The 41,255-nt window shown below is 61.1% G+C and carries 41 protein-coding genes (1 of these 41 only partly in view); 31 read left to right on the top strand and 10 right to left on the bottom strand.

Annotation, left to right across the window (positions count from 1 at the left end; genetic code table 11):
* Positions 1-210: 210 nt before the first annotated feature.
* From R2B70_RS20160 to mnmE, 8 genes are all read left to right on the top strand, one after another.
* Positions 211-969 carry an amino acid ABC transporter substrate-binding protein gene (locus R2B70_RS20160; protein WP_318162329.1) on the top strand — a complete coding sequence of 253 codons (759 nt, stop codon included), beginning with the start codon at positions 211-213 and terminating at the stop codon, positions 967-969.
* Positions 970-1,638 carry an amino acid ABC transporter permease gene (locus R2B70_RS20155; protein WP_081843891.1) on the top strand — a complete coding sequence of 223 codons (669 nt, stop codon included), beginning with the start codon at positions 970-972 and terminating at the stop codon, positions 1,636-1,638. It abuts the gene before it with no gap.
* 12 nt (positions 1,639-1,650) lie between these two features.
* A complete protein-coding gene (locus R2B70_RS20150) occupies positions 1,651-2,385 on the top strand; it encodes an amino acid ABC transporter ATP-binding protein (protein ID WP_042079068.1) in 735 nt (244 codons plus the stop codon).
* 271 nt (positions 2,386-2,656) lie between these two features.
* Complete coding sequence (gene rpmH / locus R2B70_RS20145; protein ID WP_005307156.1) at positions 2,657-2,791, top strand: 50S ribosomal protein L34; 135 nt, start codon at positions 2,657-2,659, stop codon at positions 2,789-2,791.
* Complete coding sequence (gene rnpA / locus R2B70_RS20140) at positions 2,791-3,150, top strand: ribonuclease P protein component (RefSeq protein ID WP_010672281.1); 360 nt, start codon at positions 2,791-2,793, stop codon at positions 3,148-3,150. The genes rpmH and rnpA overlap by 1 nt, the downstream gene beginning before the upstream one ends.
* On the top strand, positions 3,117-3,365 hold the full coding sequence (gene yidD / locus R2B70_RS20135) for a membrane protein insertion efficiency factor YidD (protein ID WP_084203073.1): 249 nt from the start codon (positions 3,117-3,119) through the stop codon (positions 3,363-3,365). Before rnpA ends, yidD begins: the two co-directional genes overlap by 34 nt.
* A gap of 5 nt (positions 3,366-3,370) precedes the next feature.
* Entirely contained in the window at positions 3,371-5,017 is a 1,647-nt protein-coding gene (yidC, locus tag R2B70_RS20130) for a membrane protein insertase YidC (RefSeq protein ID WP_318162328.1), read from the top strand.
* 85 nt (positions 5,018-5,102) lie between these two features.
* Positions 5,103-6,464, top strand: a complete 1,362-nt coding sequence (mnmE, locus tag R2B70_RS20125; protein ID WP_318162327.1) for a tRNA uridine-5-carboxymethylaminomethyl(34) synthesis GTPase MnmE — start codon at positions 5,103-5,105, stop codon at positions 6,462-6,464.
* Positions 6,465-6,534: 70 nt separating this feature from the next.
* Here the strand turns inward: mnmE and fhuB are convergent, their stop codons facing one another.
* The 5 genes from fhuB to R2B70_RS20100 form a co-directional block, all read right to left on the bottom strand.
* Positions 6,535-8,514, bottom strand: a complete 1,980-nt coding sequence (gene fhuB, locus R2B70_RS20120; RefSeq protein WP_318162326.1) for a Fe(3+)-hydroxamate ABC transporter permease FhuB — start codon at positions 8,512-8,514, stop codon at positions 6,535-6,537.
* Positions 8,511-9,461 (bottom strand): ABC transporter substrate-binding protein, encoded by a 951-nt coding sequence (locus tag R2B70_RS20115; RefSeq protein ID WP_318162325.1) that lies wholly within the window; start codon positions 9,459-9,461, stop codon positions 8,511-8,513. Before R2B70_RS20115 ends, fhuB begins: the two co-directional genes overlap by 4 nt.
* A gap of 18 nt (positions 9,462-9,479) precedes the next feature.
* Positions 9,480-10,244 carry an ATP-binding cassette domain-containing protein gene (locus R2B70_RS20110; protein ID WP_318162324.1) on the bottom strand — a complete coding sequence of 255 codons (765 nt, stop codon included), beginning with the start codon at positions 10,242-10,244 and terminating at the stop codon, positions 9,480-9,482.
* 22 nt (positions 10,245-10,266) lie between these two features.
* Positions 10,267-11,925, bottom strand: a complete 1,659-nt coding sequence (locus R2B70_RS20105) for a multidrug ABC transporter permease/ATP-binding protein (RefSeq protein ID WP_318162323.1) — start codon at positions 11,923-11,925, stop codon at positions 10,267-10,269.
* 61 nt (positions 11,926-11,986) lie between these two features.
* Positions 11,987-14,095 carry a TonB-dependent siderophore receptor gene (locus R2B70_RS20100; protein WP_318162322.1) on the bottom strand — a complete coding sequence of 703 codons (2,109 nt, stop codon included), beginning with the start codon at positions 14,093-14,095 and terminating at the stop codon, positions 11,987-11,989.
* A 383-nt stretch (positions 14,096-14,478) separates the two neighbouring features.
* Between R2B70_RS20100 and mioC the strand changes: the two genes are divergently transcribed.
* The 15 genes from mioC (at position 14,479) to glmU (ending at position 28,259) form a co-directional block, all read left to right on the top strand.
* A complete protein-coding gene (mioC, locus tag R2B70_RS20095; RefSeq protein ID WP_318162321.1) occupies positions 14,479-14,928 on the top strand; it encodes an FMN-binding protein MioC in 450 nt (149 codons plus the stop codon).
* Between the two features lie 509 nt (positions 14,929-15,437).
* On the top strand, positions 15,438-17,327 hold the full coding sequence (gene mnmG / locus R2B70_RS20090) for a tRNA uridine-5-carboxymethylaminomethyl(34) synthesis enzyme MnmG (RefSeq protein WP_318162320.1): 1,890 nt from the start codon (positions 15,438-15,440) through the stop codon (positions 17,325-17,327).
* A 47-nt stretch (positions 17,328-17,374) separates the two neighbouring features.
* A complete protein-coding gene (gene rsmG, locus R2B70_RS20085; RefSeq protein ID WP_219144430.1) occupies positions 17,375-17,974 on the top strand; it encodes a 16S rRNA (guanine(527)-N(7))-methyltransferase RsmG in 600 nt (199 codons plus the stop codon).
* Positions 17,975-18,001: 27 nt separating this feature from the next.
* Entirely contained in the window at positions 18,002-18,805 is an 804-nt protein-coding gene (locus tag R2B70_RS20080) for a ParA family protein (protein WP_318162319.1), read from the top strand.
* The gene (locus tag R2B70_RS20075) at positions 18,802-19,710 is read left to right on the top strand and encodes a ParB/RepB/Spo0J family partition protein (RefSeq protein ID WP_318162318.1); all 909 of its coding nucleotides are present in this window, start codon (positions 18,802-18,804) and stop codon (positions 19,708-19,710) included. Before R2B70_RS20080 ends, R2B70_RS20075 begins: the two co-directional genes overlap by 4 nt.
* Positions 19,711-19,900: 190 nt before the next feature.
* Entirely contained in the window at positions 19,901-20,311 is a 411-nt protein-coding gene (locus R2B70_RS20070; protein WP_042079080.1) for an ATP synthase subunit I, read from the top strand.
* Positions 20,312-20,319: 8 nt separating this feature from the next.
* A complete protein-coding gene (gene atpB / locus R2B70_RS20065) occupies positions 20,320-21,102 on the top strand; it encodes a F0F1 ATP synthase subunit A (protein ID WP_010672266.1) in 783 nt (260 codons plus the stop codon).
* Between the two features lie 58 nt (positions 21,103-21,160).
* Entirely contained in the window at positions 21,161-21,400 is a 240-nt protein-coding gene (gene atpE, locus R2B70_RS20060) for a F0F1 ATP synthase subunit C (protein ID WP_010672265.1), read from the top strand.
* Positions 21,401-21,451: 51 nt separating this feature from the next.
* Entirely contained in the window at positions 21,452-21,922 is a 471-nt protein-coding gene (gene atpF / locus R2B70_RS20055; protein ID WP_010672264.1) for a F0F1 ATP synthase subunit B, read from the top strand.
* 13 nt (positions 21,923-21,935) lie between these two features.
* The gene (atpH, locus tag R2B70_RS20050) at positions 21,936-22,469 is read left to right on the top strand and encodes a F0F1 ATP synthase subunit delta (protein WP_042079082.1); all 534 of its coding nucleotides are present in this window, start codon (positions 21,936-21,938) and stop codon (positions 22,467-22,469) included.
* Between the two features lie 15 nt (positions 22,470-22,484).
* Positions 22,485-24,026: a F0F1 ATP synthase subunit alpha gene (gene atpA, locus R2B70_RS20045; RefSeq protein WP_042079083.1), complete on the top strand. Its 1,542-nt coding sequence runs from the start codon at positions 22,485-22,487 to the stop codon at positions 24,024-24,026.
* Between the two features lie 42 nt (positions 24,027-24,068).
* Positions 24,069-24,935 carry a F0F1 ATP synthase subunit gamma gene (gene atpG / locus R2B70_RS20040; RefSeq protein ID WP_042079084.1) on the top strand — a complete coding sequence of 289 codons (867 nt, stop codon included), beginning with the start codon at positions 24,069-24,071 and terminating at the stop codon, positions 24,933-24,935.
* 33 nt (positions 24,936-24,968) lie between these two features.
* Positions 24,969-26,357: a F0F1 ATP synthase subunit beta gene (gene atpD, locus R2B70_RS20035; RefSeq protein ID WP_010672260.1), complete on the top strand. Its 1,389-nt coding sequence runs from the start codon at positions 24,969-24,971 to the stop codon at positions 26,355-26,357.
* An 18-nt stretch (positions 26,358-26,375) separates the two neighbouring features.
* Positions 26,376-26,804 (top strand): F0F1 ATP synthase subunit epsilon, encoded by a 429-nt coding sequence (locus R2B70_RS20030; protein ID WP_010672259.1) that lies wholly within the window; start codon positions 26,376-26,378, stop codon positions 26,802-26,804.
* 93 nt (positions 26,805-26,897) lie between these two features.
* A complete protein-coding gene (gene glmU, locus R2B70_RS20025; protein WP_318162317.1) occupies positions 26,898-28,259 on the top strand; it encodes a bifunctional UDP-N-acetylglucosamine diphosphorylase/glucosamine-1-phosphate N-acetyltransferase GlmU in 1,362 nt (453 codons plus the stop codon).
* A 50-nt stretch (positions 28,260-28,309) separates the two neighbouring features.
* On the opposite strand, the gene creD is transcribed toward glmU, so the two are convergent.
* The 4 genes from creD to blrA all read right to left on the bottom strand — a co-directional run bounded on the left by creD (position 28,310) and on the right by blrA (position 32,778).
* Positions 28,310-29,632 carry a cell envelope integrity protein CreD gene (gene creD / locus R2B70_RS20020; protein WP_318162316.1) on the bottom strand — a complete coding sequence of 441 codons (1,323 nt, stop codon included), beginning with the start codon at positions 29,630-29,632 and terminating at the stop codon, positions 28,310-28,312.
* Between the two features lie 121 nt (positions 29,633-29,753).
* The gene (gene blaOXA, locus R2B70_RS20015; protein ID WP_216991366.1) at positions 29,754-30,548 is read right to left on the bottom strand and encodes a class D beta-lactamase; all 795 of its coding nucleotides are present in this window, start codon (positions 30,546-30,548) and stop codon (positions 29,754-29,756) included.
* A 99-nt stretch (positions 30,549-30,647) separates the two neighbouring features.
* Positions 30,648-32,069 (bottom strand): beta-lactam sensor histidine kinase BlrB, encoded by a 1,422-nt coding sequence (blrB, locus tag R2B70_RS20010; protein WP_318162315.1) that lies wholly within the window; start codon positions 32,067-32,069, stop codon positions 30,648-30,650.
* A gap of 34 nt (positions 32,070-32,103) precedes the next feature.
* Positions 32,104-32,778 carry a beta-lactam response regulator transcription factor BlrA gene (blrA, locus tag R2B70_RS20005; protein WP_318162314.1) on the bottom strand — a complete coding sequence of 225 codons (675 nt, stop codon included), beginning with the start codon at positions 32,776-32,778 and terminating at the stop codon, positions 32,104-32,106.
* A gap of 123 nt (positions 32,779-32,901) precedes the next feature.
* Between blrA and R2B70_RS20000 the strand changes: the two genes are divergently transcribed.
* Positions 32,902-33,675, top strand: a complete 774-nt coding sequence (locus R2B70_RS20000) for a DeoR/GlpR family DNA-binding transcription regulator (RefSeq protein WP_318162313.1) — start codon at positions 32,902-32,904, stop codon at positions 33,673-33,675.
* Between the two features lie 55 nt (positions 33,676-33,730).
* Positions 33,731-35,563, top strand: coding sequence for a glutamine--fructose-6-phosphate transaminase (isomerizing) (gene glmS, locus R2B70_RS19995; RefSeq protein ID WP_318162312.1), 1,833 nt, complete (start codon positions 33,731-33,733; stop codon positions 35,561-35,563).
* Positions 35,564-35,627: 64 nt separating this feature from the next.
* On the opposite strand, the gene R2B70_RS19990 is transcribed toward glmS, so the two are convergent.
* A complete protein-coding gene (locus tag R2B70_RS19990) occupies positions 35,628-36,404 on the bottom strand; it encodes a LuxR family transcriptional regulator (protein WP_318162311.1) in 777 nt (258 codons plus the stop codon).
* 212 nt (positions 36,405-36,616) lie between these two features.
* Here R2B70_RS19990 and R2B70_RS19985 point away from each other — a divergent pair, with 212 nt between their 5' ends.
* The 6 genes in view from R2B70_RS19985 to R2B70_RS19960 are tightly spaced (at most 2 nt apart) and all read left to right on the top strand, a layout consistent with a single transcriptional unit that may run on beyond the window.
* A complete protein-coding gene (locus R2B70_RS19985) occupies positions 36,617-37,378 on the top strand; it encodes a DUF3450 domain-containing protein (RefSeq protein WP_318162310.1) in 762 nt (253 codons plus the stop codon).
* Positions 37,375-38,682 carry a MotA/TolQ/ExbB proton channel family protein gene (locus R2B70_RS19980; protein WP_318162309.1) on the top strand — a complete coding sequence of 436 codons (1,308 nt, stop codon included), beginning with the start codon at positions 37,375-37,377 and terminating at the stop codon, positions 38,680-38,682. Before R2B70_RS19985 ends, R2B70_RS19980 begins: the two co-directional genes overlap by 4 nt.
* Positions 38,679-39,209 (top strand): MotA/TolQ/ExbB proton channel family protein, encoded by a 531-nt coding sequence (locus R2B70_RS19975; RefSeq protein ID WP_005307253.1) that lies wholly within the window; start codon positions 38,679-38,681, stop codon positions 39,207-39,209. Before R2B70_RS19980 ends, R2B70_RS19975 begins: the two co-directional genes overlap by 4 nt.
* Positions 39,206-39,607, top strand: a complete 402-nt coding sequence (locus tag R2B70_RS19970; RefSeq protein WP_005321875.1) for an ExbD/TolR family protein — start codon at positions 39,206-39,208, stop codon at positions 39,605-39,607. Before R2B70_RS19975 ends, R2B70_RS19970 begins: the two co-directional genes overlap by 4 nt.
* The gene (locus tag R2B70_RS19965; protein WP_318162308.1) at positions 39,604-40,266 is read left to right on the top strand and encodes a TonB family protein; all 663 of its coding nucleotides are present in this window, start codon (positions 39,604-39,606) and stop codon (positions 40,264-40,266) included. Before R2B70_RS19970 ends, R2B70_RS19965 begins: the two co-directional genes overlap by 4 nt.
* A 2-nt stretch (positions 40,267-40,268) precedes the next feature.
* Positions 40,269-41,255 carry the 5' portion of a tetratricopeptide repeat protein gene (locus R2B70_RS19960; protein WP_318162307.1) on the top strand. 192 nt of this gene lie beyond the right edge of the window, so the window shows 987 of its 1,179 coding nt (coding positions 1-987); the start codon lies at positions 40,269-40,271; its stop codon lies off the right edge, out of view.

Here is a 41,255-nt window from a genome sequence, read left to right as displayed (position 1 = left end):
TGACTTTCAAGGATCCAACGCCCCAGGATCTCATTTCATCCCCAAAGTTACCCACAGCCGCCAACCGGCGATGTGGACAGAATGGAACTCTGCGACCACAGTTATTTTATATAACCAAATATCATTTATTTTTTATATTTTATTCCAATAACATCAGCGCCGTCCCGTGATTACAACTAAAAATACAGCACTACAGAGAGAGGAATCCCCATGAAATCCACCATCAAACTGATTTCCGGCGCCGCCATTCTGCTGGCCAGCCTGTCCGGTCAAGCCATCGCCCAGGAAACCATCAAGGTCGGCATGTCCGGCAAGTATTTCCCGTTCACCTTCGTCAAGCAGGACAAGCTGCAAGGCTTCGAGGTGGACATGTGGAACCAGATCGGTGAGCGCACCGGCTACAAGGTCGAGTTCGTGACCGCCAGCTTCTCCGGCCTGTTCGGCATGCTGGAAACCGGCCGCGTCGATACCATCTCCAACCAGATCACCATCACCGACGAGCGCAAGGCCAAGTACGACTTCTCCCAGCCCTACGTCTATGACGGCGCACAGATCGTGGTGCGCAAGGGCAACAACAGCATCCAAGGTCTCAAGGATCTGGAAGGCAAGACCGTTGCGGTGAACCTGGGCTCCAACTTCGAAGAGCTGCTGCGCAAGAACGACCCGAACAAGAAGATCGACATCCGCACCTATGACTCCGCCTTCGAGCAGGACGTCGCCCTGGGTCGCATCGATGCCTTCGTAATGGACCGCGTCTCCACCGCCCAGCTGATCAAGGAATCCAAGCTGCCGCTGCAACAGGCTGGCACACCGTTCGAAACCATCGAGAACGCCCTGCCCTTCCTGAAGACTCCGGAGAAGCAGGCACTGCTGAAGAAGGTCGACGAGGCCCTGACCGCCATGCGCAAAGACGGCTCCCTGACCAAGATCTCGGAAAAATGGTTCTCTGCGGACATCACCAGCAAATAAATGATGGAATTTGATCTCGAGTACACACTAGGGCTGTTCCCCATCCTGCTCAAATACCTGGGCACCACGATGGAAATGGCCCTGTGGGGATTCGTATTGGCACTCGTACTGTCGCTGATCCTGGCGATAGTACGGGTCTTTCGCGTTCCCGCAATTCACTGGCTGGCGATGCTGTATATCTCGTTCTTCCGGGGTACCCCGCTGCTCGTCCAGCTGTTCCTGCTCTACTACGGGCTGCCGCAGCTCTTCCCCATCTTCGTGGGGATGGATGCCTTCACCGCCGCCATCATAGGCCTGACCCTGCACTTTGCCGCCTACATGGCCGAGTCGATCCGGGCCGCCATCCTCGGCATCCACAAGAGCCAGATGGAGGCCGCCCTCAGCATCGGCATGAGCCGGCTGCAGGCGATGCAGCGGATCATCCTGCCCCAGGCCGCCCGCATCGCGACGCCGTCCCTGATGAACTACTTCATCGACATGATCAAGAGCACCTCACTGGCGTTTACCCTGGGGGTGGCCGAGATCATGGGCAAGGCGCAGATGGAGGCCTCCTCCTCCTTCAAGTTCTTCGAGAGCTTCATGGCGGTAGCCCTGGTCTACTGGGTCGTCGTCATCTTCTTCACCCGCTTGCAGCACCTGCTGGAAGTGCGCCTGAACCGCGCCTATTAAAGGAGACCTGTCATGATCAAGCTAACGGGTCTTTCCAAGGCCTATGACGGAAATCAGGTGCTCAACGGCATCGATCTTGAGGTGAAAAAGGGGGAAATTGTCGTCATCATCGGTCCCTCCGGCACCGGCAAGTCGACCCTGTTGCGCTGCCTGAACCTGCTGGAGACCCCGGACGCCGGCCGGCTCGCCATCGATGATCTGCAGCTGGATCTGGCCAGGGCCAGCGACCAGCAGGCCATCGAGCTGCGCAAGCGCGCCTCCTTCGTGTTCCAGAACTATGCCCTGTTCGCCAACAAGACGGCGCTGGACAACATCGCCGAGGGGCTCATCACCGTCTGGAAACAGCCGAAGGCGGAGGCCCGCGCCACCGCCCTCGGCATCCTCAAGGACATAGGCCTCGCCGAGAAGCAGGATGCCTACCCGGCCTCCCTCTCCGGCGGCCAGCAGCAGCGGGTCGGCATCGGCCGGGCCATGGCGGCCCACTCCAAGGTGATCCTGTTCGACGAGCCCACCTCGGCCCTGGATCCCGAATGGGTCGACGAGGTGCTGGGCCTGATGAAACAGCTCGCCCGCCAGCACCAGACTATGGTGGTGGTGACCCACGAGATCGAGTTCGCCCGTGATGTCGCCGATCGGGTGATCTTCATGGAGGGAGGCCGGATCGTGGAGCAGGGCCCGCCGAGCCAGATATTGGTCGATCCGCAGGATCCCCGTACCCGGGAATTCCTGCGCAAAGTGCTGAAATAGCTCTCTCTTTGGCGGCTCTGCCGCCTTTTTTCTTGGCGGATCCTTGTTTAACCCAGGGTTGCCAGTATAATTCGGGGCCCTTGATCCTCCGGATCCTGCCAGCTTCTCCTGCTCTTGTTTGACGAGCAGGGCGAGACGGGAGGGAACGGCGGATTGACGAGAAGCCGAACTCTGTTTAGAATTCGGCCTCTTTTGCTAGTCGTCACACGCTATAGCTGGCGCGTCGGCTAAGTGTGACAATCAAAACTGTACAGAAATACGGAATCGAATCATGAAACGTACTTTTCAACCGTCCAACCTGAAGCGCAAGCGCTCTCACGGTTTCCGCGCCCGCATGGCTACCGCCAACGGTCGCAAAGTTCTGGCCGCTCGTCGTGCCAAGGGTCGTGCCCGCCTGGTAGTCTAATGCCTACCCAGCACACCTTCTCTCGGGAGTTACGTCTGTTAACTCCCGAACACTTCAAACGCGTTTTCGCCGAGCCTGTCCGGGCCGCTTCTCCGCAAATTACGCTTCTTGCTTGCCCCAATTCCCTCGAACACCCCCGTCTTGGTCTCGCCGTGCCCAAAAAGGCGCTCAAGCGTGCCGTCTGGCGCAACCGTGTAAAACGAGTGGTTCGGGAAAGTTTTCGCCTCAATCAAGCCAATCTGCCCGCTATCGACATCGTCGTGATCGCCAAGGGTGGCGTGAAGGAGATGGACAACGAAGCGCTGTTCAAGTTACTGGAAAAGCTATGGCGCACTCTGTCACGCCGTTGCAATGGGTAGCCATCAAACTGATACGCCTGTATCAGCTAATCCTTAGTCCCCTGCTCGGGCCGCGCTGCCGTTTCACCCCGACTTGTTCCCAATTTGCGATAGAAGCAATCCGACTTCACGGTTTCATAAAAGGCGTTTGGTTAGCCAGCAAACGTCTATTAAAATGCCATCCCTTATCCGAGGGTGGTTATGACCCGGTTCCGCAACCAAAGCGAAGAAACTGAAGACTATGGAATCACAACGCAATTTACTCCTGATCGGTTTGCTGTTCGTGAGCTTCTTGCTCTGGCAACAGTGGGAGTCCGACAAGGCTCCGAAGCCGGCCCCGACGACCGTGGCCCAAACCGAACATTTCGTACCTGAAGCCGGTCAGACCGGTGATATTCCCCAGGTTTCCGAGCAAGCAAATGGTAACGCCGCGCGCAAGCTGATCACCGTCTCCTCCGACGTGCTCAAGTTGACCCTGGATACCCAGGGCGGTGACATCGTCTCTGCCGAACTGCTGGCCCACAAGCTGGAAGAAGGCAAGGAACAGCCGTTTACCCTGCTGACCAGCCAGCCGGCGCACCTCTATGTCGCCCAGAGCGGCCTGGTCGGTCGCAACGGCCCGGACAGTCAGGCCGAGGGCCGTCCCACCTATGATGTGGCCCAGACCAGCTATCAGCTGGCCGACGGTCAGGATCAGGTCGTGGTCCCCATGACCTGGACCGACAGCAAGGGGGTGGTCTTCACCAAGCGCTTCGTGCTCAAACGCGGTGACTACGCCGTTGGCGTCGACTACAAGATCAACAACAAGTCTGCCGAGCCGGTCCAGGTACAGTTCTACGGTCAGTTGAAGCAGACCATGACCACGCCGAAGGATCAGGAAGGCCACGCCATGGTGGCCAGCGCCTACCGCGGTGGCGCCTTCTCCAGCGACGACAGCCGCTACAAGAAGTACACCTTCGACGAGATGAAGGATGCCGACCTGAACAAGACCACCCAGGGTGGTTGGGTCGCCATGCTGCAACACTACTTCGTCTCCGCCTGGGCACCGAATGCCAACGACACCAACAGCTTCTACAGCCGCGTGATCCCTGGCAAAGACCAGGCCATCATAGGTTACAAGGCGCCGCAGGTTGACGTCGCCGCCGGCCAGCAGGCCGAGGTGAGCGGCAAGCTGTGGATCGGTCCCAAGCTGCAGGATCAGATGGCCAAGGTGGCCAACCACCTGGATCTGACCGTCGACTACGGCTGGCTCTGGTTCATCGCCCAGCCGCTGCACTGGCTGTTGACCGTGTTCCATAGCTTCGTTCAGAACTGGGGCCTGGCCATCATCATGCTGACCCTGCTGGTGCGCGGCATCATGTTCCCGCTGACCAAGGCCCAGTACACCTCCATGGCCAAGATGCGCATGCTGCAGCCCAAGCTGGCGGCGCTCAAGGAACGCTTCGGTGACGATCGCCAGAAGATGTCCCAGGGCATGATGGAGCTGTACAAGAAGGAGAAGGTCAACCCGCTGGGCGGCTGTCTGCCGATCCTGGTGCAGATGCCCATCTTCATCGCCCTCTACTGGGCTCTGATGGAATCAGTTGAGCTGCGTCACGCGCCGTTCGCCCTGTGGATCACCGACCTGTCGGTGAAGGACCCCTTCTTCGTGCTGCCGATCCTCATGGGTGCCTCCATGTGGTATCTGCAGAAGATGAGCCCGACCACCATCACGGACCCGATGCAGCAGAAGGTGATGCAGTTCATGCCGATCATCTTCACCTTCATGTTCCTCTGGTTCCCGGCAGGTCTGACCCTGTACTGGCTGGTGAGCAACGTCATCTCCATCATCCAGCAGACCATCATCTATCGTCAGCTGGAGAAGAAAGGCCTGCATTCCCGCAGCTAATCTTCCCTGATGACAAAAGAGGCGGCCTTCGGGCCGCCTTTTTTATTACAATGTCCGCAATTACCGAACAGACGAGTCAAGCAAGATGACAACAGAGACCATAGTGGCCCAGGCCACCGCCCCCGGCCGTGGCGGCGTCGGCATCGTCCGCGTCTCCGGCCCCGCCGCCGAGCGGGTCGCCGAGATAGTGCTCGGCAAGCTCCCCCGGGTGCGCTATGCCGAATACCTGCCGTTCAGGGACGAGCAGGGTCAGCCTCTGGATCAGGGCATCGCCCTGCTGTTCAAGGCCCCCAACAGCTTCACCGGTGAAGATGTGTTGGAGCTGCAGGGCCACGGCGGCCCCGTCATCCTGGACATGCTGATCCGCCGCATCCTGCAGATCGAGGGCCTGCGCCCCGCCCGCCCCGGCGAGTTCAGCGAACGCGCCTTCCTCAACGACAAGCTGGATCTGGCCCAGGCCGAGGCCATTGCCGACCTCATCGAAGCATCCAGCGAACAGGCCGCCCGCAGTGCCATGCACTCCCTGCAGGGGCAGTTCTCCGGCAAGGTGCAGCAGTTGGTGGAGAGTCTCACCCGGCTGCGGATCTATGTAGAAGCCGCCATCGACTTCCCTGACGAAGAGATCGATTTTCTCTCCGACGGCAAGGTGGCAGGGGATCTGTACGCCATCATGGACGAGCTGGATGCCGTGCGCAGCGAGGCCAAACAGGGTGCCCTGCTGCGGGAAGGGATGAAGGTGGTGATCGCCGGCCGTCCCAACGCCGGCAAGTCTAGCCTGCTCAACGCCCTGGCCGGCCGCGAGTCTGCCATCGTCACCGAGATCGCCGGCACCACCCGCGACGTGCTGCGCGAGCACATCCACCTCGACGGCATGCCGCTGCACATCATCGACACCGCCGGCCTGCGCGACACCCAGGACAAGGTGGAGCAGATCGGCATCGAGCGCGCCTGGGCCGAAATTGAACAGGCCGACCGGGTGCTCTTCATGGTGGATGGCACCACGACCGATGCCATAGACCCCCACGAAATCTGGCCTGAATTCGTTGACCGGTTGCCAAAAAACATCGGTCTCACCGTCATTCGCAACAAGGCCGACCTGACCGGCGAGGATCTGGCACCGAGCGAGGAGCAGGGCCACGCGGTCTACCGCATCTCCGCCAAGACCGAGCTGGGTCTGCCCGCCCTGCGCGAGCACCTTAAACAATGCATGGGCTTCCAGGGCAACACCGAAGGGGGCTTTATGGCGCGCCGCCGCCATCTGGACGCGCTGGAACGCGCCGCCGAGCGGCTGCTGGTGGCGAAAGAGCAGTTGGAGGTGTTCGTGGCCGGCGAGCTGGTGGCCGAGGAACTGCGCCTGGCGCAGGAGTCCCTCTCCGAGATCACCGGCGAGTTCAGCTCCGACGATCTGTTGGGTCGCATCTTCTCCAGCTTCTGCATCGGCAAGTAAACCTGCACGGCAGGCAATGAAAAGCCCGGGATGATCCCGGGCTTTTTTTGTGCGCTTTTTATGCTAAACCCTACAGCCGGCGCAGGCACCACATGAAGTAAGCGCCCCCTAACAGGGTGGAGACCAGGCCGACCGGCACCTCCTGCGGGAACAGCACTTGCTGGCCTACCCAGTCCGCCAGCACCATCAGCAGGGCGCCACAGCCCGCCGCCCCGAGCAGGTGCCAGCGCGCCCGCACCAGTCCCATCATCCTGGCCAGGTGCGGCGCCAGCAGGCCGGCGAAGGAGAGCGGCCCTATCACCATGGTGGCACTGGCGGTGAGCACGGCCACCAGCAGCAGGATGACGAGCTGGGCACGGTTGAGGCGGATGCCGAGCGCCGTCGCCACCGCCGGCCCCATGGGCATCAGATCCAGCCAGCGGCTCACCAGCAGACAGGCCGCCAGCATCAGCAGCGCCAGCAGGGCCAGCGCCATGGCCACCGGCTGGGTGACGTAATAGGTGGAGCCGGACATCCAGGAGAGCAGCTGCTGCGCCCGCGGATCACCATTGGCGAGCGCTATGGCCTGCAGCGGCTCGAACAGCGCCGTGATAGCGATGCCGGACAGCAAAATCCGCTCCGGCTGAAAACCGTTCTTGCGGTTGATCAACACCAGCAGCAACAGGCAACCGAAGGCCCCCAGCACGCCTCCCAGCAGCATCATGGGCAGCGGCAGCGCAGGCAGCAATAATGCGGCAGCAATGACCCCCATAAAGGTGCCACCGCTTACCCCCAGCAGCTCAGGGCTCGCCATGGGGTTGTTGCTGACCCGCTGCAGCAGGGTGCCGGCCAGGGCCAGCAAGACACCGGCCGCCCCCGCCGCCAGGGTGCGTGGCAGGCGCCACTCCAGTTGGGCCTGCCACCTGAGCCAGCTCGGCCAGCTCCAGCCGTGCATCCCCTGCCCGACCAGCAGGGAGGCGATGACGGCCAGCATCAGGGCGATCACCAGCAAGCCGATAAAGCGGGCCGGTGCCGGGTGCCGCGCCACCACCAGGCCGGCGGCCGCTCTGGGGGTCGACTTGAGAGCGAGGCGCGGGATCAGCCAGAGCAGCAGCGGCGCCCCCAACAAAGCCGTCATGGCACCGGTCGGGATCAGCACGGGCCAGAAACGGCTCAGGGATTGCAGCAACAGATCGGTGGCCGCCAGCAGCAAGGCGCCCAGTACCGGTGCCCACAGCAGCCGCAGCCCAAGCCGCCTCACCCCCAGCATGCGCACCATGACCGGCGCCGCCAGCCCGATGAAGCCGATCAGCCCCACCACGCTCACCACGCAGGCGGTGATGAAGACCGCGAGACCCAACCCGGCGAATCTCAGGTGCTTGAGGGAGACCCCCAGGCTGCGGGCGCTGGCATCATCCAGCTCCAGCACCGCCAGGGGACGGGCCAGCACAGCAGCCAGCACAGCCGCCACCAGCAGCCGCGGCAGCAGGTAGAGGGTGCCGCTCCAGCTGGTCTGGGCCAGTGAGCCGCTGCCCCACACCAGCAGGCCCTTGAGCTCCTCCTGGAAGAACAGCAAGAGCCCCAGGCTGATGGCAGCGAGGTAGAGGTTGATCACCAGGCCCGCGAACACGATGACCACCGGGTTGAGCTGACGACGCCAGGCCAGGGCAAACACCAGCCCCATGGCGAGGCTCCCCCCCGCCATGGCGATCCATTCACGCCCGATCAGCAGCCAGGAGGGGGCAAACAGGGTCACCATCATCAATGCCAGCTGGGCACCTGAGGCCACCCCGAGCGTGGTGGGAGACGCGAGGGGGTTGCGCAGCACCTGCTGCATCAGGGTGCCAGCCAGGCCAAGAGCGGCGCCGGCCAGCAGGCAGATGGCGAGTCGCGGCAGCCAACTGAAGTGGGTCACCGCCTGACGGGCATCATCCAGCTGCGGCGAGAACAGGGCCTGCCACCAGAGTGCCTGCGGCAGCTGGCGCGCCAGCTCACCACAGGCCAGCATCAGGGTCAGCGCCAGCAGGCAGAGCCCGGGCCGCAGCAGGGAAGAGGGAAGAAACTGGTTCATTGGATGGCCCCCTCGGCGGTCACATGGGTTGCCGGATCGGAGGGTATCCCCCCTTGCAGGGCCCCGCTCAGCAGATCGGCGAAGCGGCGGGCGGCGAGCAGGCCGCCGAAGCTCCAGACGGCGGGCAGGTGCAGCACCTTGCCCTGCTTCACCAACGGCAGATGCTGCCACAGGCCAGGCTCCTGCAGTCGCTCGCTCACCCCGACCGGGACGGGATCCACCACTACCAGCCGGGTCTCAGGCAGGGCCAGGAACTGCTCCAGGCTGACCACGGCGAAGCCCCAGGCGTTGGTCTCCCCCTGCCAGGCGTTGCGCAGCCCGAGCCGCTGCATCACCGCCTCGAACAGGCTGTGGCGGCCAAACACCCGCACGTGACGCTCATCGATGAATTGCACCACCAGCAAGGGCGGCAGATCGGTCGGCAGTTGTCCCTTCATCCGTGCCAGATCCCGATCCAGGGCCGCGAGCTGGCGTTCGGCCTCGGCACTCTTGCCCACCAGGGCGGCTATGGTCAGGGTCGCCTCGTGCAGCCGCTGCCACAGATCCGCATCGGGTTCATAGAGGGCGATGGATTGCACCGGGGCGATACGGGACAGGGTGGGTTCAAGAGATTCCATCAGCGGCGAGATGAGGATGAGGTCGGGCTTGAGCTCCGCCAGCAGCTCGCGGTTGGGTTGCATCCGCAGGCCGATATCCACCACCTCGGCGGGCAGCCTGGGTTCCCCCACCCAGGCGCGATAAGACTCCACATCCCCCATGGCCAGCGGCGTGACGCCTAGGGCCAGCAGGGTTTCTGCTATGGTCCAGTCAACTGTGGCGATACGGGGGACCGACTTCACAGCATCGGCTTGAGGGAGGCCTGCAGCGGCAGGCATGGCTGGCTCGGCCTGCAACATAAGCGGAGCCAAGAGGCAGCAGATCCAGCCAAGTTTCTTTAATAAAAACATCGAGATAACAAGCCTTCTCTAGACGATGGCGATGGCATGGTCATGGGCCGGATGGCGAATGACTTCCATGGAGATGCCGTAGATGGCGTGCAGGGTTTCGCCGGTCATGATGTCGTCTGGCACGCCGTGGGTCAGCAGGCGGCCGCTGTGCAGCGCCACCAGTTGATCGCAGAAGCGGGACGCCATGTTGATGTCGTGGATGACGATGATGACCCCGAGGTTTAGCTGGCGACTCAACTGTTTGACGAGGGTGAGCACCTCCACCTGATGGGCCACGTCCAGGGCGGCCAGCGGCTCGTCCAGCAGGATGAAGCGGCTCTCCTGGGCCAGCAGCATGGCGAGCCAGACCCGGCCCCGCTCGCCGCCGGAGAGGGTATCCACCAGCCGGTCGGCGAACCTCTCGGTATGAGTGAGCTCGATGGCCTTCTCCACCTGGCGGCGATCGGCCTCCCCCATGCGCCCCAGCAGACCGCGCCAGGGGTAGCGCCCCATATCCACCAGCTCGCGGCCGAGCAGGTTCTCGGCGCTTGGCAGATGCTGAGGCAGATAGGCCACCTGGCGGGCGAAGTCCCGGTTGCCCCACTCCTGCAGCGGCTTGTCGTCGAACAGGATCTCCCCATAGCTCAGGGGCTGCTGGCGGGCCAGCAGCTTGAGCAGGGTGGACTTGCCCGAGCCGTTGTGGCCGATGAGACCATAGACCTGACCCTGCTCGAAGCGCAGGCTGGTGGGGTGCAGCAGCTGACGGTCGTTAACCGTGAAGCTGGCGGCTTTCATCTCAAACATAAAGGGTTCCTGTTGGCCGGATTCAGACCGGCACCTCTGCATTCAAATCCGTATCCAGATGGGCGACGGCATCCCGGCTCACCTGCTCGCGCCGCTCGCCGGTCAGCTCGGTAAGCTGGCCCTGACGCATCTCCAGCAGGCGATCCGCCAGGGAGAAGTAGAGATCGTCGTGGCTGATGGCGATCACCGTCTTGCCCATCTCCTTCAGGCGCGGCAACAGCACCTGATAGAAGATGCGGCGGAACTGGGGATCCTGATCCGCCGCCCACTCGTCAAACAGCATCACCTCCCGCTGCTCCGCCAGTGCCAGCAGCAGGGCGACCCGCTTGCGCTGCCCCTGGGAGAGATCGATGTCGGCGATGAAGCCCTCCTCGATGGCGAGCTTGCTGCCCATCTGCAACCGCTCCAGCCACTCTTCAATCAGGGCTTCTTTCGGCTCAGGCCCCAGCAGGTGCTGGAACAGGTGATAGTCGGTGAAGATGGCGGAGAACAGCGCCAGGTAGGCGTTGCGATCGGCGAGGGGTTCACCATCCAGCAGGATCCGGCCAGAGACCGGCTGATAGAGGCCGGTCAACAGCATGGCCAGGGTCGACTTGCCGGAGCCGTTGCCCCCGATGATGAAGATCTGCTCCCCCTTCTCGATGGTGAGGTTGATCGGCCCCACGGCGAAGCCGCCCTCCCCCTGATAGTGAAAGCTCACCTCCTCCAGCTGGATCCGCTGCCAGGCACGGTGGGCCGGCGGCAGCGGGAAGGCGGGATCCGGCGAGGCCAATGTCAGGGTCGCTATCTTGTCGAACGCCACCTGGGCGGCGATCAGGGTCGGCAGGGCGCCGATGCCCTGCAGCAGCGGGGTGCGCAGGAACAGCAGGGTCAGGGCGAAGGTGGCGGCCACATTGGTGTTGGCCCAGCCCAGCCCATTGGCCAGGAAGAACACCAGACCAATGGCCCCCAGCATCATGATGTTCGACCAGTTCACCGCGCTCAGGTGATAGGTATCGGCACGAATGATGTGCTGGCGATAGTCCTGAGCGTTCTGCTCATAGAGCCGGTGGTAGACGAAATGGGCCCGCTCGCGGTTGAGCGCCAGCTCCTTGCTGCCGGCGATGATGGACTGGTAGTTCTGATAGAGCCTGTCTTCGGCCTGACGCATCTGGGACAGGTGGCGATAGACATGGTTCACCAGCAGCCAGCCCACCACCATGGTCACCGTGACCCAGAGCGCGGTGACACCGAGCAGGGCGGGAGAGAGCATGCCGAGGTAGATGATGGAGCCCAGAGTCAGCACCAGCCCCTGCACCAGCTCCGGCAGGCGCACGAAGGCGATGGTGATCTGGCCGATGTCGCTGGAGAGGGAGGCCAGCAGCGGCCCCTGCCCTATCTGGCGAATGCGGGCGACGTCGGTGTCCAGCAGCTGCTTGAGCAGGCGGCCGCGCAGGTGATAGACGAAGTGGTGGCCGAGGGTGGTCAGGGCCAGCTGGGAGCCCAGGGTAATGACCAGCAGCAGCAGGATAAGGCCGATCAGCTGGCCAAGCACCGGCAACGGCTCTCCAACTGATTCTATAAGCGATTGATTGATAAAGGCGATAACACCGATCCCACTCACCGCACTGAGCAGACTGAGCAGGGTAATGGCGATGAAGGGCCAACAGTATTGGCGGTAAACCAGTGACAAGAGTTCCATGGCAGGCCTGTATACAAAAAGAAGGAGGGCGGGAGCTTGAGGCACCCGCCCGGCCTGGATCTTACCAGCGGTAGTTGACGGAGCCGACTATGCTGCGCGGCTCACCGTAGTAGCAGTAGTAGTCACAGCTCGCCACATAGGTGTCGTTCAGCAGGTTGTTGACGTTGACCTGGGCACGCCAGTTCTTGGCGAAGTCATACCCGATCATCGCATCCCACACCGTCTGGGCCGGCACCTGGGCCGAACCATAGATGGGGGTGTAGTCCGCATTCACGGCACCTATGCCGACACTGGATCCGATGTAACGCACCCCGGAACCCACTTCCAGTCCGGAGACCGGACCCTGTTGCACCTTGTAATTGCCCCAGAAGGAGGCCTGGTGACGCGGGATCAGGCTGGCGCGACGATCACCGTTGCCGGTGTCGTTGGTCTTGGCATCGGTGTAGGTATAAGCAGCGGTCAGGCGCAGCGCCTCGGTGGCCTGTACGCTCCCTTCCAGCTCGACGCCCTGGGAGGTCACTTCGCCGGCCTGGGTCTGCTGGCCGGATCCTGTAGAGACGAGCGAGTTGGTCTGCTCCAGATCGAACAGCGCCAGGTTGATGTAACCGTCGAGGAAGCTGGGGGCGTACTTGATGCCGGTCTCATACAGCTTGCCTTCCAGCGGCTTGTAGGAGTTCTTGGTGTTCGGATCTATGCCCGGCAACACTTCGAACGACTCCGCATAGGCAAAGTAGGGGGAGAGGCCGTTGTCGGCCAGATACATCAGGCTGCCGGAGAGCGAGAGGTTGTCGTCATACTGCTTCTCGTTCTTGCTGGTGGCTTCGCTGATGTTGTGGGTTTCCACATAGTCGAAGCGACCACCTGCGGTCAGCAACCAGCGATCGTCCCAGCGGATCTGATGCTGGGCGTAGAGACCGCTCTGGCCCTTGGTGTTCTTCTGATAGGTGGCGGTGGACTCATCGAAGCCGGGGAAGCCGCTGTAATCCGGGTTCATGGTGTCGATGGACCCCATACCGTAGTTGTCGGCCTCGACCCCTTCGTTCACGTGGCGCTGCAGATCGATCCCCATCAACAGGGTCTGCTCGGTGCGATCCGTGTTCCAGTAGCCCACCAGCTGGTTGTCCATGGTGGCACTCTTGGTGTCGCCGTCACGGTAGACCAGGCCGCGGTAGGCGGTGGTGCCTTCGTACGTCGGGAAGATATAGGTCTGACGCAGCAGCAGATCGTTGTAGTTGAAGCGGACGTTCTGCTTGAACTCCCAGGTCTGGTTGAACTGGTGGGCCAGCTCGTAGCCGGTGGAGATCTGGGTGTTGCGGTTGCGATCGTAATCCGGCTGACTCAGGTTGGTGCTGGGATCGATCTGGCCGCCCGAGGTGTTCAGGGTGCCATAGACGGGGAAGAAGCCGTTGGTGGGCACCCCTTCATCGTGCAGGAAGCTGGCCAGCAGGGTGAGGCTGGTGCGATCCGAGATATCCAGGGTCACGCTCGGCGCCAGGTAGGCGCGCTCGTTGTAGGTGCCATCCAGCACGCCGTCGCGCTCTTTATAGAGTGCAACCATGCGATAGCGGCTGTCGTCGGTCAGATCGTCGGAGAAGTCGACCCCGACCTGGCGCAGATCCCGGTTGCCCAGTTGCAGATTGACCAGGCCTTGCGGGGTCGCGGTGGGGCGCTTGCTGATGGAGTTGATCACGCCGCCGGGAGGCGCCTCGCCGTAGAGGATGGAGGCCGGGCCCTTGAGCAATTCCACGCTCTCGAGACCGAAGGGCTCAGGAGTCCAGACGTAGTAACCGGTGCCGAACAGGCGGTTGCCATCGAGGTATTGGGCAGCATCGAAGCCACGCACCTTGAACCAGTCGGTGTTGTTGTCCGAGCCATAGAGACCGGTGAGCACGCCGGAGCGGTAGCGCACGGACTCGTCGAGCTGCAGCACGGCGTGCTGATCCAGCTCCTCGCGGTTGACCACGGAGACGGCGCGAGGGGTCTCGGCCATGGGCACTTCGACCTTCATGGCGGTGCCGGTGACCACCATGGTTTCAGCCGCCTTGGGCAGCTCTTTGTCCGCCGGTTCGGCAGCCAGCACCGGCAGGCTCGCCAGCAGGCAGGAGAGCGGCAACAGTTGGGCCCCCTTCTTTCGCATCACTGCATTCTGGGTATTTCTTTGCGCAATCATATAAGTGTCTCAAATATCAATGAGTTATATTTTGGTTTCTTATTATGGGTGCCCAATGCGGCCGGTTTGCCCGACTCCTTAGGCGAATAAAGCGGCACAATGCTACTACAGGAGCCATGATCGAATCGATTCAATAATTGCTAATCATTTGCATCTCTATTGTTACCTGCTGTATCAACGGACGACTTTTCCGGCAGAAAGACTCATTCAGGAAGGTGGTCAAAAGAAGGGAACACAGGGGAAGATGAAAAAAGATGGTGAGGGCGGCCTCTGCCATAAAAATAGTGAAGGATCCTTATCCCCAAGCTTTATCCATATTTATCCACATGCTTTGGCGGTAAGATCCCTGCTCTTCACTCTTTCGATGACATCAGGATCATTCCATGGCCAAACTCAACCTCGTCGTCGGCTCCATGCTGGGGGCCTCCGAATATGTCGCAGATCATGTGGCCAGCCTGCTGGAACAGGCGGGCCACCAAGCCGAGATCCACAACCCGGCCAGCCTGGCCGAGATCCTGGCCGAGCCCGAGGCCATACTGCTGGTGATCACCTCCACCCACGGTGCCGGCGACGTGCCCGACAATCTGCAACCCTTCGCCAAGGATCTTGCGGACCAGCGCCCGGATCTCAGCGCCTTGAAATATGGGGTGATCGCCCTGGGGGATCGCAGCTATGACACCTTCTGCCAGGGCGGCAAGACGCTGGATCGGCTGCTGGCCGAGTGCGGAGCAAGCCGGATCGGGGATCGTCTGGAGATAGACGTGACCCAGCACGAGATCCCGGAAGACGCCGCCGAAGCCTGGATCCACGACTGGATGGCCTCGATCGCCTGATCAGGGGGCGGGAGATCCGGTCTCACTCCCCCGATCTCCCCCTTTATCCCCAGATCCCTATCCACCAGGTTATTAACAGGGGGATCCGGAGAAGTTGTTCCGGCTCGTCACCCACAACACTCCGGATAAATGTGCATAACTACGGTGCAAAGCTCTGCAAAACCTATAGTTATTCATGTATTAGATCCCATGTGACGTGCTCCTGTGTATAAAAACCAGGGTTATCCCCCCGTTCGCCCCTCCAGGATCCAAGCTTTTCCACAAGCAGCGATCGGCTTTAAGCGAATGATCTTTATGATCAAAAATGGCTTATCAACAGAAGTGTCGGATCCTAATAAGAGATCCAATAAAAGATCGATCTAAAGATCCTTAAGATCTATTTAGCGGATCCCTGATCCATACTGATCCTGAAGTAGACGTTCCCCTCCGGATGCTAAACAGATAGAATGATCCGCCCTTCAGACCAGGCAAACAACGATCTTCAGGCGTGCAGATCAAGGTGATCCCCAATGCAATACCATGAACAATTTGATGTGATCGTCGTCGGTGGCGGTCACGCAGGCACAGAAGCAGCGACAGCAGCTGCCCGTATGGGCCTCAACACCCTGTTGCTGACCCACAACATAGACACGCTGGGGCATATGTCCTGCAATCCGGCGATCGGCGGGATCGGCAAGGGACACCTGGTCAAGGAAGTGGATGCCCTCGGTGGAGTCATGGCCCAGGCCATCGATCTCGGCGGGATCCAGTTCCGCACGCTCAACTCTTCCAAGGGGCCTGCCGTACGGGCTACCCGTGCCCAGGCGGATCGCCTGCTCTACAAGGCGGTGGTGCGCCAGACGCTGGAGAACTACCCGAACCTGAAGATCTTCCAGCAGGCCTGCGACGATCTCATCATGGATGGGGATCGGGTGGCCGGTGTCGTTACCCAGAGCGGGATCCGCATCGGTGGCAAGACGGTCGTACTGACCGTCGGCACCTTCCTGAACGGCCTGATCCACATCGGGATGGAAAACTACAAGGGTGGTCGCGCCGGGGATCCTCCCTCGATCGCCCTGGCCCAGCGCCTGCGTGAAATGCCGCTGCGCATCGATCGTCTCAAGACGGGCACGCCACCGCGCATCGATGCCCGCACCGTCGATTTCTCCGTGATGCAGGAGCAGCATGGCGACGATCCTCGCCCTGTTTTCTCCTTCATCGGCAACGCCAGCCAGCATCCGCGCCAGGTGCCCTGCTACGTGACCCATACCAACGAGCAGACCCACGAGGTGATCCGCAACAACCTGGATCGCAGCCCCATGTACGCCGGGGTAATCGAAGGCATTGGCCCGCGCTACTGCCCGTCGATCGAGGACAAGATCACCCGCTTCGCCGACAAGACGGCGCACCAGATCTTCGTCGAGCCGGAAGGCCTCACCACCCACGAGCTCTACCCGAACGGGATCTCCACCAGCCTGCCGTTCGACGTGCAGGTGCAGATCGTCCGCTCGATCCGCGGCTTCGAGAACGCCCACATCACCCGCCCGGGCTACGCGATCGAATACGACTTCTTCGATCCGCGGGATCTCAAGGCCAACATGGAGAGCAAGTGCATCGAGAACCTGTTCTTCGCCGGCCAGATCAACGGCACCACCGGCTATGAAGAGGCCGCCGCCCAGGGGCTGATGGCCGGTCTGAACGCCGGTCTGCGCGCCCAGGGCAAGGATGCCTGGCACCCGCGCCGGGATCAGGCCTACATGGGCGTGATGATGGACGACCTCTCCACCCTGGGAACCCGCGAGCCTTACCGCATGTTCACCAGCCGCGCCGAATACCGCCTGCTGCTGCGGGAAGACAACGCCGATCTGCGCCTGACTGCTATCGGTCGCGAGCTGGGTCTGGTGGACGATCATCGCTGGAGCCTGTTCAATGCCAAGGTGGAACAGGTGGAGCAGGAGCGTCAGCGCATGCGCTCGACCTGGATCCACCCGCAGCATCCGTCTCTGGAGGCCGTCAACGCCCTGGTCAACACCCCGCTGACCCGGGAGCAGAGCCTGGAAGAGCTGCTGCGTCGCCCCGAGGTGACCTACGATGCCTTGATGGCCATCGAGGGTGTGGGCCCTGCCCTGGCAGACGCCGCCGCCGCCGACCAGGTGGAGATCCAGATCAAGTACGCCGGTTACATCGAGCGTCAGCACGACGAGGTGGAGAAGCAGCTGCGCAACGAGAACACCCTGCTGCCGCTGGACATGAACTACCGCGACGTGAACGGTCTCTCCAACGAGGTGATCGCCAAGCTGAACGATGCCAAGCCAGAAACCATAGGTCAGGCTTCCCGCATCTCCGGCATCACTCCGGCCGCCATCTCCATCCTGCTGGTACACCTGAAGAAACACGGCCTGCTGCGTAAAACCGCCTGAGGAATTCCCTGTTGGAAAACAAGCTGGAAAGATTGAACGGCCTGCTCATGCAGGCCGGCATTGTTATCACCGATACCCAGAAGACCCAGTTGGTGCAGTTGGTCGAGTTGCTGCACAAGTGGAACAAGGCTTACAATCTCACCTCGGTGCGAGATCCGGACGCCATGCTGGTCAAGCATATCCTCGACAGCCTGGTGGTGAGCCCTCACCTGCAGGGTGAGCGTTTCATCGATGTGGGCACCGGCCCGGGCCTGCCCGGCCTGCCGCTGGCCATCATCAATCCGGACAAGCAGTTCGTGCTGCTCGACAGCCTGGGCAAGCGGATCAACTTCATCCGCCAGGTGATCCTGGAGCTGGGGTTGACCAATGTGACCCCTGTCAAATCCCGGGTGGAGGAGTATCAACCCGAGACGGGATTTGATGGTGTACTGAGCCGGGCCTTCGCCTCCCTGGAGGACATGCTGAGCTGGTGCCATCATCTGCCGTCACCCGAGGGCAGCTTCCTGGCGCTCAAGGGACAGTACCCCGAGCAGGAACTGGCACAGTTGCCTGCCAGCATTCGTCTGGTCGCCACCCACAAGCTGGTGGTGCCGGAACTGGAAGGCGAGCGCCATCTGCTGGAGTTTAAAGCCATCCAGCCCGAATAGGGCCGCCGCATTCATTTAGGGGACAGTGTGGGAAAAGTCATTGCCATAGCCAACCAGAAGGGTGGAGTGGGTAAAACCACCACCTGTGTGAATCTGGCCGCCTCCATGGCCGCTACCCGGCGCAAGGTGCTGGTGATCGATCTGGATCCGCAGGGCAATGCCACCATGGGCAGCGGTGTCGACAAGTACGATGTCGAACGCACCGCCTATGAACTGCTGATCGAAGATGCCCCCATCGGCGAGGTGATCATCCCCGAGACCTCGGGAGGCTATCACCTGATCGCCGCCAACGCCGACGTGACCGCGGCAGAAATCCGCCTGATGGAGTTCTTTGCCCGCGAGATCCGCCTGCGCAACGCCCTGGCTTCGGTCCGGGACAAGTACGACTACGTCTTCATCGACTGTCCGCCCTCTCTCAACATGCTGACCGTCAACGCCATGGCCGCCGCCGACTCCGTGCTGGTACCCATGCAGTGCGAATACTATGCGCTGGAAGGGCTCACCGCCCTGGTGGACACCATCAGCAAGCTGGCAGCCGTGGTCAATCCGGATCTGAAGATCGAGGGGGTGCTGCGCACCATGTTCGATCACCGCAACCGGCTGGCCAATGATGTGTCCGATCAGCTGAAACAGCATTTCGGGGACAAGGTCTACCGCACCATCATCCCCCGCAACGTAAGACTGGCGGAGGCGCCGAGCTTTGGCGCTCCGGCCATGCACTATGACAAATCATCGGTGGGAGCCAAGGCCTATCTGGCCCTGGCTGGCGAGATCCTGCGTCGCCAGGAGCAGGAATTCCAGCCGATCACCGCAGATCGAGAGAGCCTATGACGCCGAAGAAACGTGGGTTGGGCAAGGGGCTGGACGCCCTGCTCAGCACCAGCACGGCCGCCCGCCAGAAACAGGTGATGAGCGACCAGCGTACCGAACAAGCCATGGCTCCCGCCAATCAGGGCGAGCTGCGCAAGCTGCCGGTGGAGTGGCTGCAGTCCGGCAAGTACCAGCCCCGCAAGGACATGTCACAGGATGCGCTGGAGGATCTGGCCAACTCCATCCGTGCGCAAGGTGTGATTCAGCCCATAGTGGTACGCTCCATCGGCGAGAATCGATTCGAGATCATCGCCGGTGAACGGCGCTGGCGTGCCTCCCAGCTGGCCCGGCTCGAGGTGGTACCCTGCCTGGTCAAGGAGGTGCCTGACGAGGCGGCTGTCGCCATCGCGCTGATCGAGAACATCCAGCGCGAGGATCTCAACGCCATCGAGGAGGCGGTCGCCCTGCAGCGCCTGCTGACCGAGTTCGAACTGACCCATCAGCAGGTGGCCGATGCGGTGGGCAAGTCCCGCACCACGGTGACCAACCTGCTGCGCCTCAACCAGCTCAACGAGGACGTGAAGCGCTTCGTGGAGCATGGCGATCTCGACATGGGCCATGCCCGTGCCCTGCTGGCCCTGAGCGGCCCGGCCCAGTCCGAGCTGGCCAAACTGGTGTCCCAGAAGGGGCTGACAGTGCGAGATACCGAGAAGCTGGTGCAAAAAGCGCTGGAACCGGCAAAAACCAGGGTCCAGCCTGTCCGCGATCCCCAGTTTGGTTATCTCGAGCGCCAGATTTCAGAAAAAATTGGCAATCAGGTGCAACTTCAGCCGGGCAAAAAAGATAGCGGCAAGTTAGTAATTAGTTACGATAACTTAGCGGATTTGGACCGGGTATTGGGCTATTTTGGCCTGTCAGAATCGTGATTTTTACGCTTTTTGTAGTAATAAAACATCCATTCCTTTCGTTATGAACATAACCTTAATTTCGCGCGGAAAGCCGCAAAAATTAAGGATTTTTGCCATGTTGCAATAGCCGTCTCCACGGGTATAATTTGACCGGCTTTTCGAGCTGTGAACCTGGGGTCTTCGGATCCCGATTTTTTACAGTTCTGTAATGTTCAGGGGTAGGTTGGTGAAGCAGAAAATAGCCTTGGAAGGTTTGACGCTGGCCTTGGCTATGCTCGTTTGTCAGCTCATCCTGATCCTGGCAATCGGCTCCGTCTGGTTTTATCAGAAGGGGGTCTTTGCCGGACAATCCTCTCTCTACGGAGGGGGGATGTACTGGGTTCCTCAGGCCCTGTTCACGCTCTGGGTTCTGCGCCGCAAGGTGACGAAAGAGAGCGTGGGCCTGGTCTTGCGGGACTTTTATGGTGGGGCAGGGATTAAGCTCATTACTACAACAGGACTTTTCGCCCTGATGTTTGGCGCCGGGATCGAGGTCGACACCGTCTCGTTCTTCGCCACTTATATCCTCGCCCTCGTTGTACAGTGGATAGTTTCATTCACGCTTAACAACCACTATTAGGAAAACTCATGTCTGCAACCGGAGAAGTCCTGACTCCTCAGGGATATATCTCCCACCACCTGACCCATCTGCAAGTAGGGTCCGGGTTCTGGACGGTGAATATCGATTCCATGATATTTTCCGTCGTGCTAGGCGCCCTGTTTATCTGGTTGTTCCGCAAGGTTGCCGTCAAGGCCACCAGCGGTGTGCCCGGTAAGCTTCAGTGCTTTGTGGAGATGCTGGTCGAGTTTGTGAATGGTAACGTCAAAGACATCTTTCATGGTCGCAACAAGGTCATCGCGCCTTTGGCTCTGACGGTGTTCGTGTGGATCTTCCTGATGAACTTCATGGACCTGATCCCCGTTGACTTTATCCCTCACGCTGCACAGTTGATGGGTGTTCCCTATCTGCGTGTGGTTCCCTCTGCTGACGTTAACATCACCATGTCCATGGCTTTGGGCGTGTTCTTCTTGATCCTGTACTACAGCATCAAGGTCAAGGGTATCAGCGGGTTCGTGAAGGAGCTGACGCTTCAGCCTTTCAACCACCCTGCTGCCATCCCGGTTAACTTCATCCTTGAAACCGTCACGTTGATTTCCAAGCCTGTTTCATTGGGTCTGCGACTGTTCGGCAACATGTATGCTGGCGAACTGATCTTCATCCTGATTGCGGGTTTGTTACCCTGGTGGTCACAGTGGATCCTGTCCGTGCCTTGGGCAATCTTCCACATCCTGATCATCACTTTGCAGGCGTTTATCTTCATGGTTCTGACCATCGTCTATCTGTCGATGGCGCAGGAAGACCATGGTTGATGCAACTCAAATAATCCTTTTTATACAATCAATTACATCTAAATAAATGGAGATCCTCATGGAAAACTTGAACATGGACCTGCTGTACATCGCTGCTGCAATGATGATGGGTCTGGCGGCTATCGGCGCCTCCATCGGTATCGGTATCCTGGGTGGCAAGTTCCTGGAAGGTGCGGCTCGCCAACCTGACCTGATCCCTGTTCTGCGTACCCAGTTCTTCATCGTGATGGGTCTGGTGGATGCGATCCCGATGATCGCCGTTGGTCTGGGTCTGTACGTGATGTTTGCGGTTGCCTAAGTCGTCTCGACTCACGCAGAACCCATTAACTAACTAAAGAGGACATCGGCTGTGAATATCAACGCCACCCTCCTCGGCCAAGCAGTTGCTTTTTTCATCTTCGTAGTGTTTTGCATGAAGTACGTATGGCCGCCGCTGATGGCTGCCATCGAAGCCCGTCAGAAAGAAATCGCTGACGGCCTCTCTTCTGCAGAGCGTGCCAAGAAAGATCTGGAGCTGGCCAAGGCCAACGCCACCGATCAGCTGAAAGAAGCCAAGCTTCAGGCTGCTGAAATCATCGATCAGGCCAACAAACGCAAAGCCCAGATCATTGACGAGGCCGCTGTCGGAGCTCAAGCAGAGCGGGAAAAAATCCTGGCTCAGGGCCGTGCAGAGATCGAAGCTGAACGTCATCGTGCCAAAGAAGAACTGCGCAAGCAGGTTGCTGCTCTTGCCATCGCGGGTGCAGAGAAGATCCTGGCACGCCAAATCGACCAGGCTGCCAACAGCGACATCGTCGACAAACTGGTAGCAGAACTGTAACGGGAACGGGGCTATGTCTGAACTGACTACAATCGCTCGCCCCTACGCCAAGGCTGCTTTCGAGTTTGCCGTTGAGCACAAGGCGGTTGACCAATGGCTGGAGATGCTCGATTTCGCCGCTCAGGTGGCAGAGAACGAGACCATCCACAACCTGGTAAACGGCTCCGTGGCTGCCGAAGAACTGGCAAACCTGTTTGTCGGTGTCTGCGGTGAGCAGCTCAACGAGCACGGTCAGAACCTGATCCGGGTGATGGCCGAGAATGGTCGCTTGGGTGTGCTGCCGGCGGTCGTTGCCGAATTCGTCGCGCTCAAGGCTGAACTGGACAAAGAAGTTCAGGCTGACGTGATTTCGGCGATCGAACTGACCGACCAGCAGAAAGCCAATATTCAGGCTTCTCTGGAACAACGTCTCGCGCGCAAAGTGAAGCTGAATTGCAGCACAGATGCGTCCTTGATGGCCGGGGTGCTCATCAAGGCCGGTGATCTCGTTATCGACGGCACGGTCCGCGGTAAGCTGGATCGCATGGCCGATGCGCTGCAATCTTGATTGGGGTATTAGAGCATGCAACTGAATTCCACTGAAATCGCCGAGCTGATCAAGCAGCGCATTGCGCAGTTTGATGTCAAAAGCGAAGCGCGTAACGAGGGTACCATCGTCTCTGTGAGCGACGGTATCATTCGTATCCACGGTCTGGCCGATGCCATGCAGGGTGAGATGATCGAGCTGCCGGGCAACCGCTTCGCTCTGGCATTGAACCTGGAGCGTGACTCCGTTGGTGCCGTTGTCATGGGTCCCTATGCCAACCTGGCGGAAGGGATGAAGGTAAAGGGTACCGGCCGTATTCTGGAAGTGCCGGTCGGTCGTGGTCTGTTGGGCCGGGTGGTCAACACCCTGGGTCAGCCGATCGACGGTAAGGGTCCGGTAGAACACGACGGCTACTCGCCAATCGAAGTGATCGCCCCGGGCGTTATCGAGCGTAAGTCTGTTGACCAGCCAGTCCAGACCGGTCTGAAAGCCATCGATGCCATGATCCCCATCGGTCGTGGCCAGCGTGAGCTGATCATCGGTGACCGTCAGGTAGGTAAGACCGCCATCGCCATCGACACCATCATCAACCAGAAAGACTCCGGCATTAAGTGCGTCTACGTTGCGATCGGCCAGAAGGCCTCCACCATCGCCAACGTGGTGCGCAAGCTGGAAGAGCACGGTGCCCTGGCCAACACCATCGTCGTCGTCGCCTCTGCCTCCGAAGCCGCCGCCCTGCAGTACCTGGCTCCCTATGCCGGTTGCTCCATGGGTGAGTACTTCCGTGACCGCGGTGAAGACGCGCTGATCATCTATGATGACCTGTCCAAGCAGGCCGTTGCCTATCGCCAGATCTCCCTGCTGCTGCGCCGTCCGCCAGGACGCGAAGCCTACCCGGGCGACGTCTTCTATCTGCACTCCCGTCTGCTCGAGCGTGCCGCTCGCGTGAACGCCGAGTACGTCGAGAAGTTCACCAAGGGTGCCGTGAAAGGCCAGACCGGTTCTCTGACCGCCCTGCCGATCATCGAAACCCAGGCCGGCGACGTCTCCGCGTTCGTTCCGACCAACGTGATCTCCATCACCGACGGCCAGATCTTCCTGACCTCCCAGCTGTTCAACTCCGGCATCCGTCCGGCGGTTGACCCGGGTATCTCAGTATCCCGTGTGGGTGGTGCGGCTCAGACCAAGATCGTCAAGAAGCTGTCCGGTGGTATCCGTACCGCGCTGGCCCAGTACCGCGAGCTGGCGGCCTTCGCCCAGTTCTCCTCCGATCTGGACGATGCGACCCGCAAGCAGCTGGATCACGGTCAGAAAGTGACCGAGCTGATGAAGCAGAAGCAGTACTCTCCGATGAGCGTGGCCCAGCAATCCCTGGTGCTGTTCGCCGCCGAGAAGGGTTATCTCGCCGATGTCGAACTGAGCAAGATCGTCGACTTCGAAGCCGCTCTGCTCTCTTACGCCAATACCCAGCATGGTGAGCTGATGGCTGAAATCAATGCCAAGGCTGACTACAACGATGCGATCGTTGGCAAGCTGACTGCGTTGCTGGATGACTTCAAGGCAACCCAGACCTGGTAAGCGTGTGTGGCAGCGCAAGCTGCCACCTGATGGAGAGAAGAGATGGCCGGCGCAAAAGAGATACGTAACAAGATCGGGAGTGTGAAGAACACTCAGAAGATCACCAGCGCTATGGAAATGGTGGCAGCGAGCAAGATGCGCCGTGCGCAGGAACGCATGTCTGCCAGCCGTCCGTACGCTGAAACCATGCGCAAGGTGATCGGCCATATCGCCCAGGGGAACTTGGAATACAAGCACCCCTACCTCATGGAACGTGAGGTGAAGCGAGTGGGTTACATCGTCGTCTCCACCGACCGTGGCCTGTGTGGTGGTTTGAACATCAACCTGTTCAAGGCTGCCCTCAACGATATGAAGCAATGGAGCGCGAACGGTGCCAAGGTTGACCTGGCACTGATCGGTAACAAGGCCTCCAACTTCTTTGAACGGCACGGCGCCAAGGTGAAAGCCCATGTCTCCGGACTGGGTGACAACCCGAGCGTCAATGACCTGATTGGTTCAGTCAAGGTCATGCTGAAGGCTTACGACAACGGTGAGATTGACAGGCTGTATCTGGTGTACAACAAGTTCGTCAACACCATGGTTCAGCAACCAAAAGTCGATCAACTGCTGCCTTTGCCCGTAACTGAAGACAGCAAGCTCGCCAAGAAACACCACTGGGATTACCTCTATGAGCCGGATCCCAAGCAACTGCTGGATACCCTGCTGATTCGCTATGTCGAGTCCCAGGTCTACCAGGGTGTGGTTGAAAACTTGGCAAGTGAACAGGCAGCCCGAATGGTTGCCATGCAAGCCGCGACTGACAACGCCGGCAACCTGATTAACGATCTGCAACTGGTATACAACAAGGCCCGTCAGGCCAGTATTACCCAGGAGCTGACTGAGATCGTTTCCGGTGCTGCCGCGGTGTAAGGCAAGGGTTATCAAAGGTTTAGAGGATTTGACATGAGTAACGGTTTCATCGTCCAAATCATCGGCGCTGTGGTGGACATCGAGTTCCCGCAGAATGCCGTGCCCCAGGTGTACGATGCACTGAAGGTTGTCAGCGAAGGCCAAGGCCAGGGTCTGGTACTGGAAGTTCAGCAACAGATCGGCGGCGGCGTCGTGCGTTGCATCACCATGGGTTCCTCCGACGGTCTGCGTCGTGGGTTGGAAGTAGTTAACAGCGGCAAGGCCATCCAGGTACCGGTCGGTACCTCGACCCTGGGCCGTATCATGAACGTACTGGGCGATCCCATCGACGAGAAGGGCCCGATCGGCGAAGAAGAGCGTTGGTCCATCCACCGGGAAGCCCCCAGCTACGAAGATCAGTCCAACAGCACCGAGCTGCTGGAGACCGGCATCAAGGTTATCGACCTGGTATGTCCGTTCGCCAAGGGTGGTAAGGTTGGTCTGTTCGGCGGCGCCGGTGTAGGCAAGACCGTCAACATGATGGAGCTGATCCGTAACATCGCCATCGAGCACAGCGGTTACTCCGTGTTCGCCGGTGTGGGCGAGCGTACCCGTGAGGGTAACGACTTCTACCACGAGATGATGGAGTCCAACGTACTGGACAAGGTATCTCTGGTTTACGGTCAGATGAACGAGCCGCCCGGAAACCGTCTGCGCGTGGCGCTGACCGGCCTGACCATGGCCGAGAAGTTCCGTGACGAAGGTCGTGACGTGCTGTTCTTCGTGGACAACATCTACCGTTACACGCTCGCGGGCACTGAGGTATCCGCACTGCTGGGCCGTATGCCCTCCGCAGTAGGCTACCAGCCGACCCTGGCCGAGGAGATGGGTGTTCTGCAAGAGCGCATCACCTCCACCAAGACCGGTTCCATCACCTCCGTACAGGCCGTTTACGTGCCTGCGGATGACTTGACCGACCCGTCTCCGGCGACCACCTTCGCCCACCTGGATGCGACCGTCGTACTGTCCCGTCAGATCGCGGCACTGGGTATCTACCCGGCCGTTGACCCGCTGGACTCCACCTCCCGTCAGCTGGATCCGCTGGTGGTAGGCAAGGAGCACTACGAGACCGCTCGTGGCGTTCAGACCGTGCTGCAGCGCTACAAGGAGCTGAAGGACATCATCGCCATCCTGGGTATGGATGAACTGTCAGAAGAAGACAAACTGACCGTAGCCCGTGCCCGTAAGATCGAGCGTTTCCTGTCCCAGCCGTTCTTCGTGGCCGAAGTATTTACCGGTTCTCCGGGCAAGTATGTGCCGCTGAAGGAAACCATCCGTGGCTTCCAGGGCATCCTGAAGGGCGAGTACGACGATCTGCCCGAGCAGGCGTTCTACATGGTTGGCGGCATCGACGAAGTCGTCGAGAAGTCCAAGAAACTGTAAGCCTCGATAGGAGGGCCCATGGCTGAGATGATCTCCTTTCACCTGGATGTGGTGAGCGCCGAAGGGAAACTGTTTTCCGGTCGGGTGCAATCTGCCCAGGTATCAGGCTCCGAAGGTGAGCTGGGTCTCCGCCACGGTCATGCTCCGTTGCTGACTGCCATCAAGCCGGGCCTGGTCCGCTTGATCAAGCAAAATGGTAGCGAAGAGGTGCTGTACATCTCCGGCGGCATGCTGGAAGTACAACCCGAAGCCGTGACCGTGCTGGCCGATACCGCCATTCGTGCCGACGACCTGGATGAGGCGAAAGCCCAGGAAGCCAAGCGTCGCGCCGAAGAGCGGATCAACAGCTCCCATGGTGATATCGACTACGCTCAGGCGTCTGCCGAGCTGGCCAAAGCGATGGCCCAGCTGCGGGTTATCGATATCGTCAAAAAGAATTACCGCTAATCACGGTGATGCAAAAAGCGACCTTCGGGTCGCTTTTTTTTTGCCCGTTGGATAGACTCCGCCCAGCATTTCCACCTGTTTCAAAGGCTAGCTATGTCTCTCAATGTCGTGATCCTGGCTGCGGGTAAAGGTACTCGTATGCGTTCTGTTCTCCCCAAGGTGCTGCACCCCGTGGCCAACAAGCCCATGGTCTCCCATGTGATCGATACCGCTCGCCAGATCGGTGCCGAACAGCTGCATCTGGTCTATGGCCACGGTGCCGAGCTGCTGAAGGAGCGGATCGTCGCGGAAGATGTGAACTGGGTACTGCAGGCCCAGCAGCTGGGAACCGGTCACGCCGTCGCCCAGGCCATCCCCTTCTGGAAGGATGAGGACGACGTGCTGGTGCTCTACGGCGATACCCCGCTGATCCAGCCCGAGACCCTGCAACGGCTGCTGGCCGCCAAGGCCGACGACGGCATGGCGCTGCTGACCGTGGTGCTGGACAACCCGACCGGCTATGGCCGCATCGTGCGGGAACATGGTCAGGTGGTTGGCATTGTCGAGCAGAAGGATGCCAACGCCGAGCAGCTCGCCATCCGCGAGGTGAACACCGGCGTGCTGGTGGCGAACGGCGGCCAGCTGCGCAGCTGGCTGTCGCGTCTGGACAACAAGAATGCCCAGGGCGAGTTCTATCTGACTGACGTGATTGCCATGGCCCATGCCGACAACTGCCCCATCGCCGCCGTCCACCCGGACGACGCCATGGAAGTGGAAGGAGCCAACAACCGGGTGCAGCTGGCCCAGCTCGAGCGCAGTTACCAGCAGATGCAGGCCGAGAAGCTGATGATCGCCGGCGCCACCCTGATCGATCCGGCCCGTTTCGATCTGCGGGGCACCCTGGAGATCGGGGAAGAGGTGGTGATCGACGTCAACGTCATCATCGAAGGCAAGGTGGTGCTCGGCAATCACGTGCGCATCGGGGCCGGCAGCGTGCTGAAGGATTGCGTGATTGGCGACCACACCGAGGTGAAACCCTACTCCGTCATCGAAGGGGCACAGATCGCGGATCAGTGCTCGGTCGGTCCCTTCACCCGTCTGCGCCCGGGCGCCGTGCTGGAGCAGGATGCCCACGTCGGCAACTTCGTCGAGATGAAGAAGGCGCGCCTCGGGGTGGGCTCCAAGTGCGGTCACCTCACCTATCTGGGAGATGCGGAGATCGGTGCCAAGGTGAATATCGGTGCCGGCACCATCACCTGCAACTACGACGGGGTGAACAAGTTCCAGACCATCATCGAGGACGACGTCTTTGTCGGCTCCGATACCCAGCTGGTGGCGCCGGTGCGCATCGGCAAGGGGGCGACCCTGGGGGCGGGTTCGACCATCACCAAGGACGTGGCGGAGAACGAGCTGGTGATCACCCGGGTGCCCCAGCGTCACATCCAGAACTGGGCCCGCCCGGTCAAGAAGAAGTGATGCCCGATCAATGAAATGCAAACCGGCGCCTGATGGCGCCGGTTTTGTTTTCAGTCTGCCTGTTCAGCTGCGGGGATTTGGTCGTCCGGGCGGCTCATCACCCGGTACCAGTCCAGCTTGCGGGTCAGCACCATGACCAGCGTCAGTATGGCGAACAGCAGCAGGGCGCCGAGCAGCAGGGCTGTCTCCTCGGCCTGCAGCAAGCCGAACAGGATGGCGTAGACCAGCCCGAGCAGGGCGGCGAATCCCATGCCCTGTTTCGGACCGCCCAGCACATGACTCAGGTAGAAGCCGTTGAGGGCCACGCTGGCCAGGGCGGCAATGAGATAGGCCCAGGCAAAGCCCAGATGCTCGGTCAGCGCCAGCAGCACCAGATAGAAGATGGCCAGCCCCATGCCCACCAGGGCGTACTGGATCGGGTGCACCCGCAGCCCCCTGAGCAGCTCGAACATGAAGAAGCTGAGGAAGGTGAGGCCGATGAACAGCAGGGCATACTTGGCGGCCCGCTCGTTAAGCTGGTAGTGATCCACCGGCTGCACCAGGCTGACGCTGAAACTAGGCAGCTTTTCTGAGGGCCCGAAGATTGAGTCGTGGAACTGATTTTCCATATCAGTGGCAAACCAGCTGGTCTGCCAGTGAGCGTTGAATCCTTTCTCTTGTACCTTGCGGCTGGTCGGCAGGAAGTCACCGAGAAAATTGGGATGAGGCCAGTTACCAGAGAGGGTCAGCTTGCTGTCACGGCCTATCGGGATCAGGGAGAATTTCTCCATGCCCTGCAGGGAAAACCTTACCTCGAAACACCCTCCTTGCTGTTGTTTGGTCGTCAGCGGGACATGCACGCCGGACAAGGTGCCAAGGCGGGCTCCTGGGATGACGGCCAGTGGTTCGTTGGCGAGGGTGATGGCCGGGATCTGGGTGATGCCGCGGGCATCGGAGACGACCAGGCTGAGATAGGGCTGGCCGGGTAGGCTGTTGCGCGGAGGTTGCCAATCAGGGAGCGAAGGTAATTGACCGGTCAGAGTGACGTTGGCCTGATATGGTTGGGCTTGGTAAATCCCCAGTTTGCGCGGAGTAACTTCCATGTCGACAGTAGCATCCAGCTGTTCCGGTAGGAGGTAGCGATAGAGGGTTTCCACTTCTCGCCGGGATTCCTCACCATCGATCAGGATGTTCTCGCTTGTGTACGGCTGTACCACGATCGGCCCCAGCAGCCGTTGCGGCCCGCTGGTGCTGGCCATGATTTGCTGGATGGCTTCTGAGCGATAAGCCTGGCGCTCCCGGTTCAGCTCCATGATGGATTGCACCGGCACCATCAGCAGCAGGCTGAGCAACAGCAGCAGAAAGATCTTGTGGTTGAAAATCTGTTTGACCATGACTCATCTCCTTGTGGTTGAAAGGGAGTGTGCCGGGGTCGGGTGAAGGGAAGGTGGGGCTGTGTGAAGGGGTGGTGAAGGGGGTAAAAAAACCGGCGCCAGGCGCCGGTTCTTGTTGGCATTACAACTTCTTCAGCTCGACCGGCAGGGCGGCAAATACCTCGTCCCTGGCCTTCAGGGAGGCAAACTGTTTACCCGGCTTCTGGATGACGGTGTGGACGAAGATGAGCTTCTTGTCCTGCTTGCTGGCCCAGCCGACGAACCAGCCGATCTGCTGCTCCCTGTCCAGACTGCCATCCAGCAGCTTGGGGTAACCCATGCCGGTCTTGCCGTGGATCTGCCAACCGTCGATGCCGGGTTGACGCATCAGGTTGGCGGTATGGCGCAGGGTCTGGGCGGAGACCGGCAGCTTGCCGCTCACCATCTTGCCGAGGAAGCGGGCCTGCTCCTGGGGGCTGATGGCGAGGCTGGAGCTGAGCCAGGCCTGGGTCAGACCGTCGTGCTTGCCCGGGTTGCCCGAGAGATCCCGGTTGCCGTAGTCGAAGCGGTCGACATAGTGCTGGAAGCGCGCCTCTCCCAGCCACTCGGTGAGGCGCTGTGAGTACCAGATGACCGAGAATTGCATCCAGCGGCTTGGGGTGGTGGTCTGCTTCCACACCGGCAGGAAGTCAGGGTCACCGGGTTTGAACGGCAGGGCGGGCAGCTGTTCATCCACCAGGAAGCCGCTGTCATAGCCCATCAGGGCCAGCGGGATCTTGAAGGTGGAGGCCGGGGTCAACTGGGCGGCACACTCCCCCTGGGTGCTGAGGGGTTTGCCGGTGGCATCGGCAAACAGCATGCAACCAGAGGCGGCGCTGGCGGGCAGGGCACAGAAGAGGCCGGCGGCAAGCAGGCCGGACAACAGCATACGGGGCATCACTCTCTCCTTGATTCATGGGAATGCGCATCGACGGGGAAGGTCGTCATCGAGGAGGCGCAGCTTAGCCCGGCTCTGTGTGCTCAGTGTGAAGTGCCCTCAGTTGCCGGGCAGCCAGAGCTCTGCCAGCACGCCGCCGTCCGGCTGGTTGGCAAGGGTCAGCCGGCCGCCGTGCTGGCGCGCCACCTCAGTGGCGAAGCTGAGCCCGAGGCCGCTGCTCTTGCCCTTGTCTGGTCTGGGCAGCGAATAGAAGCGCTCGAAAATCCTGGGCAGCGCAAAGTCGGGAATACCTGGTCCCTGATCCCGCACCCGGAAGCAGTAGCCCCCCTGCTCCATGGCGCCGTTCAGCCGGATCTGACCCCCGGCGGGTGAGAAGTCGAGGGCGTTGTCCAGCAGGTTGCCGAGGGCCTGCTCCACCAGCAGGGGATCCCACTTCTGCCTGGGGGCGTCGGCGAGCTCTGCCGTCAGGGCCACATGGCGACGGGCTGCAACTATCTGGCGGGCGTCGAGCGCCCGTCTGCCCAGTCGGGCCGGCTCGACTGATTGTCTGTCCAGCCCCTGCCCCGACTCCAGTTTGGCCAGCTGCAGCATCCGCTCTATCAGCTGCTGCATGCGGGCCGTCTCCAGATTGATGTTGCCGATAAAACGCTTTGCCACCTCGGGTGGCGGTGCCTCGGCCAGGATCTCCCCTGCCCCGCGAATGGCCGCCAGCGGGCTCTTGAGCTCGTGGGTCAGGCTGTGGACATAGGCTTCGATGTAGGCCTTGCCGTCCAGCTGGCGGCGCATGGTTTCCAGGGATCGGCCGAGCCGATCCAGCTCCGGACTGTAGAGGCGCGGCAGGCTGGCAGGCTGCCCCTGGCTGACCGCATCGGCGTAGTGCACCAGCTTGCCGATGGCGCGGTTGAGCCACCACACCAGCAGGGCGCCGATGAGCAGCGAGATGAACAGCAGCAGGGCCGCCCCCTGTAGCAGCTGGTGTTCGCTGCGCTCTATCATGGGCAGCAGGGTGCGGTTGGGCTTGGCGACGGTGAGGGAGCCGAGGATCGCGTCCCCTTCCCGCAGCGGGGCGGCCACGTGCATTACCGAGCTGGCGGGGTCGTCCGGATCGCTGCGGGTGCTGCGGGCGCCATATTCGCCCCGCAGGGTCAGATAGACGTCGTTCCAGCGCGAGTAGTCCTTGCCGAGATCCACCCCGTCCGAGTCGTAGACCACCTTGCCCCAGCGGTCGACCACATAGATGCGGTACTCCGCCTGCTGCTTGAGGTGACCGTCGATCAGGGCGTTGATGGGGCTCTGGTTGAGGCGGGCGAAGGCGCTGGCCAGCCTGCCATCCGCCATCTTCCCTTCCTGCATGTCGTCCAGTGCCAGCGGCGCCAGCATCTGGGCCATGTCGACCAGGGTATCTTCGGTGGCGCTGCGCACCCCGGGTTTTATCTCCTCGACGAAGATCTCCAGCACGAACCAGGCGGCCAGGGCGAAGATCAGCACCAGCCCGCACAGCAGTTGCAATCCAATTCTCATGTCGGCTCCCGGCCGCTGCACGACAGCAGCATGTTCATGCCAGCTCCAGGCTGTAGCCCAGCCCGCGGTGGGTCAGGATCAGGTTGGCGTCAGGGTCCCGCTCCCGCAGCTTGGCGCGCAGGGTCTTGATATGGGTGTCCACGGTGCGATCCAGGCTCTCCTCCGCCCCGCTCCACACCAGGTCCATCAGCTGCTGGCGGGAATAGACCCGGCCCGGCGCCAGCATCAGGGTCTTGAGCAGCAGGTATTCGTAGCGGGTGAGCGCCAGCGGCTGGCCGTGGAAGCAGATGCGGGCCCGCTCCTCATCCAGCACCAGCAGCTGGCTCGGTTGGGGAGCGCTGGGCTGGCTGCGGCGCAGGATGACCCGCACCCTGGCGCACACCTCGCGGGGCGAGAAGGGCTTGGCCACATAGTCGTCTGCCCCTATCTCCAGACCGATCAGCCTGTCTATCTCCTCGCTGCGGGCGGTGAGAAACATCAGGGGAATATCGGTCAGTGCCCGCACCCGCTTGCACAGCTCGAAACCGCCGATGTCCGGCAGTCCCACATCCAAGAGCAAAAAATCCGGTCGCGTCTGTTCCAGTCGCGCCAGCAACGGCTGTCCGAGGGGGAACCACTCCACCTCGAAACCGTCGGTCTGCAGGGCGTAGATCAGGGTGTCGGCGATGCTGGTCTCGTCTTCCACCAGCCAGATGACTCGTTTTTGCATGGCGTCCTCGTCGCAAATCGTCTTGCCCATTCTGGCATCGAAGCAAATCGGATCCTATTTGCCGTTTGATTTTTCCCGAAAAGGCATTAATATTTCGCCATTCTTTCGAATCGAAACTTAACGATGACCAAACGCAACACTCAACAGCGTCGCCACACCATAGTGAGCCTGGTACAGGAACAGGGTGAAGTCAGTGTCGACGCCCTGGCCAAACACTTCTCCACCTCGGAAGTGACCATCCGCAAGGATCTGGCGGTGCTGGAGACCGGTGGCCTGTTGCTGCGTCGCTACGGCGGTGCCGTTCCCCTGCCCAGCGAGATGGTGGTGGACAGCAACCCGGATCAGATTTCGAAACGAAAGCTGGCCATCGCCCGCGCCGCCGCCGAACGGATCCGCGATCACAATCGCATCATCATCGACAGCGGCAGCACCACCAGCGCCATGATCCCCATGCTGAGCAGCAAGCGCGGCCTTATCGTCATGACCAACTCCCTCAACGTGGCCGGCGCCCTGCGCGAGCTGGAGAACGAACCCACCCTGCTGATGACAGGCGGCACCTGGGATCCCCACTCCGAATCCTTCCAGGGCCAGGTGGCGGAGCAGGTGCTGCGCTCCTATGACTTCGACCAGCTGTTTATCGGCGCCGACGGCATAGACCCTGAGCGAGGCACCACCACCTTCAACGAGCTGGTGGGTCTCTCCCGGGTCATGGCCGAGGTGTCGCGGGAGGTCATCGTCATGGTGGAGTCGGAGAAGATAGGCCGCAAGATCCCGAACCTCGAGCTGCCCTGGTCCGGCATCCATACCCTGGTGACCGACGAGGGGTTGGCCAGCGAGGCCAGAGAACAGATCCGGGCCAGGGGGATCCTGCTGATTTGCGCCCCCGTGGCCGTGTGACTTGAACAAACCATTATCGAACCGAATTAACGTCTTACGTTTCAAGGAGAAGTCTATGTGTGGCATCGTCGGGGCCGTCGCCCAACGTGATGTGGCTGAAATCCTGGTAGAGGGCCTGCGCCGTCTGGAATACCGCGGTTATGACTCCGCCGGGGTGGCCGTGTTCAGCGCCGATCGACCGCTGCAGCGGGTGCGTCGCCTCGGCAAGGTGGCCGAGCTGGCCAAGGCGCTGGACGAGCAGTCCGTCCATGGTGGCACCGGCATCGCCCACACTCGCTGGGCCACTCACGGCGAACCGTCCGAGCGCAATGCCCACCCTCACGTCTCCGAGCATATCGTGGTGGTGCACAACGGCATCATCGAGAACCATGAAGAGCTGCGGGAAGAGTTGAAGGCGCTGGGCTATGTGTTCAGCTCCGACACCGACACCGAGGTGATCGCCCACCTGGTGCACCATGAGCTGAAATCCGCCCCCAGCCTGCTGGCTGCCATGCAGGTGGCGGTGAAGCAGCTGCGCGGCGCCTACGGCACAGTGGTGATGGACAGCCGTGACGACAGCCGCGTGGTGGTGGCCCGTTCCGGCTCCCCGCTGGTGATCGGCCGCGGCATCGGCGAGAACTTCATCGCTTCCGACCAGATGGCGCTGCTGCCGGTGACCCGCCGCTTCATCTTCCTGGAAGAGGGTGACGTGGCCGAAGTGACCCGTCGCGACGTGCACATCTTCGATACCCACGGCGAGGCCGTGGTGCGCGAGGAGCTGGAGTCCGAGCTCTCCCACGACGCCGGTGACAAGGGCGAGTACCGCCACTACATGCTCAAAGAGATCTACGAGCAGCCCAAGGCCATCACCAACACCCTGGAAGGCCGCCTGGGCAGCGATCACGTCGTGGTCGAGTCGTTCGGCAACGGCGCCCGCGCCATCTTCGACAAGGTCGAGCATGTGCAGATCGTGGCCTGCGGCACCTCCTACAACTCCGGCATGGTGGCCCGCTACTGGTTCGAAGAGATCGCCGGCGTCTCCTGCGACGTGGAGATCGCCTCCGAGTTCCGCTACCGCAAGTCGGTGGTGCGCCCCAACAGCCTGCTGGTGACCCTGTCCCAGAGCGGCGAGACCGCCGACACCCTGGCGGCCCTGCGGCTGGCCAAGGAGTCCGGTTACATGAGCTCCCTGGCCATCTGCAACGTGCCGGGTTCCTCCCTGGTGCGTGAATCCGATCTGGCCTTCATGACCCGCGCGGGGGCAGAAATCGGGGTGGCTTCCACCAAAGCGTTCACCACCCAACTGGCCGGTCTGCTGATGCTGGTGGCCTCGGTCGGTCACTGCCGTGGCAACCTGAGTGCCGCCGCCGAAGCCGAGCTGGTCAAGGCGCTGCAGGCCCTGCCGCTGCGCATCAAGGAGAGCCTGGCGCTGGCCAAGGATATCGAGGCCCTGGCCGAAGAGTTTGCCGACAAGCACCACAGCCTGTTCCTGGGTCGCGGCAGCCAGTACCCCATCGCCATGGAAGGGGCACTCAAGCTGAAAGAGATCTCCTACATCCACGCCGAGGCCTATGCCGCCGGTGAGTTGAAGCACGGTCCGCTGGCGCTGATCGATGCCGAGATGCCCATCATAGTGGTGGCGCCGAACAACGATCTGCTGGAGAAGCTCAAGTCCAACGTGGAAGAGGTGCGTGCCCGTGGCGGTATCCTCTACGTCTTCGCCGATGCGGACGCCGGCTTCAAGAGCGACGAGACCATGCGGGTGATGAGCCTGAACCACGTGGAAGAGATGATAGCCCCCATCGTCTACACGGTGCCGCTGCAGCTGCTCTCCTACCACGTGGCCCTGATCAAGGGCACGGACGTGGATCAGCCGCGCAACCTGGCGAAGTCCGTGACCGTGGAATAAGCCGTCGCCAGAAATGAAAAAGAGCCGCATTGCGGCTCTTTTTGTTTGCCTGATCGAGTGGCCGTTATGAGAGCCGCAGGTTGGTGATGGTCACGTCGTCCAGGGAGGGCACTATGATGCCGCTGGAGATGCTCTTGGCGATCGCCTGGTTGCGGTTCTTGGAGTCAGTCTTGTTGGTGACCTGATTGAGGTGGAAGTTCACGGTACGCTCGCTGATGCCGAGGATGGTGGCGATCTCCCAGGAGGTCTTGCCCTCGCTGGCCCAGAACAGGCACTCCTTCTCCCGATCCGATAGCTCGGTCAGGTGCTTCATCAGCTCGGGTCTGCTCTTTATCAGCTGCAGTGCCGAATTGAAGATGTAGCTGGCGCAGAACGACAGCAAGGGAACGTTTTCAAACATCAGATCGGAATTGGACTTCTCCTTGCTGATGAAAGAGAGGATACCGTGCTCCCCCTGCGGGGTGTGGAGCGGGAAGGAGACGCCGTTTCTCACCCCGAAGTCGGCGGCCAGATTCATCACCTCCCGGCTGGCACTGGGCAACCAGGGGGAATCGCAATCTAGCTTGTTCCAGAAGATGGGCTGGGTCTGCTTCAGCCCCAGGAAGACGACCGGATCCTGGGTCAGGTAGTGGCGCTCCGAATAGGCGTCAAACCAGCTGGTGGGACAGTTGTTGAACAAGGCCACATGGGACTTTTGCATGCTGATGGGAAAAATGATCAGCAGCCGAAAGTAATCAAAGCCCATCTGATGGCTGAAGCGCTCCAGTTGCTGCTGGATATCGCTCGTTTTCTTGGCCTTGGTGAACCGATCTATGTGTTCCCAGATCGCATCGTTAAACATGTAACTCTCCTTTTTCGACCACTCATCATCCTGATCGAAAAGACATTTTTTAGTTATTTAGAATGGTGTTGTGACTACCAACGCCAGTAATTCCCGTGCTTGTCTAAAAAGTATCCTGTTTTTTCGGCCAGAGGCCAAGAAAATCATCTGATTGCCACTGGCCCGACTCTTTGAGACAATGAGAATAGTTATCATTGTTAAGACTGTGTACCATGAAAAAGATTTGGGGTCTGGCCTTGTTGCCATTGGCCGTTCATTTCGTCGCCTCTGCGGACGATATGGTTGCGCCCGAACTGAAAAAAAGCATCGCCGCCGGGAAAGCCTCCCAGCAGCGCGTGGAAAAAGCCGCCGATGCGGCCGTTGCCGCCCGGCTGGAGCTGCAAAATGCCCAGCTGCAACTGCGCGATCTGGAAGCCTACAACCGCTACATGCAGTCTCTGGTGGCCGATCAGCAAAATGAGCTTGGCAAGCTGAGCCAGCAGCTGGAGGCGGTACAGGAGACCCGGCAGGGCCTGATCCCGCTGATGCTGCAGATGCAGGCCGATCTGGAGCAGCTGGTACAAAATGACATGCCGCTGCGCAAGGAAGATCGCCTGGCGCGGGTTGAACAGTTGAAAGCGACCCTGGCCCGAGCCGATGTGAGCGAGGCGGAGAAGTTCCGCCAGCTGCTGCAGGCCTACCAGATTGAAGCCGAATACGGCAGCCGGTTGGATAGCTACTCTACCGAGCTGGCGCTGGACGGCGCACCGCGCCGGGTCGATGTGCTGGCGGTGGGCCGGGTCTCCCTGCTGGCGATGACTGCCGATCGCTCCCAGGCGTGGCGCTGGTCTGCGCAGAGCAAACAGTGGCAGGCTCTCGACAGCCAGTGGCTCTCTCCCATCGCCGAGGCGCTGGAGATGGCTGCCGACAAGAAGGTTCCCCAGTTGTTGAATGTCCCCCTTTCCGTCAGCCGTGGTCAGGAGGCCCAGTCATGAGCGTCACCATGAAGTGGTTCCCCCTCGCCATCGCCCTCTCCCTGGGCATCACCACTGCCGTTGCCGATGAAGCCTGGCGGCAGCAGGAGCAGGCTCGTGAGCAGCAGGCCCAGCAGGATCTGGCGTCTGTCTCCACCGAGCTGAACAGTGCCCGTGCCAAACTGGCTGCGGCCCAGCGCCTGAGCAAGCAGCTGGCGGCCGAGTTTGCCGGCAACGAGAAGCAGCTGGTGGAGCTCAATGCTCAGTGGGAGCAGGCCTCCGGCGACATGAACGAGATCTTCGCGGTGACCCGTCAGGGGGCCAGCGATGCGGTCAAGCTGCTGAGCGAATCCGCCGTCGAGGGCCAGTACCCCGAGCGCCTCGCCCCGCTCAAGGCCATGGCGCAGGAGAAGCAGGTGCCGGATCGCGCTGCCCTCGCCCTGCTGCCCGCCACCCTGCTGCAGGAGATCCGTGAATCGGGCCGGGTTGCCCAGTTCGACGGCAAGGTGCTGGATGCCCAGGGGGCTGCCAGCGAGCAGACGTTGACCCGGATCGGCAGCTTCGTGCTGTTTGGCGAGCAGGGGTTCCTGCAGCCCACCGCCGAAGGCCTGAGCCCGGTGCTGGGTCTGCCCGGCAGCGTGCTCTCCGCTGCGGCCGCCTATCAGGGTCAGGAGGGGGAAGCGCTGCCGCTGGATCCCTCCCACGGCACCCTGCTGGATATGCTGGCACAAGCCCCCACCTTCTGGCAGCAAGTCCAGCAGGGCGGCCAGGTTGGCGCCATTATCGTGCTGCTGGCCGCCATCGGCCTGGGGATCGCCGGGGTTCGGCTGTGGAGCCTCTCCCGCGAACTGGGTCGGGTTCGTCGCCAGCTCAAGAGCGGCGAATATCATGCCGACAACGCCCTCGGTCGGGTGCTGACGGTGGCTGACAAGCATCCCGAGCTGAGCATGGAGACCCTCGAGCTGCGTCTCGACGAGGCGATCCTGCAGGAGACCCCTCGCATGGAGCGCGGTATCGGTATGATCAAGGTGATCGCGGCCATTGCCCCCATGCTGGGCCTGCTCGGTACCGTGACCGGGATGATCGGCACCTTCCAGGCCATCACCCAGTTCGGCACCGGCGATCCCAAGATCATGGCGGGCGGCATCTCCATGGCGCTGGTCACCACGGTACAGGGTCTGGTGGCGGCCATTCCGCTTATCCTGGCCCACAGCCTGCTGCAATCCCGCTTCACCGAACTCTCCAACGTACTGGAGCAGCAGGTGGCCGGCATTTTGGCCGAGCGGGCCGAGAGCAACCGTGACGGGATGGAGCGGGTGGCATGATGCTCGACATCTGGCAACAGCTGCAGAGTTTCATGGGCCGTGGCGGCCCGGTGCTCTGGGTCATTCTGGCCTTGCTGGTGCTGATGTGGATTCTGATGATCGAACGGCTGCTCTACCTCAACCTGGGGTTTGCACCGTTGCAGCGTCAGCTGCTTGGCCGCTGGCAGGCCCGCAGCGAGCGCCACAGCTGGCACGCTCGCGCGATTCGCGGGCGCTGGCTGGCCGAGGCCGAGCTTGAGCTCAACCGTCATCTGATCTTCATCCGCACCCTGGTGGTGCTCTGCCCCATGCTGGGGTTGCTGGGTACAGTGACCGGCATGATAGGCGTATTCGATGCGTTGGCCGCGGCCAACCGCTTTAACCCGGAGAGCATGGCGGGTGGGATCTCCCGCGCCACCATCCCTACCATGGCTGGCATGGTGGTCGCTCTCTCCGGCGTGTTGTTACTCAGCCGACTCGAGAGCCAGGCCAAGCGCGCGCTGGCCAAGACCCGGGACGGCCTGCGAGAAGAGAAGGTAATGCAATGAGACGGCAATCCAAACGCCAGCGCGATGAAGTGCAGATCGACATGACCCCCATGCTGGATATCGTCTTCATCATGTTGATCTTCTTTATTGTCACCACCTCCTTCGTGCGCGAAGCCGGGCTCGAGGTGCACAGGCCCCAGGCCAGTCAGGCCAAGGCGCAGAAGTCCTCCAGCATCATGCTGGCGATCGGCGCTCAGGGGCAGATCTTCCTCGACCGCAAGCAGATCGACGTGGAGCGGGTGCAGGCCAGCATCGCCCGCCTGCTGGCGGAACAGCCTGATGCCAGTCTGGTGATCCAGGCCGACGAGCGGGTGCCCCACGGCAAGGTGGTACGGGTGATGGATGAAGCCAAGGCGGCAGGCATCGCCAACATCGCCGTGGCGGTGGCCCCGAAATGAAATACAAGCTGATGAGCCTGGGACTGGGGATTGCCCTCAGTCTGGGGATCCTGCTGTTCATGGCCACCCTGGTGGAGCCGCCCAGAGGGGAGAAGGCGAGCGCCGAGCAGAAATCCATCGTCATCAACATGCAGAACGAGGTGACTGAAGTGCTGGTGCGCGAGCGCCCGGTACCCCAGGAGCCGGAACCCTTGCCGGAGCCGCCTGCCGCGCTGGCCTCGACACCGCTGCCTATGCCTGCGGCGGCCCCGCTGCCCTCGGTGCAGCCGAGCCTGGATCTGGTCTCCAGCCTCAGTGCGGTGCAGGTCTATGCCCCTGGCGTTGCGACCAGCCCTACCCCGGTCGCGAGCGGCAACTTCCACGGCCAGCAGCAGGGTGTCGGGATCGGTGCCGGCGACATCTTGATGCCGCTGCAGCGGATCGAGCCGGTCTATCCCTATCGAGCCCAGCAGGCCGGCATCGAAGGGTCGGTGACCTTGCGTTTCAACGTCGATGCAGACGGCCGGGTACAGGATGTGGAGGTGGTCGAGGCCAAGCCGAAGCGTCAGTTCGAGCGGGCGGCCATTCAGGCGATCAACAAATGGCGCTACCAGCCGAGACCGGGCGCCACCGACAAGCTGGTGCAAGTCATCACGCTCAAATTCAAACTGGAGTCATAACCATGTTGCGGATCTGGATCTGTGTGCTGGCCCTGGTCAGCCAAGCCTGTCTGGCGATGGAGGTGAGCCCTCATTTCTCCCGCCAGCTGGAGCCCGTGATGAAGCTCTATCAGTCCGGCCAGTGGCAACAGGCACAGAGCAAGGCTGCTGTGCTCAAACCCAGTTCCGAGGCTGAGCGTGCCTGGCTGGCGCAGTTACAGGCGTCTCTGGCGGCCAACCTGCAGCAGACCGCGCTGGCGAGTCGCTACGTGGAGCAGGCCCTGGCCTATAAGGAGTGGCCAGAGCAGCAACAACTTCAGTTGTTGCGTCTGCGCGGCGACATCCAGGCCCAGCAATCCAACTGGTCCGGTGCCATCGCTAGCTACAAGGCGGCTTTGGCCATCCAGGCTGACGATGCCTTGCGCCTGCGTCTGGCCGGCCTCTATTACCACAACAAGCAGTACGGTGAGGCGGCCAGTCAGAGTGAACAGCTGTTGAAGAAGAGCTGGCAGAAGCAGGCCGCTATCATTCGTCTCTCCGCCCTTACCGCACTGCAGCGCTACGGTGTGGCGGCCGATCAGGCCGAAGAGCTGATCCGCTACGAGCCGAAAGAGAGCAAGTGGTGGCAGCAGGCTGTGTCGCTCAACCTCTCCGCCAAGCGCGGCGATCAGGCGCTGGCACTGCTGCAAACCGCCATCGACCGTCAACTGATGGATGACGGCGCTGCCCGCAACCAGCTGATCCGTCTTTATGCCTGGCAGGGACTGCCCTATCGCGGTGCCCGTCTGCTGGAGTCTGCCATGGCCAAGGGGCAGATGAAGCAGAACGCCGAGAACCGCCAACTGCTGGCCCAATTGTGGGAAGGGGCCCGTGAGTGGCCGAAGGCCGTCGACAGCTGGCAACTGCTTGCCCGCGAGCATGCTCACCCCAAGGCGGCCATGCGCGCCGCCGAACTGTTGTTGCAACAAGGTAGAACGGATGCGGCCATGACCCAGCTCGCGGCCATCAAG

The sequence above is a fragment of the Aeromonas sp. XH genome, from assembly GCF_033348475.1.
GTDB lineage: Bacteria > Pseudomonadota > Gammaproteobacteria > Enterobacterales > Aeromonadaceae > Aeromonas > Aeromonas sanarellii.
Note: the sequence above shows the minus strand (reverse complement) of the source record. Positions and strands in the feature narration are given on the sequence as shown.

What these genes read in the sequence shown, in the direction of transcription:
- fhuB (WP_318162326.1), bottom strand. Translation starts at nt 8,514, where the DNA reads ATGAACCAGTTTCTTCCCTCTTCCCTGCTGCGGCCCGGGCTCTGCCTG.
- atpE (WP_010672265.1), top strand. Translation starts at nt 21,161, where the DNA reads ATGGAAAACTTGAACATGGACCTGCTGTACATCGCTGCTGCAATGATG.
- R2B70_RS20160 (WP_318162329.1), top strand. Translation starts at nt 211, where the DNA reads ATGAAATCCACCATCAAACTGATTTCCGGCGCCGCCATTCTGCTGGCC.
- R2B70_RS20000 (WP_318162313.1), top strand. Translation starts at nt 32,902, where the DNA reads ATGACCAAACGCAACACTCAACAGCGTCGCCACACCATAGTGAGCCTG.
- R2B70_RS19990 (WP_318162311.1), bottom strand. Translation starts at nt 36,404, where the DNA reads ATGTTTAACGATGCGATCTGGGAACACATAGATCGGTTCACCAAGGCC.
- glmU (WP_318162317.1), top strand. Translation starts at nt 26,898, where the DNA reads ATGTCTCTCAATGTCGTGATCCTGGCTGCGGGTAAAGGTACTCGTATG.
- R2B70_RS20150 (WP_042079068.1), top strand. Translation starts at nt 1,651, where the DNA reads ATGATCAAGCTAACGGGTCTTTCCAAGGCCTATGACGGAAATCAGGTG.
- yidC (WP_318162328.1), top strand. Translation starts at nt 3,371, where the DNA reads ATGGAATCACAACGCAATTTACTCCTGATCGGTTTGCTGTTCGTGAGC.
- yidD (WP_084203073.1), top strand. Translation starts at nt 3,117, where the DNA reads ATGGCGCACTCTGTCACGCCGTTGCAATGGGTAGCCATCAAACTGATA.
- R2B70_RS19965 (WP_318162308.1), top strand. Translation starts at nt 39,604, where the DNA reads ATGAAATACAAGCTGATGAGCCTGGGACTGGGGATTGCCCTCAGTCTG.
- atpB (WP_010672266.1), top strand. Translation starts at nt 20,320, where the DNA reads ATGTCTGCAACCGGAGAAGTCCTGACTCCTCAGGGATATATCTCCCAC.
- R2B70_RS20030 (WP_010672259.1), top strand. Translation starts at nt 26,376, where the DNA reads ATGGCTGAGATGATCTCCTTTCACCTGGATGTGGTGAGCGCCGAAGGG.
- R2B70_RS19975 (WP_005307253.1), top strand. Translation starts at nt 38,679, where the DNA reads ATGATGCTCGACATCTGGCAACAGCTGCAGAGTTTCATGGGCCGTGGC.
- R2B70_RS20155 (WP_081843891.1), top strand. Translation starts at nt 970, where the DNA reads ATGATGGAATTTGATCTCGAGTACACACTAGGGCTGTTCCCCATCCTG.
- blrA (WP_318162314.1), bottom strand. Translation starts at nt 32,778, where the DNA reads ATGCAAAAACGAGTCATCTGGCTGGTGGAAGACGAGACCAGCATCGCC.
- rsmG (WP_219144430.1), top strand. Translation starts at nt 17,375, where the DNA reads ATGCAGGCCGGCATTGTTATCACCGATACCCAGAAGACCCAGTTGGTG.
- atpH (WP_042079082.1), top strand. Translation starts at nt 21,936, where the DNA reads ATGTCTGAACTGACTACAATCGCTCGCCCCTACGCCAAGGCTGCTTTC.
- R2B70_RS20070 (WP_042079080.1), top strand. Translation starts at nt 19,901, where the DNA reads ATGTTCAGGGGTAGGTTGGTGAAGCAGAAAATAGCCTTGGAAGGTTTG.
- R2B70_RS19985 (WP_318162310.1), top strand. Translation starts at nt 36,617, where the DNA reads ATGAAAAAGATTTGGGGTCTGGCCTTGTTGCCATTGGCCGTTCATTTC.
- rnpA (WP_010672281.1), top strand. Translation starts at nt 2,791, where the DNA reads ATGCCTACCCAGCACACCTTCTCTCGGGAGTTACGTCTGTTAACTCCC.
- mioC (WP_318162321.1), top strand. Translation starts at nt 14,479, where the DNA reads ATGGCCAAACTCAACCTCGTCGTCGGCTCCATGCTGGGGGCCTCCGAA.
- blrB (WP_318162315.1), bottom strand. Translation starts at nt 32,069, where the DNA reads ATGAGAATTGGATTGCAACTGCTGTGCGGGCTGGTGCTGATCTTCGCC.
- R2B70_RS20110 (WP_318162324.1), bottom strand. Translation starts at nt 10,244, where the DNA reads ATGTTTGAGATGAAAGCCGCCAGCTTCACGGTTAACGACCGTCAGCTG.
- R2B70_RS19980 (WP_318162309.1), top strand. Translation starts at nt 37,375, where the DNA reads ATGAGCGTCACCATGAAGTGGTTCCCCCTCGCCATCGCCCTCTCCCTG.
- blaOXA (WP_216991366.1), bottom strand. Translation starts at nt 30,548, where the DNA reads ATGCCCCGTATGCTGTTGTCCGGCCTGCTTGCCGCCGGCCTCTTCTGT.
- R2B70_RS20075 (WP_318162318.1), top strand. Translation starts at nt 18,802, where the DNA reads ATGACGCCGAAGAAACGTGGGTTGGGCAAGGGGCTGGACGCCCTGCTC.
- atpD (WP_010672260.1), top strand. Translation starts at nt 24,969, where the DNA reads ATGAGTAACGGTTTCATCGTCCAAATCATCGGCGCTGTGGTGGACATC.
- R2B70_RS20105 (WP_318162323.1), bottom strand. Translation starts at nt 11,925, where the DNA reads ATGGAACTCTTGTCACTGGTTTACCGCCAATACTGTTGGCCCTTCATC.
- R2B70_RS20115 (WP_318162325.1), bottom strand. Translation starts at nt 9,461, where the DNA reads ATGTTTTTATTAAAGAAACTTGGCTGGATCTGCTGCCTCTTGGCTCCG.
- mnmE (WP_318162327.1), top strand. Translation starts at nt 5,103, where the DNA reads ATGACAACAGAGACCATAGTGGCCCAGGCCACCGCCCCCGGCCGTGGC.
- rpmH (WP_005307156.1), top strand. Translation starts at nt 2,657, where the DNA reads ATGAAACGTACTTTTCAACCGTCCAACCTGAAGCGCAAGCGCTCTCAC.
- mnmG (WP_318162320.1), top strand. Translation starts at nt 15,438, where the DNA reads ATGCAATACCATGAACAATTTGATGTGATCGTCGTCGGTGGCGGTCAC.
- creD (WP_318162316.1), bottom strand. Translation starts at nt 29,632, where the DNA reads ATGGTCAAACAGATTTTCAACCACAAGATCTTTCTGCTGCTGTTGCTC.
- glmS (WP_318162312.1), top strand. Translation starts at nt 33,731, where the DNA reads ATGTGTGGCATCGTCGGGGCCGTCGCCCAACGTGATGTGGCTGAAATC.
- atpA (WP_042079083.1), top strand. Translation starts at nt 22,485, where the DNA reads ATGCAACTGAATTCCACTGAAATCGCCGAGCTGATCAAGCAGCGCATT.
- R2B70_RS20100 (WP_318162322.1), bottom strand. Translation starts at nt 14,095, where the DNA reads ATGATTGCGCAAAGAAATACCCAGAATGCAGTGATGCGAAAGAAGGGG.
- R2B70_RS19970 (WP_005321875.1), top strand. Translation starts at nt 39,206, where the DNA reads ATGAGACGGCAATCCAAACGCCAGCGCGATGAAGTGCAGATCGACATG.
- atpG (WP_042079084.1), top strand. Translation starts at nt 24,069, where the DNA reads ATGGCCGGCGCAAAAGAGATACGTAACAAGATCGGGAGTGTGAAGAAC.